The 57,671-nt window shown below is 52.4% G+C and carries 48 protein-coding genes and 1 other RNA gene (1 of these 49 cut by a window edge); 7 read left to right on the forward strand and 42 right to left on the reverse strand.

Going from position 1 to position 57,671, the window contains the following annotated elements; all coding sequences use genetic code 11:
- Window positions 1–572, forward strand: partial view of an acyltransferase family protein gene (locus BD749_RS16355; protein WP_101446322.1) — the 3' end only. It extends 604 nt beyond the left edge of the window; 572 of the gene's 1,176 nt are visible here — the last part of the coding sequence; the start codon falls outside the window, past its left edge; its stop codon occupies window positions 570–572.
- A gap of 260 nt (window positions 573–832) precedes the next feature.
- On the forward strand, window positions 833–1,576 hold the full coding sequence (locus BD749_RS16360) for a DeoR/GlpR family DNA-binding transcription regulator (protein WP_101446324.1): 744 nt from the start codon (window positions 833–835) through the stop codon (window positions 1,574–1,576).
- 66 nt (window positions 1,577–1,642) lie between these two features.
- Here the strand turns inward: BD749_RS16360 and BD749_RS16365 are convergent, their stop codons facing one another.
- The 15 genes from BD749_RS16365 to BD749_RS16430 all read right to left on the reverse strand — a co-directional run bounded on the left by BD749_RS16365 (window position 1,643) and on the right by BD749_RS16430 (window position 26,355).
- The gene (locus BD749_RS16365) at window positions 1,643–4,468 is read right to left on the reverse strand and encodes an FAD-binding and (Fe-S)-binding domain-containing protein (RefSeq protein ID WP_101446326.1); all 2,826 of its coding nucleotides are present in this window, start codon (window positions 4,466–4,468) and stop codon (window positions 1,643–1,645) included.
- Between the two features lie 13 nt (window positions 4,469–4,481).
- Window positions 4,482–6,008: a sodium:solute symporter gene (locus BD749_RS16370; RefSeq protein ID WP_101446327.1), complete on the reverse strand. Its 1,527-nt coding sequence runs from the start codon at window positions 6,006–6,008 to the stop codon at window positions 4,482–4,484.
- A 729-nt stretch (window positions 6,009–6,737) separates the two neighbouring features.
- A complete protein-coding gene (gene murQ, locus BD749_RS16375) occupies window positions 6,738–7,550 on the reverse strand; it encodes an N-acetylmuramic acid 6-phosphate etherase (RefSeq protein WP_101446328.1) in 813 nt (270 codons plus the stop codon).
- 53 nt (window positions 7,551–7,603) lie between these two features.
- On the reverse strand, window positions 7,604–9,466 hold the full coding sequence (locus BD749_RS16380) for an outer membrane protein assembly factor BamB family protein (RefSeq protein ID WP_101446329.1): 1,863 nt from the start codon (window positions 9,464–9,466) through the stop codon (window positions 7,604–7,606).
- 295 nt (window positions 9,467–9,761) lie between these two features.
- Window positions 9,762–10,379 carry a peptidoglycan recognition protein family protein gene (locus tag BD749_RS16385; protein WP_101446330.1) on the reverse strand — a complete coding sequence of 206 codons (618 nt, stop codon included), beginning with the start codon at window positions 10,377–10,379 and terminating at the stop codon, window positions 9,762–9,764.
- A gap of 45 nt (window positions 10,380–10,424) precedes the next feature.
- Entirely contained in the window at window positions 10,425–10,988 is a 564-nt protein-coding gene (locus BD749_RS19635) for a polysaccharide deacetylase family protein (RefSeq protein WP_245869342.1), read from the reverse strand.
- Window positions 10,989–11,128: 140 nt separating this feature from the next.
- The gene (locus BD749_RS16390) at window positions 11,129–12,985 is read right to left on the reverse strand and encodes a glycoside hydrolase family 9 protein (protein ID WP_180336432.1); all 1,857 of its coding nucleotides are present in this window, start codon (window positions 12,983–12,985) and stop codon (window positions 11,129–11,131) included.
- Window positions 12,986–13,023: 38 nt separating this feature from the next.
- The gene (locus tag BD749_RS16395) at window positions 13,024–14,565 is read right to left on the reverse strand and encodes a glycoside hydrolase family 10 protein (protein ID WP_101446331.1); all 1,542 of its coding nucleotides are present in this window, start codon (window positions 14,563–14,565) and stop codon (window positions 13,024–13,026) included.
- Between the two features lie 203 nt (window positions 14,566–14,768).
- Complete coding sequence (locus BD749_RS16400; RefSeq protein WP_101446332.1) at window positions 14,769–15,575, reverse strand: DUF4397 domain-containing protein; 807 nt, start codon at window positions 15,573–15,575, stop codon at window positions 14,769–14,771.
- Window positions 15,576–15,593: 18 nt separating this feature from the next.
- Entirely contained in the window at window positions 15,594–17,192 is a 1,599-nt protein-coding gene (locus BD749_RS16405) for a SusD/RagB family nutrient-binding outer membrane lipoprotein (protein WP_180336433.1), read from the reverse strand.
- 11 nt (window positions 17,193–17,203) lie between these two features.
- Window positions 17,204–20,311, reverse strand: coding sequence for a SusC/RagA family TonB-linked outer membrane protein (locus tag BD749_RS16410; RefSeq protein ID WP_101446334.1), 3,108 nt, complete (start codon window positions 20,309–20,311; stop codon window positions 17,204–17,206).
- Between the two features lie 594 nt (window positions 20,312–20,905).
- Complete coding sequence (locus tag BD749_RS16415) at window positions 20,906–22,171, reverse strand: exo-beta-N-acetylmuramidase NamZ family protein (protein ID WP_101446335.1); 1,266 nt, start codon at window positions 22,169–22,171, stop codon at window positions 20,906–20,908.
- A gap of 279 nt (window positions 22,172–22,450) precedes the next feature.
- The gene (locus BD749_RS16420) at window positions 22,451–24,028 is read right to left on the reverse strand and encodes a sodium/sugar symporter (RefSeq protein WP_101446336.1); all 1,578 of its coding nucleotides are present in this window, start codon (window positions 24,026–24,028) and stop codon (window positions 22,451–22,453) included.
- Between the two features lie 95 nt (window positions 24,029–24,123).
- Window positions 24,124–25,158 (reverse strand): UDP-glucose--hexose-1-phosphate uridylyltransferase, encoded by a 1,035-nt coding sequence (locus BD749_RS16425; protein WP_101446337.1) that lies wholly within the window; start codon window positions 25,156–25,158, stop codon window positions 24,124–24,126.
- 36 nt (window positions 25,159–25,194) lie between these two features.
- Entirely contained in the window at window positions 25,195–26,355 is a 1,161-nt protein-coding gene (locus tag BD749_RS16430) for a galactokinase (protein ID WP_101446339.1), read from the reverse strand.
- Window positions 26,356–27,039: 684 nt separating this feature from the next.
- Here BD749_RS16430 and BD749_RS16435 point away from each other — a divergent pair.
- The gene (locus BD749_RS16435; protein WP_101446341.1) at window positions 27,040–28,626 is read left to right on the forward strand and encodes a hypothetical protein; all 1,587 of its coding nucleotides are present in this window, start codon (window positions 27,040–27,042) and stop codon (window positions 28,624–28,626) included.
- 611 nt (window positions 28,627–29,237) lie between these two features.
- Here the strand turns inward: BD749_RS16435 and BD749_RS16440 are convergent.
- From BD749_RS16440 to BD749_RS16560, 24 genes are all read right to left on the reverse strand, one after another.
- Window positions 29,238–29,861: an alpha/beta hydrolase gene (locus BD749_RS16440; RefSeq protein ID WP_101446343.1), complete on the reverse strand. Its 624-nt coding sequence runs from the start codon at window positions 29,859–29,861 to the stop codon at window positions 29,238–29,240.
- A gap of 35 nt (window positions 29,862–29,896) precedes the next feature.
- Entirely contained in the window at window positions 29,897–30,832 is a 936-nt protein-coding gene (locus BD749_RS16445) for a ring-cleaving dioxygenase (protein ID WP_101446345.1), read from the reverse strand.
- 134 nt (window positions 30,833–30,966) lie between these two features.
- Window positions 30,967–31,503: a YceI family protein gene (locus BD749_RS16450; RefSeq protein WP_101446347.1), complete on the reverse strand. Its 537-nt coding sequence runs from the start codon at window positions 31,501–31,503 to the stop codon at window positions 30,967–30,969.
- Window positions 31,504–31,731: 228 nt separating this feature from the next.
- Entirely contained in the window at window positions 31,732–32,754 is a 1,023-nt protein-coding gene (locus BD749_RS16455) for a rod shape-determining protein (protein WP_101446349.1), read from the reverse strand.
- Between the two features lie 46 nt (window positions 32,755–32,800).
- Window positions 32,801–33,205 (reverse strand): nucleoside diphosphate kinase regulator, encoded by a 405-nt coding sequence (rnk, locus tag BD749_RS16460; protein ID WP_101446351.1) that lies wholly within the window; start codon window positions 33,203–33,205, stop codon window positions 32,801–32,803.
- Window positions 33,206–33,878: 673 nt separating this feature from the next.
- Entirely contained in the window at window positions 33,879–36,326 is a 2,448-nt protein-coding gene (locus BD749_RS16465; RefSeq protein WP_101446353.1) for a TonB-dependent receptor, read from the reverse strand.
- Between the two features lie 3 nt (window positions 36,327–36,329).
- A complete protein-coding gene (locus BD749_RS16470; protein WP_101446355.1) occupies window positions 36,330–36,881 on the reverse strand; it encodes a GNAT family N-acetyltransferase in 552 nt (183 codons plus the stop codon).
- A gap of 139 nt (window positions 36,882–37,020) precedes the next feature.
- Window positions 37,021–38,100, reverse strand: a complete 1,080-nt coding sequence (locus tag BD749_RS16475; RefSeq protein WP_180336434.1) for a porin — start codon at window positions 38,098–38,100, stop codon at window positions 37,021–37,023.
- Between the two features lie 274 nt (window positions 38,101–38,374).
- The gene (locus tag BD749_RS16480) at window positions 38,375–39,142 is read right to left on the reverse strand and encodes an ABC transporter ATP-binding protein (protein ID WP_101446359.1); all 768 of its coding nucleotides are present in this window, start codon (window positions 39,140–39,142) and stop codon (window positions 38,375–38,377) included.
- Complete coding sequence (locus BD749_RS16485; RefSeq protein ID WP_101446361.1) at window positions 39,139–40,146, reverse strand: FecCD family ABC transporter permease; 1,008 nt, start codon at window positions 40,144–40,146, stop codon at window positions 39,139–39,141. Before BD749_RS16485 ends, BD749_RS16480 begins: the two co-directional genes overlap by 4 nt.
- Complete coding sequence (locus tag BD749_RS16490) at window positions 40,143–41,180, reverse strand: ABC transporter substrate-binding protein (RefSeq protein ID WP_180336435.1); 1,038 nt, start codon at window positions 41,178–41,180, stop codon at window positions 40,143–40,145. Before BD749_RS16490 ends, BD749_RS16485 begins: the two co-directional genes overlap by 4 nt.
- Window positions 41,181–41,364: 184 nt before the next feature.
- Complete coding sequence (locus tag BD749_RS16495) at window positions 41,365–41,853, reverse strand: urease accessory protein UreE (RefSeq protein WP_101446365.1); 489 nt, start codon at window positions 41,851–41,853, stop codon at window positions 41,365–41,367.
- Window positions 41,854–41,859: 6 nt separating this feature from the next.
- Entirely contained in the window at window positions 41,860–42,579 is a 720-nt protein-coding gene (hypB, locus tag BD749_RS16500; RefSeq protein WP_180336436.1) for a hydrogenase nickel incorporation protein HypB, read from the reverse strand.
- Window positions 42,580–42,603: 24 nt separating this feature from the next.
- The gene (locus BD749_RS16505) at window positions 42,604–42,948 is read right to left on the reverse strand and encodes a hydrogenase maturation nickel metallochaperone HypA/HybF (RefSeq protein WP_101446367.1); all 345 of its coding nucleotides are present in this window, start codon (window positions 42,946–42,948) and stop codon (window positions 42,604–42,606) included.
- 9 nt (window positions 42,949–42,957) lie between these two features.
- Window positions 42,958–43,965 carry an urease accessory protein UreD gene (locus tag BD749_RS16510; protein WP_101446369.1) on the reverse strand — a complete coding sequence of 336 codons (1,008 nt, stop codon included), beginning with the start codon at window positions 43,963–43,965 and terminating at the stop codon, window positions 42,958–42,960.
- Window positions 43,958–44,584 (reverse strand): urease accessory protein UreG, encoded by a 627-nt coding sequence (gene ureG / locus BD749_RS16515; protein WP_007653122.1) that lies wholly within the window; start codon window positions 44,582–44,584, stop codon window positions 43,958–43,960. The genes BD749_RS16510 and ureG overlap by 8 nt, the downstream gene beginning before the upstream one ends.
- A 24-nt stretch (window positions 44,585–44,608) precedes the next feature.
- Window positions 44,609–45,295: an urease accessory protein UreF gene (locus BD749_RS16520; RefSeq protein WP_076422866.1), complete on the reverse strand. Its 687-nt coding sequence runs from the start codon at window positions 45,293–45,295 to the stop codon at window positions 44,609–44,611.
- 5 nt (window positions 45,296–45,300) lie between these two features.
- Window positions 45,301–45,780 (reverse strand): urease accessory protein UreE, encoded by a 480-nt coding sequence (locus tag BD749_RS16525; RefSeq protein ID WP_101446371.1) that lies wholly within the window; start codon window positions 45,778–45,780, stop codon window positions 45,301–45,303.
- Between the two features lie 61 nt (window positions 45,781–45,841).
- Window positions 45,842–47,677: an urease subunit alpha gene (ureC, locus tag BD749_RS16530; protein ID WP_101446373.1), complete on the reverse strand. Its 1,836-nt coding sequence runs from the start codon at window positions 47,675–47,677 to the stop codon at window positions 45,842–45,844.
- Window positions 47,678–47,697: 20 nt separating this feature from the next.
- The gene (gene ureB / locus BD749_RS19640) at window positions 47,698–48,105 is read right to left on the reverse strand and encodes an urease subunit beta (protein ID WP_101446376.1); all 408 of its coding nucleotides are present in this window, start codon (window positions 48,103–48,105) and stop codon (window positions 47,698–47,700) included.
- A gap of 30 nt (window positions 48,106–48,135) precedes the next feature.
- The gene (gene ureA, locus BD749_RS19645) at window positions 48,136–48,441 is read right to left on the reverse strand and encodes an urease subunit gamma (protein ID WP_101446378.1); all 306 of its coding nucleotides are present in this window, start codon (window positions 48,439–48,441) and stop codon (window positions 48,136–48,138) included.
- Between the two features lie 68 nt (window positions 48,442–48,509).
- Window positions 48,510–48,857 carry a hypothetical protein gene (locus BD749_RS16545; protein WP_143741277.1) on the reverse strand — a complete coding sequence of 116 codons (348 nt, stop codon included), beginning with the start codon at window positions 48,855–48,857 and terminating at the stop codon, window positions 48,510–48,512.
- Between the two features lie 361 nt (window positions 48,858–49,218).
- Window positions 49,219–50,601, reverse strand: coding sequence for a sensor histidine kinase (locus BD749_RS16555; protein WP_101446385.1), 1,383 nt, complete (start codon window positions 50,599–50,601; stop codon window positions 49,219–49,221).
- A gap of 2 nt (window positions 50,602–50,603) precedes the next feature.
- Window positions 50,604–51,281 (reverse strand): response regulator transcription factor, encoded by a 678-nt coding sequence (locus BD749_RS16560; protein WP_101446387.1) that lies wholly within the window; start codon window positions 51,279–51,281, stop codon window positions 50,604–50,606.
- A 494-nt stretch (window positions 51,282–51,775) separates the two neighbouring features.
- Here BD749_RS16560 and BD749_RS16565 point away from each other — a divergent pair, with 494 nt between their 5' ends.
- The 4 genes from BD749_RS16565 to BD749_RS16580 all read left to right on the forward strand — a co-directional run bounded on the left by BD749_RS16565 (window position 51,776) and on the right by BD749_RS16580 (window position 56,153).
- Window positions 51,776–52,426 (forward strand): trimeric intracellular cation channel family protein, encoded by a 651-nt coding sequence (locus tag BD749_RS16565; RefSeq protein WP_101446389.1) that lies wholly within the window; start codon window positions 51,776–51,778, stop codon window positions 52,424–52,426.
- Between the two features lie 466 nt (window positions 52,427–52,892).
- Window positions 52,893–53,735 carry a UDP-2,3-diacylglucosamine diphosphatase gene (locus BD749_RS16570; protein WP_101446391.1) on the forward strand — a complete coding sequence of 281 codons (843 nt, stop codon included), beginning with the start codon at window positions 52,893–52,895 and terminating at the stop codon, window positions 53,733–53,735.
- Window positions 53,732–54,718, forward strand: coding sequence for a glycosyltransferase family protein (locus tag BD749_RS16575; RefSeq protein ID WP_101446393.1), 987 nt, complete (start codon window positions 53,732–53,734; stop codon window positions 54,716–54,718). Before BD749_RS16570 ends, BD749_RS16575 begins: the two co-directional genes overlap by 4 nt.
- A gap of 58 nt (window positions 54,719–54,776) precedes the next feature.
- Window positions 54,777–56,153: a GH1 family beta-glucosidase gene (locus BD749_RS16580; RefSeq protein WP_101446395.1), complete on the forward strand. Its 1,377-nt coding sequence runs from the start codon at window positions 54,777–54,779 to the stop codon at window positions 56,151–56,153.
- A 274-nt stretch (window positions 56,154–56,427) separates the two neighbouring features.
- On the opposite strand, the gene BD749_RS16585 is transcribed toward BD749_RS16580, so the two are convergent.
- The 3 genes from BD749_RS16585 to ssrA form a co-directional block, all read right to left on the reverse strand.
- The gene (locus BD749_RS16585; protein ID WP_101446397.1) at window positions 56,428–56,607 is read right to left on the reverse strand and encodes a hypothetical protein; all 180 of its coding nucleotides are present in this window, start codon (window positions 56,605–56,607) and stop codon (window positions 56,428–56,430) included.
- 165 nt (window positions 56,608–56,772) lie between these two features.
- Window positions 56,773–56,937: an Arm DNA-binding domain-containing protein gene (locus BD749_RS16590; protein WP_101446399.1), complete on the reverse strand. Its 165-nt coding sequence runs from the start codon at window positions 56,935–56,937 to the stop codon at window positions 56,773–56,775.
- Window positions 56,938–57,184: 247 nt separating this feature from the next.
- Window positions 57,185–57,554: a transfer-messenger RNA gene (ssrA, locus tag BD749_RS16595) on the reverse strand.
- Window positions 57,555–57,671 lie beyond the last annotated feature (117 nt).

Here is a 57,671-nt window from a genome sequence, read left to right on the forward strand (position 1 = left end):
TCATACCTGAAACCAACCTCTACAAAGGCTTCGGTATACCTTTCGATCCGGAAGGTTTGCTGAGCACGCTGCCCGCCACCGTGAACGTGATCGCTGGTTACTTTGCGGGGCTGTTCATTCAGAAAAGCGGCAACAACCTGCCTACTGTCTTCAAGCTGATGCTGGCAGGTGCTGTGCTGGTGGCCGGGGCTCTGGTGTGGGATCTTTATTTCCCGATCAACAAGCCGATCTGGACAAGCTCTTACGTGCTGCACTCCGTTGGCCTGAGCGTGATGCTGATTGCCGGACTGATGCTGGTGATCGAAGTGCTGGGCTTTGTGAAGTGGTCATACTTCTTCGAGGCGTTCGGCAAAAACCCCTTGTTCATCTTTGCCTTCGCCACGCTGGTGATCAAACTGCTCAACTTTATCCGCATCGGCGAGATGAGTCTGCAGAAGTGGCTTTATACAAAGCTATTCCTGAGCTGGACTGAGGGAGAAACTGCTTCGCTCTTGTTTGCACTGGCTTATATGTTGACCATGTGGGTGATCGGTTTCTGGATGGACAAGAAAAAGATCTATGTGAAGGTATAAAGGTATAGCCAGCCCGAACCTGAGAGCCTGTCCCGAATGCGGGGCAGGCTTTTTTTGTTTGAATCTGATCATGGCGCTCATGCCCCAACAAACGAAAATTTGCAAAACGCTGCTACAACTCCAATTCAGGTATAGATAGACAGAAAAGCCTCTTTACTGTGTTTACACACTAATTTCTGAATTAAATTCCGGGTAGCTGCTCACAACATATTTCCAGAAAATAATATATATTTGGCTTTTAGCTACCAAAAACAAACAGAATGCTTAAGGAGGAACGGCAGGCTTTTATCATAAAGCAGATTAACCTGCACAACAAAGTGCTTTCATCGGATTTGAGTTTAAAACTCAATGTGTCGGAAGATACGGTGAGAAGAGACCTTAACGAACTGGCCGAGAGCGGTCAGATACTGAAAGTACACGGTGGCGCTTTGTCCAAATCGTTCCATTACCCGTTCAGCCAGTCGGAGGTATACGCCAAGGAGTCGAAAAAGGAAGTTGCCCGCAAGGTGATCGACCTGTTGAAAGATGGCATGAGCATACTGGTAGGCGGCGGCACGACCATGATCGAAGTGGCCCGCATGATACCCGACACCCTGCGCTGCACTTTCTTTACCGTAAGCCCGCTGGTAGCCCTGGAGCTGGCCGAGCGCCCGAACATCAGCGTGATACTGCTGGGTGGTCAGCTTTCTAAAAACTCCCACATTATGATCGGGGCACAGGTAGTGAACCAACTTTCCGAAATCAAAGTGGACCTTTGCATTCTTGGCACCAACTCTCTCTCCATAGAAGACGGCCTCACCGATTCTGACTGGGAGGTAGTGCAGGTAAAAAAAGCCATGATCCGCTCTGCCAAGAAAACAGCCATCATGAGTATTGCCGAAAAACTCGGCTCTGACCAAAACATGAAGGTGTGCGACCTTAACTCGATTCATTACCTGATAACAGACCTGAAGCCGGAAGACGCCAGCCTGAGAGAATATGCGGCCGTTGTGGAGGTTGTTTAAAACCAGGCACCAAAAAGAGAGGTCCATCCCTGGCAGGGATGGACCTCTCTTTTTAACAAGAATCTGTTACAAACACTCGTCCAACAGGTATACGATCGAATCATAATTGCGGCCAACCGCCTCTGTCATGGCCATTTCGCAGGTCTTTGCTGAAGAGTAATACCCATCATAGTCGCGTTGTCTCACCTCAGCCGCCTCTGGTGCTGTGGCAGATGCCGTTAGCTCCGGCACCAGAAAGCCCCGGTCGCCGGCCATACCGCAGCAACCCGCGTGCATTGGCACGGTTACCTCTTCGGCCAGCTGCCTGGCTATACCTACAAAGCGCGCTTCAAGTCCCATTTTCTGCAAAGAGCAAACCGGGTGCAGCACCACGTCCGCCTTTTTGCGCAGCACGGTAGCCTTTGGCAGCACAAATTCAGCGATGTAGTCGATGCTGTCGATGATCTTTATGTTGTCGAACTTCTGCTTGTTCTCAGCGGTGAGCACCGGCCGGCAACTCTGTAAGGTATGGGTGCAGGAGGTGATGTCAAGCACGAGCGGCAGGCGCCCTTTGTCGGTCCACTGCCATACCTTCTCTATCGTTTCGTTGGCGGTGTATGCAAAGGCTTTGCTATAACCTTTGGAAGAGAAAATCTGTCCGCAGCAGGCCCCCTGCACATTCTCCGGGATCGTGAACTTCAGCCCTGCCTTATCCGACACACTCTTAAACACGTCGATGATGTTTTTCCTGCCGGACTCCGCGGCCCCCATGGTGCGGGAAATACAGGTCGGGAAGTAGACCACAGCTGCTTCCGCAACAGGTGCGGTGGCATTGGCCATTGCCTTGGTTATACCTGGTGCCGGCGCCAGCTGCTTGGTCCAGAGCGGGAACGACGGGATCATGTCCTTCACTTCTTCCGTGAGCCTGGAGAGCGTATTGGCTCCCAACAGCTTATTCACGCCGGCCCCGGCATGCAAACCAAATTTCACGGTCGCTGCAACAGGTCTGAAATTCTTGGCCACCATCAGCGCCACCTGGTTTGCCAGCTCGCTGTGGTTTTCGCGGCGGAGGCGCTTCACCAGGTCGCCGGTGTTGATATCTACTGGGCAGGCAGTGGCGCAAAGTCCGTCCACGGCGCAGGTATCCAGGCCATCGTACTGGTATTGGTTGAGGAGCTCTTTGTGCTCTTCTCGCTTGCCTTTGCGCTGCAGGTTGAGCAGTTCCCGGCGCACCACAATGCGCTGGCGTGGCGTAAGCGTGAGGTTACGACTCGGGCACTTGTGCTCACAAAAGCCACATTCCATGCAGCGGTCTACTTCCTCCTCCACCTTTGGCAGTTCTTTCAGGTTCTGGATGTGCGCGTTCTGGTCATGGTTGATGATTACGCCGGGGTTGAGCAGGTTCTCAGGATCTACCACCTGTTTCAATGTTTTCATGATCCGGTATACTTCCGGCCCCCACTCCGTCTCCACAAACGGCGCCATGTTACGGCCCGTTCCGTGCTCGGCTTTCAGGGCGCCTTCGTATTTCTTCACCACCAGCTTCACGACTTCTTTCAGGAAACGGTCGTAGCGGGCCACTTCATCCGGTGTATCAAAAGCCTGCGTGACTACAAAGTGGATGTTGCCGTCTTTGGCGTGGCCGAAGATTATGGCATTGTGGTAGGCATGTTTGCGGAAAAGCTCCTGAAGGTCCAGTATGGCGTCGCCGAGCTGGGCCACCGGCACGGCAATGTCCTCGAGCAGCACCGTGCTGCCGCTGGCCCGCACCGCTCCCACGGCCGGGAACATCCCTTTGCGCACTTTCCACAGGAAAGCCTGCTCGATTGGGTCAGTTGTAAACACCGGTTGCTCCAGCAGTGCCAGATCCGGGGCCAGGGCCATGAAGCTGAGAATCTTCTGCTGCACTTCTTCCGGTGTGTTTGCTTGGAACTCTACCAGCAAAGCAGCGGCTGTTTCCGGCAAAGTCTTGATCACAGCCGGTACGCCTGCCATGTGCTCGATCGAGCGCAGCGAGGCCCGATCCATCAGTTCCACTGCCTCGGCACCCGCTTCGGTGAGCGGCACAATGGCCTGGCAGGCGGCGTATATATCGGGGAAGTAAAGTAGCGCTGTCGATTTGGACGGGTAGTCCGGCACGGTTTGTAGCACGGCCTCGGCAATGAAGCCGAGCGTACCTTCTGCCCCGATCAGCAGATGCGCCATGATGTCGAGCGGGTGCTCGTAGTCGATGAAGGCGTTGACGGAGTAACCAACCGTGTTTTTGGTCTTATACTTGTGCCGGATCAGGTAGTGCAGTTCCGGGTTATTGCGCACCTGTTGCTTTATCTTCTGCAGGGTCAGGTATAGCTCAGGGCATTCCTCACTGAAACGCAGGTAGTCGATCTGCTTCTCAGTGGTATAGCTCAGGCCGTTGGGCAGCACAAACCGGATGTATTTCGTGGTATGGTAAGAGTTCTTGCTCACGCCGCAGCACATGCCGCTAGCATTGTTGGAGAGAATGCCGCCCATCATGGCCGAATTGATGCTGGCCGGATCCGGACCGATCTTACGCATATACGGCCGCAGGTGCGCGTTTACAATGGCGCCAATCACGCCGGGCTGCACCCGTACCTGGGCTCCCTCCAGCTCCACCAGCACCTTGTTCCAATACTGGCTCAAATCTACCAATATACCGTCGGTAATGGACTGCCCTGAAAGGCTGGTGCCGGCCGTGCGGAAGGTAAGCGGAACCTTGTGCTGATGTGAGAACGCGAACAACTGTTTGATTTCCTCCTCCGACACTGGCTGCACCACGGCCTTAGGCCTGAGGTAGTAAAAACCGGCGTCAGAAGCGTAGGACACGACATCGATCAGGCGTGCCCGAATGCGCGCTTTTGGCAAAATGCTCTCCAAAAGCAAGGCTATATTCATAGAAGGTATAAGCTTAATAAGTTGTCTGTTTTACTTTGGAGCCTCTTTCGGCCTCTTCCAGTGCGTCCATCAACTCGCCACCACCTGGCTTGCTCGTCGCCAGCAACATGATAAAGGTGATGGCGGCGTTAACCACGATCAGCTCAAAACCCATCGCATAGCCTGTCCAGCTCAGTGAGTTCGTGTCGAGGATATATGTCAGGATCGGGGATATGATGCAGATGTAAGGCACCAGTTTATCGGCTACAGCGCGTTTGTTGGCCATCCCGAAAGCGAACAGGCCCAGCAGCGGTCCATAGGTATAGCCGGCCGCCTTGAAGATGGCATTCACCACCGAGTCGTCGTTGATAATCTTGAACACAAGAATCACCAGCAGCATCACTACCGAGAAGCCAATGTGCACCAGGTGACGGGTGCGGATCAGTTTTACATCGTCGTGGTTGGCCTTTTTGGTGAAGTTCAGAAAGTCCACGCAGAAAGAAGTGGTCAGGGCGGTCAGCGCAGAGTCGGTGGTGGCGAAGGTAGCCGCTGTGAGGCCCAGCATGAAGATGATGGCCGGCACCATGGCCATATGGTTCAGGGCGATCTCCGGAAACAGGTGATCCGGGGTTGCCAGTGCCGCCACATCGATGCCATTGGCCTCGGCATACATGTACAGCAGCGCGCCCACGCTCAGGAAGAAGATGTTGATAGACACAAACACGGCCGTAAAAGAAAGCATGTTCTTCTGGGCTTCGCCAATGTTCTTGCAGCTCAGGTTCTTCTGCATCAGGTCCTGGTCCAGACCGGTCATGGCGATGGTCACGAAAATACCGCCGATGAAGTGCTTCAGGAAGTGGCTCTTGGTACCCAGGAAATCTTCCCAGAAGAACATCTTGGAGTAAGAACTGTTCTTCACCGCCTCAAAGGTCTGCACCACGTTCAAATCGAGGCTGTTGGCGATGAAGATGATGGAAAAGATAACAGACCCAATGATGAATACGGTCTGCAGGGTATCAGTGATGACGATCGTCTTCAGGCCGCCCTTGTGGGTATAGAGCCAGATCAGGACAAGGCAGATCGCCACAGTGGCCACAAAAGGCACATTCCAGGCATCGAAGATGAAGCGCTGCAGCACGATCGCCACCAGGTACAGGCGGAAAGCCGAGCCGATGGTACGCGACACAAGGAAGATCATGGCGCCTGTTTTATAGCTCCAGTAGCCAAACCGCTTCTCCAGGTAGGTATAGATCGAGATCAGGTTCATGCGGTAGTAGAGCGGCAGAAGCACAAAAGCGATCAGGATGAAACCGACCGTGTTACCGAGCACAAACTGGAAATAGCCGAAACTACTGTTAACCACCGCTCCCGGCACCGATATAAACGTCACACCCGAAAGTGCGGTACCGATCATTCCGAAGGCCACAAAGTACCACTTTGAGTTGCGGTTGGCGATAAAGAAACTGGAGTTGTCTGACGCACCCCGCGACGTGATGTAGGATATACCGATCAAGACAGCGAAATAGCCGATCAGGAAGGATAATAGAACGATTGGAGACATAATGAATATTAATTGACCTTTGTCGGAAGAAAGTGCATAAGCCCTGCGCCTATACCTCCTGCTACCGCATAGGTATGTAAGTTACTAAGTTTTGCCGACATGGTAGCCATGTTGGCGCATTTCAAGAGTTACTTCTGGTTGTCTAGTACCCTGTGCACGCATTTTGGAGCGCCCCAGCTTTCAGGTGGAATCTGGTTCTACTAATTTCCAGGTAAAGGCGCTGTTGCTGTAGATTGTGTTTTCCTATCCCGGGTCCAACTACCCTAAACCCCTCTTTGTCTTTTGTAGAGGCCCCCCACCCCCAAGCGGGGAGACTGCTACTGCCTTTTCAATGTAAAGGCACTGTAGTTCCAGCCACAAACCCTGCAAACCACTGCCACGCGTTGAAAGACTAACTTGCCCCGGAAGCTATGGAACAGATCACATTGGCCAGGTCCACTTTACGACACTCCACTGTTGGGGGTGAAGGCCCACCCTGTCGAGAGCGTTCAGCGAGTGGGGGTAGGAGCCCTCGATTTGTGTCAAGACAAAAAGAAGGTGCCCGCCGCACAGGCGAAGCTATAAAACAAAACAGCTTAAGGTATAGATCAGCAGCAGCTATACTCAGCCAACAACAACCGCTACTCCAGCCCCCCAGCAGCCGGAGGCCGCCATATTCCTTACACTCGGACGCGAGCGAGGGCGAAAGCCAAGTTACACAGACAAGGGCGAAGGAACATCAAAAGTCCCCTACTTCGATACAAACACACTCGCAACCGCTTTCCGCACACTGCCATGCTTCTCCAGTAAGGCAGAAGCCGTGGCTTCATCAGCCCCTGTCTCAGCCATGACCATGCGCACACCGCGGTGGTATAACTTGTGGTTCGTCAGCTGCATGTCCACCATCTTGTTCCCTCGCACACGACCAAGCTGGATCATCACGGTTGTGCTGAGCATGTTGAGCACCAGTTTCTGGGCGGTACCGGCTTTCATACGCGTGCTGCCTGTCACAAACTCCGGGCCTACCACCACTTCTACCGGATACTGCGCCTCGGCTGCCACCGGGCTGCCGGTGTTGCATACAATACAGCCTGTTGCCAGGCCATACTCGTTTGCCATGCGCAGACCGCCAATAACATAAGGCGTTGTGCCAGAAGCTGCTATACCTACGATCACATCATGCTCGTCCAGGCCGTACTCTTTCAGGTCTTCCCAGGCCTGCTCCATGTCGTCTTCGGCAAATTCCACCGCTTTGCGGATGGCTGTGTCACCGCCCGCGATCAAACCCACTACCATGTCAAACGGCACACCAAAGGTCGGTGGGCACTCCGAGGCATCCACCACGCCCAGACGTCCGCTGGTACCGGCGCCGATGTAGAACAGGCGGCCACCTTTTTTCATGCGATCGGCCACCACCTCGGCCAGTTTTTCTATTTGTGGCAACGATTTTTCCACGGCCAGGGGTACTGTTTTGTCTTCACGGTTGATGTTCTCCAACACTTCCCTCACCGACATCTTCTCCAGATTGTTATAGTTCGAGTCTTTCTCGGTCGTAATTTCCATTTTGTGTAATTATAATTCCTTCTTAATCAATCGCTCTACCTGTGGGCTATACCTTATTTGGCAGGCTCATACTCCAGGCACGCGATTTTCCCATCCATTGTGCTCACCACCACCCTGTTTTTGCCCATCGGCATTACCGGGTTCATGAGGCTGTTTGAACTTTTGTATTTCCAAAGTACCTCGCCGCTCTGTCGGGCCAGCGCGCTGACCATACCCGAGTGCGAAGGCACAAACACGACATTGTTACTTTCGATAATAGCTGAGGGTGCCAGCTCGTAAGGCAGCTGCAGGGGCGATTTCCAGTCCACCTGCAAGTTGTTGGCCGATGTGGAGATGCCGTATACCTGACCGTCCATCGTTTTCACATACACCAGCTTACCATCGGCTGACATCCCCATCGACTCCCGCATGCGGCCATCTTTCATTTGCTCACGCCAGATCACTTCGCCAGTGTTAGCATCCAGGGAGGTCATAAAGCGGTCGGGTGCTACGATAAAGATGCGACCATTAACGGCTACCGGGTAGCAGGCGGCCGGGGAGAACATGCGGTTGCTGGAGCCGTTGCTCCACTTCCAGGCCAGCTGCCCTGTTTTGGCATCGAGGGCGTAAAATTCGTTGCCCCAGCTCCCGAAATACACTTTACCCTGGTAAAGCAAAGGCTTGGTCACTACAAAGTTATTCACCTGGTCGAAATCCCAGCGCAGTTTGCCGCTTTTCAGATCAAGCGCCCGGAAGTGTCCGTCCGAAGCGCCAATATAAACCACACCTTTTTCAATAAGCGGTGAGCCTAGAACAGGTCGGTTGGCGGTGTACTTCCATACCAGCTTGCCATTAGCTGCAGACAGTCCATAGATGTTGTTGTCGGAGGAGCCCACTACCACAATACCGTTAGCTACGGCCGGCGTGGAGTATATCTTGCCCTGGGTGCGGAAAGTCCATTTACGTTTACCAGTATTCTGGTCCAAGGCGTATACCTGGCCGGTAGTGTTGGTGGCAATCACCAGGTTTTTGTGAAGTGCGGTTCCTGCGCCTACATCGCTGTCGTCCTGGTATTCCCAGAGCAGCTTTACGTTCGGGTACAGTTTGTTCACCGCAAAAGACGGCCGGTGGTGCCTGGTCGGGTCATTGGCGAAATCATGTTTCACGAGCGGCACTTCCAGCCATTTCGGCAGTGTCTCTATACCTGGCCTACGTTGCTCAAAGCTGGCCATGCCCTCAGCAAATGTCACAATGTTATACCCGCCAACTGGTTCTTTGGCGCGCAGGTTAGAGCGGCCCATCACGGCAGGTATACCGTCGTAGCTAAATTTGCGGTTGCCGTGTCCATGGCCGTGCAGAATGAGTTGGGTATTGCGGGCGCGCAGCCGGTCAGTTACGTCGTACCAGTTGTTGAGCGAAGAATCCTGCGGGTAGTGGTTCAGGAATATCACCGGCATGTCTGGGTCGGGCAAGTGGTTTAGCACCGAGTCGAGCCACACAATGTTTTCGCGTGGAATCTGGCCGGGGCCCATGCGCATGTTCGGTCCTGAGCCAGTTCCGGCAAAGAGGTAGCCTTTGTGGGTAAAGGCGAACGTCTCCGCCCCGAAAACAACCCGAAAGCTGTTGCTGCCGCTCTCCGACCAATTGGAGTCGTGGTTGCCAGGCAGAATGTACCAAGGTTTTTTGATCGTATCGAAGATTTGCCTGGCCAGCTTGAGCTCCTCGTCAGAACCGAATTCCGTGATGTCGCCCGTGATGACCACAAACTCAAGGTTGGGATTGTCGTTGATATCGGCGATGGTACGCTCGAGGTCTTCCTGTGCAGTGGGATTTCCGATGTGGGTATCGGATACGAAGGCAAATTGGAATGATTGCGCCAGGCAAAAGCTGGAAACCAGCATTAGAGCGATAAACGCTACATACCTTTTTATTTTCATTGATTCAAGGTATTGATAAAACAAAAGGACCCAGCCATAAAAACCAAAAATGTACCCATCCTGCTCATGCAGCTTTTGTTTGGAGAACTAGCGCAGAAAACCGCACAAAAGCGCACGAGCAAAACGAATACTGTCCCTTTATTTAGGTTAAAAATAGAAAGCATATTTCATTAGTCCAAATTTTTAAGCATGTTTTTTTCTCAAATCAGCAAAAAAGCGCAATAATAGCCGTTTTGCGAATCCTAACCAACTCCTATACCTGCAGAAACATGCAGCAAATTTCTGGCGGGAATCTTTACTTTCTGCTAACGAGTTGCCTGAAGCGCGGCAGCTCTGCGTACAGGCTAGCCCCTGGGCAAGAGGTCTGCGCAAAATCTTTGTGTGCACCCAGGCTGTCGGCAGGTATAGCAAAGCGTCTCGCCAGGGCTGGCACCAGTATTTCAAGCGTCTTCATCTGGGCCTCGGTAATAGCCTCCTTCTCAAAATTACCTTCCACCACTACCAGCAAGTGCCCGGCCGGGTCGTAACTCGTATTGGAGTCGCCGGCGTAATTCAGGTCGCGCGCCTCGCCTACTGCTCCATGCACATCCACATACAGGTGATAAGGCACATCGGCCCAGGCGGGCTTCATGCGGCCATCTGCTAAAGGGCTTTCCTCTTGCGAGAACTTCTGCAGGCTGCGCAGCTTATCCGCCAGGCTGCGGTCAAACAGTTGCGGCACACCGGTGTGGTGTATTGTCAGACGGGTGAGTTGGTGCGGACGCATCGGCAGCACTGGTTCCCTGGCCCCCCACTCCTCCCGCGTCAGGTAGGTTATACCTTCCGGAATCAGCGGGGCATCGGAGGTGGCAGCTGGTTTTTGGCAGCTGATAAATCCAGCCAGGGCAAACACCATTATAAGTATCTTTTTCATGCAATAGCTATTGTTCGTCTAAGCGCAGGTATAGCGCTGTTATTTCTAGTGTCCCAGCAATTCATCCAGCCTTACAAACTCGTAGCCTTTCTCTTCCAACCTCGAGAGCAGCTCATCCAGCCGGTTATAAAACTTATCCTTTCGCCTCGAATCGGTGCCGATGTGCAACAGTAGCATAAACCCATTGAGCCCGTTCTGATCCTTCGCTTCGTAAGCCAAAATGGACTGCATCACTGTCTCGGAGTCCACGTAGCGGTTGCCCATTTCGGGGTAGGTATAGTCGGCGGCCGAGCGGGTACCGGGCGTAAAGTTCACCAGTTGCAAGCCCTCCGCCTTGGTCCAGTTGGCGATGCTGCGGTTGTACCATTCGTAAGGCGGCAGAAAGTAAGGCGCTTGCGACTTCTTCACACCAAAGCCTTCCATGCGCCGGTAATTCTTCCGAAGGTCCTTGCTGAACTGCTGCTGCGTTACCAGCAGGCTGTCGCGTTTTGTCCAGTCGCAGTACAGCAGGTGCTCGTCGGAATGCGCGCCCAGGTAGTGTCCGCCTTTGTTCAAACCCTGGATCAAGGACTTAAAAGCCGGATTCCTGTAGAAATTGCCGGTCAGCAAGAAGGAGGCTTTCGCCTGGTGCTTCTGCAGCGTCTGGCTGATCTCTTTTCCTCCGTCCGCAAATTCATCGCCGGTAAAGATCAGTGCGATCTGCCGTATGGTCGTGTCGCCCCGGATGATGGCGCCGTAGCGATCTACGATTACTTTTTTACCGGCCTCCCCTCCCGTGAGCTATATTCTTTGGAGGCTAGCAGGTAAATCAGCGAAGCAGTTCCGTCCATGGTTGGCTCGTTGGTGCTGTAGTCGCCGAAATCGTCGTGGTACACGGCCAGTTTAGACTGGAACTCGGCATAGGCGTCCTCGTTGTAGAGCTTCAGGTGCTGCAGGTTGCTGAAGATGCTGCCATATACCGGTCCGTCCACTAACCCGCCATCAATCGGGTACTTGTTCAGACGGGTGAAGGCTGAGTGCGGATCGATCGGGGTGTCGCCGTGAGCAGGTAAGCCGTACACCATGCTGGTACCCCAGGGGTTCACGCCAAATAGCCAGTCAAAGTTAGCCTGCTCCAGTTCCGCGTAAGTCTGGTCGACGGACAGCTGCCGGTATAGAAAGCTTTGGATGGCAAACGAGGTTGTCAGGTTGTTGGAGCACCAGATAAATGGCACGCCGCGGTAAAAGGCGTTCTTCTTTGCCTTGGCGTATACCTTTTCTATACCTTCTTTGTAGAAACCGATCAGCTCTGTCTTTGTCTTCTCATCCGACTTCTTGGCCAGCTCAAAGTGCCCGAAATTGTGAAACGGATACCACTGGTAGTGACGGGCCGTATCAGCCCCCATCCAAGGTGTTACCTTTTCCTGAAGTCCGTAAGCATAGGCCTGCTTAAAAAATTCCTGCTTGCCAGTGAGCTGATAAAGAGCCGCGGCGCCCAGCTGCATGTCGTCTACCCAGTTGTCTTCCTCATAGAAATAAGGCGCCCGGTTGGGTGCGGTCTGGGCTACACCCGGCTTAGCAAGTCCGAGTTTGTAGGCCGACTGTGCTTTCTGACCAAACAAATTAGACAAGTTCTGGTCTTTGGAGCTATAGATTTGAGCGGCCAAACCAAAGGCACTGGTAAACTTCCCGGCAATAGAGGCTACGCCGGTCGCCCGATTCTGGTACTTGCCCAGGCCCTGCGGCTCCCCGGAGGCAAAGTACACCGGGCGCGGACCACCGCCCCCCATACCATAGTCTACCGGGTCATTTGTGGGCAGGCGCATCCCCTGGTGATCACGGTCGTCGGCCAGTTGGTTAAACAGCCAGTCTTCGCGAGGGTGCATTTTCAGGAGCCAGTCCAGTCCCCATTTCGCCTCGTCGAGCACATCGGCCACCCCGTTGGTGCCTTCCAGACCATTGGCCTGGTGCTTGTCGGTGAACACCCCCGGGAAGTCGCGGTAGGCGGCCAGCAGGTGATAAGTAGCGTTGGCCGAGGTGGTGGCATACTGCAGGTAGTCGGAGGCGTCGTGCCAGCCACCCGACACATCAATGATCGTGCTGTCGGGCATGGGACCATACATGGTATAGCCGTCGTGGGTATGGCAGGAGTCTTTCAGGTAGGGATTGAAACCGCTGCGTTGCTGGCGCATGTAGCGCAGGGCAAAATCCGCAGTGCCTTGGTATACGTCTGCGTCGATCCGGAACTCCGGCGATTTGGCAGCTCCGGCCTGCAGGTAGTAGGTACCTGGTTTTCTGAAGGCCGTAAAATTGAGCCGGTACGACTCTTCAAAAGGACCATAGGCGCCAAAGGCATCACCCGCCTTGCCTTTGTACACCACTTTACCAGTAGCCGCATCAACAAGCTCAAAACGCTTCAGCTTCACTTTCGCCTTGCTCCCCCAAACGGCTACTTTTATACCTGTGGGGGTATAGCCTAGTTGGTTGATGCGAATCCAGGCTCCTCCTTTGGCCGCTATACCTGTTTCCTCAAAATCAGGCGTGGCCTTGTTTGAAAAAGCAATGGCATTGGCCGTCACAATCAGGGCAGCCAGCACCAGGGCGAGTAATGTCTTCTTACGGTTCATGTCTCAGCAGATTTTGTTTTCTTTCAGCGGCCCTCTACCTATCGCACCTTCTTCAGGTATACGTTAGACGGATTGCTTTCATTCTTGAGCCTGTCGATGGAGGTTACCACATATTTATAGGTCTTCCCTCTTTCGGCAGTCTCGTCGTAGAAGCCCAGCTCATAATCGTTGAACTGAATGTGACGAATGTTGCGTGCCTGCTCCAGGTTGATCGGCTCCTTCTCGTCGAAGCGGTATACCACAAATCCATACACATCTGCCTCCTGATCCGGGTAGTCCCATCTGATCACGGCTTTGCGCAGCCTCGGGAATAAGAGCAGGAATTTGTCTTCGCGCAGGTTAGCCGGCTTGGCGGGCTTAGCCATACCGAGCCAAGGCATTACCGGCGGCAGGGCCGGGTAGCGGTACAGGTCATGCTGGAGCGAGTCGCGGAAGCCGGCCAGGTTGTTGGTCAGGGAGCGGGAGCTGAAATACACGCTGCCCTGTACACGCGGGTTGTCGCGCAGGTAGCGCACCTGGTTGGGCAGTTGCTGCGGATCGCGCCAGCCATCGCGGTCTTCCATGGCCCGGTAAGCGCCCTGGCCGATGTACACATGCTTGCCATAGGCGTTGGCGGCCCACCAGTCCAGCAGCTTTTCATAAGGGGCCGGGGTATAGCCGAAAGCGAAGTAAAGCTGTGGGTTGATATAGTCGATCCAGCCTTCCTGCACCCACTTGCGGGCATCGGCATACAGGGCGCTATACCCTGACAGGCCATTGCTCTCCGACCCTGCCGGGTCCTGCGCTTTGTTGCGCCAGATACCGAAAGGGCTGATGCCGAACTTCACGTATTTTTTCTCTTTCTTGATCGCTTCCGACAGGTCTTTGATCAGCTGGTCCACGTTGTTGCGGCGCCAGTCCTCTATGTTTGTTATGCCCTGCTCATGCAGCATATAGGTGATCGAGTCAGGCAGGGCGGTCTTGCCCGGGTAGGGGTAAAAGTAGTCGTCGAAGTGAATGCCGTCGATGTCGTAGTTGCGCACCACGTCCATGATCACGTCCACCAGGTAATGGCGCACCTCAGGCAGGCCGGGGTTAAAGTATTTTTTATCGCCGTAGGTAAAGAACCAGTCCGGCTGGATGCGGGAGATATGCTCGGAGCTCACCAGCGAATCGACGAGGCTGGTGGAGGCCCGGTAAGGATTTATCCAGGCGTGGAGTTCCATACCGCGCTTGTGCGCTTCCTCAATGGCAAACTCCAGCGGATCGTAAAAGGGCTCGGGCAGGGTGCCTTGCTTGCCGGTCAGGAACATGCTCCACTGCTCGCGGCCTTTGGCATAAAAGGCATCGGCTGATGGGCGCACCTGCAGCATCACGGCATTGATACCTGTTTTCTGGTGTGCGTCGAAAATGTCGATGAGCTCCTGCATCTGCTGCTGGGAGTCAACGCCCTGTTTTGGCTTGGAGGGCCAGTCAATATTCTGCACGGTGGCAATCCACACACCTCTGAATTCTCGCTTGGGAGGATGTTTGGATACCTGGGCAAATAAGCTGATCGAACTGAGCAGCAGGGTGGCTAAGAGTGTAAAGTTTCTAATCATTGTTCCGGTTGGGCATAGGGGTGGCTAAAAAAAAGCCCTCCGATAGGTTTAGTAAAGGAGGGGCTCTTTCATGGTCGTAAAACTATTCGTAGGCTAATCTATCACTGTGTAATTTACTATGCAAGTTTGCTTTGAAGAAACAGGCATTACTTTAAAAGCAAGGGAAAAATCCCGGGGCCAGCGCAGCCCCGGGTATTACCACCTTATCTTTCTCTCCAATAATCGATGTTACTGGCGGCAGGCTTCTCCACGTAAGTACCTCTGATCTGAGTTGAATACACGCGATTCAAGCTAGTTAGAGTTACTGAGTTTTGAATGAATGGTGCCGTTGTAGCAGGGTCGTATGTAGTGCCCGATGGATATACCTTGAAGGTATAAACACCTCTCTTCAACTCTACGTACGGGCTGTGCCCTTTGAAATTAATGTTCTTACCAAGCTCAACGATCTCCATAGGCTCCGCTGGTTTATCGCCGGTCGCTGGAATGGCCGCACGCACTGCATACGCATCCACCGCAAACGGAATGTTCACCATGGTGTTCACAAATCTCCACCAGATCTTGGTTACATCAGATGGTGGCAGCACGTCCTCAATTATAAAGGTCTCGTAACTTGGCTTTACACCTACCAAATAAGCAGAGTAGAACTTATTGTTGGCTAGGTTCACCGAAGAGGTAGCCAACACATCTGCTGTTCCTTTACCAGTTGTAACCGTATCAATTACGCTCATGGAAAAAGAACCTGCAGGCAGCAAGGCGTATGCGTTACTTGGGTATACCGAAGCGTACGCATTCCCCAGAACCTGACCCGCTGTAGTAGGCGCCACGCCTGTCACCTTATTGTTGTCCAGGTAAAAGTTAGATCGGGGAGCATCCTGCGCGTGGAAGAAGAACTTAACGTAAGCCCCTTCTCCTACTGGTTTTGCTACTTCCGGTATTTCGTTTTTCTCACAGGCAACCAGCATCAGGCCGGCTCCTATAAACAACATTGCTCTATTTAATATCTTTCTCATAACGTTTCAATCAAATTATTAACGTTTGCTGAACCAAGTTTCAAAGGTATGGTAGTCTTCCTCAAAGCCACCCATTGCACGAATCGCCTCTTGGTTCCACATATAATCTGAGTTGTATCTCGGACGAGCTCTGTAAGCTGGCTTGCCCATGTTTGCTACGTTCAGCGCGCTTGGCAACACAAAGCCAGTATAAACTTCTCCATCCTGGTTGTAATGATATCTTCTCATGTCAGACCATGTCTCCAGGAAGCCCCAACCCCATGTGGCAATGTATTTCTGCAACATGATCTTAGAGAGTGTCAGGCCTTCAGTATTTGTTGGCATCATCACTTCGCTTGCCAGGTAAGCTGCTTTGCGGGTATCATACACAGCAGGATCTGGCGCGTAAGCACGGGCAAAGTCGATGTGCGCCGTTACGCCGTTTCTGTAGGCCTGCAGCGCAATGTCCTTCTTACCAGCAATCCAGGCGGCCTCAGCCTTAATGAACTGCAGCTGAGAATAGGTCATAAGCGGGAATTTAGCCGCGTTTGCAAAGAAATAGATCTGCGGACCGGTTGGCACAGTAGATACTCCGGTAGCATTCCACAGGTTTTTAGGGATGCGCGGGTCAGTTGAGCTCGGGAACTCCGTCAGGCCAAGTGTAGGCGTAATACCTCTGTACTCGCCGTCAGGAGACGGCGCCAACATGGCTGTAATACGCGGGTCCTTCAGGTGCTGGTTTGCAAACACAGGGTCTGTTCCCTGCAAGTTAGCGTCAGTTAATGCAGCGTTGGTACCGTCCAACAGACCAACGATGTACTTTGTCTGGCGGTTAGAGGCGATGTTGTTGCGAAGCGGACCAAAGAAGTTGGTGTTCGCACTAACAGTACCCTCAAAGCGGATCATAGCGTTGTCAGCGTTGCTGGCCAGTGACTTGTCCACATACTCGATCACTTTATTAGGGTCGTAAGACGCCTTGTTTGTCAGGCGATGCGCGTTAATAGCAAGCATACCATAGGCAAAACGCTTCCACTGCTCTCTGTTTCCGGCGTAGATCAAATCGCTCTTTGCCAGACCAGAGCTACCTGCGTCAAGACCGTCTGTACGCTCCAGGCTCTTGATGCCTTCTTCTAGCAGACGCTTGATCTCTGGATATACAACATCCTGCTCGTCGTAGTTGAAGACACGCTTCTCAGGGTCAAACGCCTCCGTCATGATCACCGGACCGTGATAGTCGGTGAGGGTCTGCCAGCCGTACGCACGCATGATATGGCCCACACCTACGAAGTCATACTTCTTGCTGCGCTCGCCGCTTTCGATCATGTCCGACAGGTTGTAGCCCATGCTCCAATACACGGCTCTCCAAAGCTGCGCATACGTGTCTGACAGGGGGTTACCGTGCTGGTCGATTGCGTTGTTGGCTGTCGTGTTAGCCCAGTTCTGCACATACTGTCCGGCAAAGCGACCGTCCCACTGCACGGCTACAGCCATTTCAGACTGTATCTGAGGGAGGAACAGTTCCGGCTGCAACAAGGCATCCGGTCCGTTCGGGTTTGTGTTTACGTCAAGGTAATCTTTACAACCAGATGCCGAAAACACGCTGGCCGCTATAAGAGAAGCTACTAATATCTTTCTCATTTTCATTTTAATTAAAATCCTGCTCTAATACCAAAGTTAATTCCTCTTGGCAACGGGAAGTTACCGTAATCGAGGCCGGAGCCACCGGCACCACCTACTGCAGCAGAGTTACCATTCGCTACCGGGTCAAGTCCTGAGTAGTTCGTGATCAGGAACAGGTCTGTTCCTGTTACAAACACGTTCAGGTCCTCGACGAACTTAATGCGCTGCATGATGCTGGTCGGCATGCGGTAGTTCAGTGTCACGTCGCGCATACGTACCCAGTTCACGTCTTTCTCCACAAAGTTCTGGTGCGGGTAAATAGAAGACCAGTAATCAGAGTTTCTGTAAAGGTCGATCGGAATGTTGTTCTGCGTTGGGTTGGCTGTGTTTTCCAAACCGTCTCTTAGTACACCTGTCACAACACGTGGCGTCTCACGATCAAGTGTGCGCTTGCTCAGACCTGTTACTGTCAGGTAGTGCTCTGTTGCATTGTACACGTCGCCACCTTTGCGGATGTCGAGCAGGAAGTTCAGCGACAGGTTTTTGTAAGTGAAGGTGTTTGTCAGACCGATGTTGAAGTCTGGGTTACGGTCACCTACCACTACCCACTCGCTTGTGTTCAGCAGCGGAAGACCAGTTGAAGGGTTGATCAGCACGTCGCCGTTGTCGTTACGCTGGTAGTCGTAACCTGTGAAGGTGGTCAGAGGACCGCCCAGACGCGAACCCACGCGCACGTTGCCGTACAACCAGGTGTCAGAGTTGTAGAACTCCTGCACGTCGCCTGGTAGCTTGGTCAGCTTGCTTTCGTTCTTAGTAAAGTTCATGAGAACATCCCACGAGAAGTTGCTCTTCTGGATCGGCGTACCGTTCAACTGAAGCTCTATACCTGAGTTCTCCATCTCACCGGCGTTGAAGGTCATCAATACGAAACCAGTTGCATAGCTCAGACGCAGGTTCTGCACGATCTGGTCAACAGACTTCTTCTTGAAGTAAGTCGCGTCGATGCCGAAGCGGTCGTTGAAGAACTTCAACTCTGTACCGAACTCGTAAGAAGTCGTCATTTCCGGACGCAGGTTCAGGCTTGGGCCAGTGAAGCCGTAACGGAAACCACCACCTGTCGTTTGAGCTGACTCGTAGAACGGACGGATGCTGTACGGACGGGCATCTTTACCTACCTGGGCAATAGAGGCTCTTAACTTACCATAAGACAGTACATTCTTAAAGCCCTGGAATGGCTCCAGCTCAGTGAACACAAAGCTCAGACCCGCAGATGGGTAGAAGAAAGAGTTGTTCTGCACTGGCAGCGTAGAACTCCAGTCGTTACGGCCTGTCAACGTCAGGAAGAGGATGTCGTTGTAGCTTGCGTTGAAGCTACCCCAGGCACCTACCAGGCGACGCTGCGTCAGGTTGTTGTAAGCGCGCTGTGTTGTAAGGGCTGTGTTGTTGATCGAGTACAGGTTTGGCGCCATGAACTGCTCGCCTGTAGCAGCGGCACTGAACGTGTTCCAGTCGTAAACAGTGCTACCTAATTTAATGTCGGTGCGCAGTTTGTCGTTAAACAGCGTAGGGGCTGTGAACTGAGCATAGTACTGGAACGTCAGGTTGCGGTTTGTCACCACGGCCTGGTCAAAGATACCTCCGAAAGAGCGACCAGCGTTAGACTCTGGGTGACGCACGATCGTGTTTTTCTCTGTATAGTAGTCTACACCTGCCTGGCCAACGAGTTTCATCCAGTCTGTTACATCAGCGGTCAGGGTAGCGTTCAGTCTGTAACGGTCTGTCAGGGAGTTGAAGATGTTTTTGTTCACGTTGAAGAACGGGTTCTCAACTGCTGTTGCAAATGGCGCAAAGTCTCTTCTGTTTCCGCTTGGAGTCAGGTAGTTGCTTGCATCATCTGTGGATGGCCAGCGCAACAACTGCAGCAGCGGACCACCGGCACCTCTGAAAGCCTGGTCGTTGTCAGAACGAGTGTAGTCGAAGGTTACGTCTGTAGAAAGACGCTTGCTCAACTTAGCCGTGATAGCCGAAGAAAGGGTGATACGCTCCAGACCAGTGTTCGGAATGAAACCCTGTGCATCGGTGAAAGAGCCGGAGATGCGGTACTGAGCTGCTTCGTTGCCGCCTGTGAAAGCAATGTTGTGCTTCTGTGTAAAGGCGTCGTCGAAGAAGTTTTTCACGTTGTCGTAGAACTGCACTTCAGATGGATAAGGCGCACCGAAGAACCCGATATTCTCATCGCCATCAACGGTGAAGCCGTTGATACCTCTGTCGTATTTCTGCTGAATCTCTGGGTAGCGCACGATGCGGTCAATACGGAAGCTGTTGCTGTAGTTGATACGGGCTTTACCGGCCTGACCACGCTTAGTTGTAATAACGATGGCGCCAGAAGCCGCCTCTATACCGTAAAGAGCAGCCGCTTCAGGACCTTTCAGTACGGTAATGCTTTCGATATCCTCCGGGTTGATGTCGGCGGCACGGTTAGTAAAGTCTACACCTCTGTTTTCGAACGAACGGGCTGTACCGCCGATAGAAGAAGCAAAAACACCAGTAGAAGTAGTATTGTTGCTGATCGGAAGGCCGTCTACTACGAACAGTGGCTGGTTGCTGCCGCTCAGGGAGCTGATACCACGGATCACGATAGAAGAAGAAGAACCTGGCAGACCGGAAGAAGCGTTCACTTCCACACCTGCCACGCGACCAGCCAGGCCATTCACGAAGTTCTCGCGCTGCGTCTGGGCGATAGTAGCACCTTTAACCTCTGTTACGGCATATCCCAGGGCTTTCTTTTCCTGTTTGATACCGAGGGCGGTTACCACAACTTCGTTCAGGCTCTGCTCATTTGCCTGTAGGGCCACGTTGATAACAGTATTCGTGCCCACAGGTCTCTCAGCAGACTTCATACCGATAAAACTGAACACCAGTACATCCGTTGGTGCTACCGAAATAGAGAATTTGCCATCCGTGTCGGTGTTGGTACCACGCGGCTGACCTTTAACAGCTACTGTTACACCAGGTAGCGGGGTATTGTCGGAGGCGGCAGTTACCGTGCCGGTTACAGTCGTGCTTTGGGCATTGGCTGTAAAGTGAAACAGGAGGAAACATATCCCCCATAGGTAACATTGTAATTTTTTCATCATAACTACGTGGCTATTGGTTAAGATTATTGTGGGTAGATTGGTTATAGGTTATTTGGTAAAACATAGAATTAATTCGCTTCAGGGCACCCGCCGGTTACAGCAACAAGCATCTTTGCATAGTACAATCCAGCAGGCAGTATGCGCTTCCTTAAATATCGGTATATATTAAACTTACATTAAAACTAATAAAAAAGGCCATTAGCACACAGGTTACTGCAATGATTTTAGCTAAAAAAGAAAAAAGCAGCAATACAAGATTACATGTAAAAACGCAAATTCATGCATATAAAATTACACTTATTTAATATATTTTAAAACTTTTATTTTAATTTATATATCTACATGCCGATTTTATGCTTCTATTGCTTTTAAAGATGCATTTACTTATAAGCTCATGATAGCGTCATCTTTCAAAAAACGCACAATTCAGCAATTGCTGGAGCATCAAAAAAGCAAGTGCAGGCAGGCATCATTTAAGTGCGCCAGGTATAATAAGGCAACTCGCTTAGCCATAACACCTTCCGCCCAGGTTCACTTCGGCGCTTGCATCGCAAGATCACGTCCCAAAATTTTTCAATCGACCGTTATCCACTATCAGGGATAGAGCAGGTAATTCAGGCGCATTTGCTTGTACTGGCTCAACCCTGGCTCCCAGCTCTTCCGGATCCCCTCCTCCGACGCGCCTGCCACGATTTGCTCCTTGAACTTTTTGGTACCGGCCAGCTTGTCGATGCTGCCGATCTGGTTGCTTTGCGACTGGTCGAAGAAACGTGCTTTATCGGGATAAGCCTGGTACAGTTCGATCATCCAGCTCAGGTTAATTCTGCCTGTCTTCCGGAAAGTGCTGACATCGTAATTGCGCAGATCCAGGCCGTAGCATACTCTGTCCTGGTGCAGTGGCGTTTCGGCCATTCCTTTTATACCTGTAGGGGTGTAGCTGAAGGTGTACTTGTCTTTCATGTCCGGGTGCCCCATGACAGTGAATGGAAACATGGTGCCGCGGCCGTGGTTAAAAATAGTGCCTTCGAAAAGGCAGGTAGATGGGTATAGCAGAATAGCCTGCTGCGTGTTCAGGTTAGGAGAAGGCCACACGGGCAGGTCATAGGGCATGTCGTGGTTGTAGTTCTTCACCTTCACAATCCTGAGTTTGCACTGCACACCGTTGGCCAGCCACTTCTCCCCGTTAATCATCTGGGCAAACTCACCCACCGTAAGGCCATGCGCAATAGGGATAGGGTGAATACCGATACCCGACTTGTTTTCCGGCTCCAGTATAGGTCCGTCAATCAGGAAACCGTTGGGGTTTGGCCTGTCCAGCACCATAAGCTCTACCCCGTTTTCGGCACAGGCCTCCATCACGCGGTGCAGCGTAATCGTGTAGGTATAGAAGCGGGTGCCCACGTCCTGTATATCAAAGATCATCAGGTCCACGTCGGCCAGGTCTTCTTTAGAAGGTTTGTTGCGCTTGCCGTAAAGCGACACCACCGGTATACCTGTCTTAGGGTCCACACTGTCATCCACTTTTATACCTGCACTGGCATCGCCCCGAAAGCCGTGCTCCGGCCCGAATACCTTTACAATGTTCACCCCGAGCGCGTGCAAACTGTCTACGCTCAGCTTGTCGCCGATAATGGAGGTTGGGTTTACCACCATCGCAACACGCTTGCCCTTCAGGTATGGTAGGTAGGCTTCTGTTTGGTCAGCTCCTGTTATGATGGGAGCTGCAGCTGTTTCTGGTTTTGCAGACACGCTTTGCGCTTCAGGCGCTGTTTCCTGTTGCGGCGTTTTGCATGAGGCTGCCGTCAGAAGCAATGCCAGAGCGCTGTTTACCAGCACTTTCACAGTAAAGGAAGTATACATAGTAGCTTAATATCTCTAATGATCTACCCCTCGGTGAAGAGAGGACAAGAAGCGGATCACGCAGCTTTTTGCAAATTACTACGCTATTCCTGCTATTTCCTTCACTAATTAACTCATTTATATTTCAATATACCAAATTTTCAACCGATTAATTTATTAAATCCGCAAAAACATGCAACAAATCCGGCTTCCTGTTGCCATTTTGATAACCCATAAAACTAAAAGGCAGGTACAGCCTTCGCCATACCTGCCCTTCAAAAGCGGTCATTCCGGGTCAGTTTACCAGAAGATAATGTAGATAGCAGCCAGAACCAGCACAATGGCAAAAGAAGCCAGATTAAAGATCATATCGGTACGGAACAGCGACCTGTCGTACTGAATTGGATTAGACGGATAAATTCCCTGTACCTTGTTTTCATAGAGTGAGTACACAATCATCAGCGTGGACAACAGTAAAAACACCAGCCCCATCTGGTCGAGGAACGGCATGGCCGGAAATACCTGGTCGATGATGATACTGAAGGGCACGGAGGCAATGGCAGTGGCCAGAGCGGCATTGGAAGTGGCCCGTTTCCAAAACAACCCGAACACAAACAGCACTACTATACCTGGGCTCACGTATCCTGTATACTTCTGAATGAACTGGAAGATCTGCTCTTCTCCACCCAGCAGGGGTTCTGCCACCAGCACCGCGATGACAATGGCTGTCAGACTCACCAGCCGGCCAATGACTACCAGCTGTTTCTCGTTCGCATCTGGCTTCAGGTGCGCCTTGTAAATATCCATGGTGAAAATGGTAGCCGTGGAGTTCATCATGGAGCTAAGCGAGGACAGGGCCGCCGCCATTAGCGCAGCGAAGGCTAAGCCTTTCAGGCCGGTTGGCACCAGCGTGTTCAACAGCCAGGGATAGGCTTCGTCGTAGCGGCTGATTTCAGCATTGAGGGCGAAGGCCGCTATACCTGGTATCACCACCACCAATGGAATCAGCAACTTCAGGAAGGCAGCAAACACCAGCCCCCACTGTACTTCTTTTAAATTTTTGGCGGCCAGAGCACGCTGCACAATGTACTGGTTAAAGCCCCAGTAGCTAATGTTGGCAATCCACATACCACCAAAAAGCACCGTCATGCCCGGCAGATTTTTGTAGAAAGGATTTTCTTCCGATAGAATCATGTCAAATTTCTCGGGTGCTTTTTCCAGCAGCACCCCCATTCCCTTCCAGGCACCTTCGCCACCGCTCACGGCATCGAGTGCCAGAAAGGTCGTTACCAAACCACCCATTATCAGAAAGACAACTTGAATCACATCGGTCCAGGCCACCGCTTTGAGGCCGCCGTAAATGGAGTAGGACACGGCTACTACCGCCAGCCCCACAATGGCCCACATGGTGCTCACGCCAAACACCACACTCAGGGCGAGGGCCGACAGGTATAGCACCGTGGTCAGGTTCACGAAAATGTAGAGCATGATCCAGAAAATGGCCAGACTGGTGCGGATGCGGTCGTCGTAGCGCAGCTTCAGGAACTGCGGCATCGTGAAAATGCCTTCTTTTATATAAATAGGCAGGAAGAATTTGGCTACGATAATGAGCGTAGCCGCCGCCATAAACTCGTAGCTTGCTATACCCAGGCCAATGGCAAAACCCGAACCCGACATGCCGATAAACTGCTCGGCCGAGATGTTGGAGGCGATGAGTGAGGCACCTATAGCCCACCAGGGCAGCGACTTACTGGCCAGAAAGTAATCGGTTGAGTTTTTGATGTGACCTTTCTTTTCGCGCGACACCCAAATGCCGACTGCTATAATGAGCACACAGTAGCCAATAAAAATGGCAAAATCCAAGGCGGAAAAATTCATTGCAAGTTTAGTTAGAATAGCTAATATCAAATATTTGATGCAATAAAGAGCATTTGAAGGAACAGTTATTTTCTTACAACTTCCATCGGCGCTTTTCAGGTGGCCTCTACAAGGCCCCGCAACACCCTGGCGGCTGCCTCAGGCGTAATGTCGCGCTGCGGATTGCCCATCATTTCATAGCCTACCATAAACTTCTTGACCGTGGCCGAGCGTAGCAGCGGCGGATAAAAATGCATGTGAAAATGCCAGCCGGGATGCTCCTGCCCATCGGTAGGACTTTGGTGTATACCGCAGGAGTACGGGAACGACACACCGAACACCCGGTCGTAAGTGACAGTGAGCGCCTGTAGTACCTTGCTGAAACCATCCTTCTCAGCATCCGTCATTTGCCCGATGTGTTGGAAATGCCGCTTGCTGATGACAATGGTTTCGAAAGGCCACACCGCCCAAAAAGGTACCAGTACCACGAAGTGCTCATTTTCCACTACCACCCGCTCTTGCAGCTTCAATTCCAGTTGCAGGTAATCGGCCAGCAGGCTGCGGCTGTGGTGGGCAAAGTACTGCGCCTGTTGGGTGGTTTCTTTGGCTGGCTCTACGGGTACGGTGCTCTGAGCCCACACTTGTCCGTGCGGGTGCGGATTGCTGCAGCCCATGATACTGCCCTTGTTTTCAAAAATCTGCACATAGTTGATATAATCCAGACTACTGAGCTCCGCATACTCTTTTTGCCAGAGGTCCACCACTTTGCGGATATCAGCTGTACTCATCTCGGCCAGGGTAAGGTCGTGGCGCGGCGAGAAACAGATGACCCTGCATATACCACGTTCGCTCTCCGCCCGGATCAGGTCGCCTGCCACGTAGGCTCCTTCTGGTATGCCGTCCTGCAAGGCACCAAAATCGTTGTTGAACACGAAGGTTGTCGCGTAAGCCGGATTTTGCTCACCGCTGGCGCGGGTGTTGCCGGGGCACAGGTAGCAGGTCGGGTCGTAGGCGGGGCGGGAGTCATGGGGCTGTTCCTCCTGCTGCCCCTGCCACGGGCGCTTGGACCGGTGCGGCGATACCAGCACCCACTCCCCCGTGAGCGGGTTAAACCTGCGGTGAGGGTGTTCTGCCAAATCAAAAGTAGCCATATCGTTTTGGTTTGAAGTTAGAAAAGGCACAGCCTGTTATAGGTTATGGGATTCTTCCAGGCTGCTGCCATCCGCGATCTCGGCCACATAGGTTTTGAGCTGAATGCCGAACTGCAGTCTGTAGGCTTCTTCCATTTTCTCGGTAAAGCCACCAAGCGCTTCCAGCTTCACCAGGTTAATGGTGCAGCCACCGAAGCCGCCACCCATCATGCGGGCACCCAGCACCTCTTCCAGGTCGTGTGTTTGCTCTACCAGAAAGTCCAGTTCGGGGCAGCTCACTTCGTAGTCGTGCTGCAGGCCGCGGTGCGAGGCATACATTTTCTCGCCGAAGGTATGCATATCGCCCTGCTCCAACGCCAGACAGGCCTCCTCTACCCGATTGTTTTCGTGCACCACAAAGGTGCAGCGCCTGTACACGGTGGGGTTAAACTCTTCCTGGTGCTGTTCCAGCATGCCCATCGTAACGTCGCGCAGACTCCTGACCTGCGGGTAGTGACGCTGCAGCAGTGCTACACCGGCTTCGCACTCCTGTCGGCGGGTGTTGTACTCCGACGAAGCCAGGCTGTGCTTCACCTGTGTGTCACAGAGTACAATGCGGTAATCGGCCATGTCGAGAGGGTAATAGTCGAACTCCAGGGAGCGGCAATCAAGCCTGACTGCGTGCCCCTGCCGACCGTACATGCTGGCGAACTGATCCATGATGCCACAGCGCACACCTGCGTAGGAATGCTCGGCCATTTGCGCCATCTTTACCATGTCAAACTTGGGTATGCCTAGCTCGAAGAGATGGTTCAGAGCGAAGGCCAATCCGCACTCCACGGCCGCTGAGGAGGAAATTCCAGCCCCAATCGGGATGTTGCCGCCGTACACCAGGTCAAAGCCTCTCACATCATAACCCGCCTGTTGGAACTGCGCAATGACACCGAGCAGGTAATTGGCCCAACTCAACTCAGTCCGCTGCACCTGCCTCAGATCGAATTCCGCCTCCTGTTGCAGGTCGAAGGCGTATACCCGGAAGAAATGGCCCTGGTTAGGCGCCACAGCGAAGTAAATCTCCTTGTCAATGGCGGCCGGCAGCACAAAGCCCTCGTTGTAGTCGGTATGCTCACCGATCAGGTTTACCCGACCGGGGGAGCGGACAATGATTGGTTCCCCGTTGTATCGGGCTTGAAAAGCTTGTTTGATCTTGTTTAGCATCGTTTGTTCTGTATGCAGGCATTCTATGACTACACCAACTCTAAAGCGGTTATGCCGCAATCAACCTATACCTTAGTATTTAGTCATTTTTTCGGCTCGATTGGTTCTGGTGTTCGCTTGCTAAGCTCTGTTTCTGCTATATCTTCGGAATCACTTGCAAGTGCCAATCGGCCAAAGCCACTGCTGAATATCTGCCTCCAATATAGCCAATTGAAATTAGTTTACCAGCTTCGTGTCTAGTTCATAACAGTTGAAGTTGGCAGGTGTGTGACGTAAGCTTCGGGATTTAGCAGGCACTCGCATACTGGAAGATTACAGCAAGCAGTTTGGAGCCAGCTATGCCCCTGCTCCACAGCCACTCTTTAACATCAGGCACAGTACACGTCGGCATTGTATTTAACCGGGGCACAATAGATCAAAAGACTGTTTAAAATTTTAGCCGAAGACCTGCTTTGTTAAACGCAGAAGTCTTTGCTAACTTAGAGGCTTCTAAAAGAGCATGTTCAAACTTCGTCGTTCATATAGCCTTTGTTTCGCAGCGGAAGCCACCATCCGTTATCTCAGGACGCACGCTGCAGCCAGGCGGCTTTAGCACGTGCCTACAGCATCGCTCCTGCCTGTCCTGCTGGACACTACCTAAACGTTTAAGCATTCTCTAGCACTTTATTGCACCATACAGTTCATATGAAAAAGAGTCTACTTCTTTTTTCTCTTCTGCTCCTTACCATCGCCCAAGCAATTGCCCAGGACACCCCCACCTCTGGCAAATCTTCCAAGGCATCTGCCATTAAGCTTCAGTTTCCGACCGAACCCGGCTGGAATGTACTGAAAGAAGGGCAGCAGCTTGAGTTTAAGGTGCAGGCCAGTGGCGGCACCGGCACCGCATTCAGGTATAGCATCAAGCAGGGCAAAGTCGACGGCATGGTCTTCGACTCGCTCGGCTATTTCTCATGGACGCCCAGTTACGATTTTGTAGACCGGTTGAGCGGTGGACGCATTTTGCAGGTGATTTTTGAGGCTCGCAACGAGAAAGACGAAAGCACCAGCCAGGTAGTAGACTTTAAGGTGGAGCACGTGAACCGCCCTCCCGTAGTGGGCGAGCTCAAGCCGCTCTACGTGCGCTACAACACCCAAAACACCTATACCATTGAGTCGGCGGCGGTGCAGGACGAAGACGAGGACCCGATCGTGTTTGTGGCCATTGCCGACGGCATGCCAGAGGGTGCTAAACTTTCGGCCCAGGGTGAATTCACCTGGAAGCCTTCGCTCACGCAGTTCAATCGGCTACGCAACAAGCCCCTTATGGTGGAGTTTTATGTAGAAGACCAACCCGCCAAAGCGCGCACAAAGGGCGCTTTTAAGGTAGAGGTGACGCAACAGGACCTGCCCCCTACCCTGCAGATGATCCCATCGCAGAAGCGCTTTGTGTATAAGGAGGATGCCACCCTGAACATCAAGTTCCAGATCTACGACCCGAACGGCGAGCCCGACATCGCCTCCTTTAGCTTTATCTCCACCAACACCCTGGTGCCGGCTTCGGCTCTGGTCAAAAACACGCCGTCGCAGTACGAGTTCATCTGGCGCCCAGGCTACGATTTCGTGCGCGACCCACTTGACTCGGTGGCTTTTGAAATGACATTTTTTGTGCTTGACAAATCGAACAAGCGCGACGAGCGAACTGTGTCGATTACCGTACTCAATGCTGTGAACGAGGGCGAAAAGGACCAGAAGCTTTACAACGAGTACCGTGCATCGCTGGTGCGCGCCTGGGACCTGATGGAACAGCTCAAGGAAACGGAGAAAGACCTGAAAAAGAAGTACAACCGTGCCCGCAAAGGCAAGAAGGGCCGCTCCCTGGCCAACGCCTCAATGGGTGCCGTAACAGGTATAGCACCGGTGGTGATCGACGAGCCGGCCACCAGCAAAAAAATCACGACCATTGGAGGCACCACCGTCATGACCATTGGCACACTGGAAGCCACCGAAGTAATCGGCCGCTCCACAAAGGACCTGGTGGAGCGTCTGAATTATATCATCGAGAAGCGAAACGAGCTGCAGACCAAAGGCGACGTTTTCGCCCGGAAGTATGCGCTCAAGTCGTCGCGCCGCAGACCGGAGTTCCTGAAAGATGTGGATGACTTTGTGGCGGTGATGAACCTTAAAGGACTTGTTGCGCTGGAGCTGGATGCCAATTGGACTAATAAGCATAAAGCCACGGATGAGAACATCGCCAAGACGTTTAAGGATTTCGGTTACGAGAGCCAGAATTAAGGGCTAACATTTCATGGCGCGAGCGTCCTCGCTTGTGACGGGTATCGTGGGGCCTCTGGCCGAGTGTCAGGTATAGCGACCAGTTTGGCTATACCTATACCTAGCGTAGCTGCTGCTTAGCTATACCTTAAGCTGTTTTGTTTTATAGCTTCGCCTGTGCGGCGGGCACCTTCTTTTTGTCTTGACACAAATCGAGGGCCCCTACCCCCACTCGCTGACCGCTCTCGACAGGGGGACCCCTTCACCCCCAACAGTGGAGTGTCGTAAAGTGCACCTGGCCAAAGCGATCTGTTTCATAGCCCAAGGGACAAATTAGTCTTTCAATGCGTGGCAGTGGTTTGTGAAAGTAACTACAGCGCCTATACCTGTTGATTGGCATTTAAAGAAAAGGCCCCCTTGGGGGCAGAGGCCATCGACAAAGAAGGGTACAGGGGGATGTCAATCAGGCATAGGTAAAATTTAAATAAAACTCCTGTACCTAACAATTGGCAGCTTTAGATTCATCACCTTAAACAATCGAGAGTTTGAGCATGCTTTTCCCTCAAACAAAAAAGCTGAAAGCAACCGACTGCGGTGCTTTCAGCTTTTTCAACTTTCAGCCAAACTTAAACTTAAGAAGCCAGTATCTTTTTACCCAGCTCTATTTCTTCTTCTATTATCGTGTGCGGACGGCCTGGATATACTTTGCGGGTCACTTTCGCCCCCATGCTTTCCAGTTGCTTCACAGTCTCGTCTACCCTGCTGACAGGTACGTGCGAATCCGGATCGCCGGTTGTGATCAGCACGGGCGTGCCCTCAAAGTTGCCCTTGTAGTGGCTCGTGTCTAACTCCTGCCCAATTAGCCCTCCGGTAAAGATCAGCAGGCCACCAAAGCGCTGTGCGTGCCGGCTCGCGTACTCCGCCGTCAGGCAGGCGCCCTGCGAGAAGCCGAGTAGGTAGATGTCTTTGCTGGCTATACCTTGCGCCTGTATATCTTTCACGGTCTCATCAATCAGTTCAAGGGCAGAATCCAGCGCCGGTTGGTTCTGGTCGGCAGGGGCCATAAAGCTGTAAGGATACCAGGTGTTGTTCGTGGCCTGCGGTGCGTAGCGCGTGAAATCATCGGCACCCAACTCGTGCGCCAAAGGCAGGATGCTGGTCGGCGTGGCTCCTCTTCCATGAATCAGGATGAGCGCCTTGCCTGTTTCTGACAGGGGCTTGCCCTGTGTGAGCACTTTCTTTTCGTGTGTGTACATGGCGATACCTTTCGTTCGGTTTCAATAACAATCTTCTAGACCAGGCTTGGCAAAACGGCCTCAATTTTAGCACGGTGCGGCTCGTACTGCGGTGGCAGCAACAGTTTCTGTCCCAATTCCTCCACCGGCTCATCTACCGCAAAACCCGGGTTATCAGTCGCAATCTCGAAGAGTACGCCGCCCGGCTCCCGGAAGTAGAGCGAGTAGAAGTAATTTCGGTCAATCTTCTCGGTGATGTTAAAGCCCTTGCCAGCGATAACCTCCCGGAAACGCATCAGCACCTCTTCGTCTTTCACCCGGAAAGCGATGTGGTGGTTAGTGCCGGCCCCGCCTTCACCACGCCCGATATTCGGATTTTCCACGATATCGATGATGTTGGCGCCTTCCACCGCATCGGTGCTATACCTGTAACTGCCGCCGGTCTGGTCCTGCAAGGTATAGCCAAAGATATCGGTTAAGATATCGGCCGTCTTGTCGGCTTTCTGCAAAGTCAGGGTCACGCTATGGAAGCCCTTTGTGGCCACCTCCGCTTTCACTTCTTCTATTTCCCAAGCCTTGCGGTTATCCGTATTTTTCGGAATGACCAGCTCCAGCAGCAAGCCGTCCGGGTCTTGGAAAGGCAGGTACTGCTCCCCGAATTTCTCCGAAGGGCGACCGTAGCTCACCTTGTGCTCCTCAAAGCGCTTCATCCAGAAATCGAAACTGCCCTCCGGAACAGCATAGCCGATGTGCGTGGCCATACCTGCTCCGGCCTTACCGCGGCGTGCTCCCTGGTAAGGGAAGAAAGTCAGGATGGTACCCGGACTTCCTGCTTCATCACCATAATAAAGGTGGTAGGTGCCGGGGTCATCGAAATTGACCGTCTTTTTGAGCAGCCTTAGCCCGAGCACTTTAGTGTAAAAGTCCAGGTTAGCTTTCGCCGCATTAGCTATAGCCGTGATGTGGTGAATTCCTAAGATTCTGTCTTCCATGGGATTGCTTATTGCCGTTAAAAAGATATACGCGAATAGAACGTGATGATGTCATCTCGAACGCCGATGTGAAAGCCGAACTGTGAAAGCAACTCCAACTCGCCCTGGCATTCGAAATGACAATTGGTGCCGAATTAGGCTTGCTTCACCAGCTGAATTTCAGCCTGCAGCCTGATCTCGTCGCTCACCACCACGCTGCCTGCTTCGGTCACAGCGTTCCAGGTCAGGCCAAACTCTTTGCGGCTGATCTTGCCGGTTACCGTGAAACCCGCTTTGTGCTGGCCATAAGGGTCCACCACAGTGCCACCGAACTCAACATCAACCGTTACAGGCTTGGTTGTGCTGCGGATGGTCAGGTCGCCGTGCAGTTTGTAATCGTTGCCGCCTACATGCTCGTAGCGCGTACCTACAAAGCGCACTTCGTTGTGGTTGTCGGCGTCAAAAAAGTCAGCTGACTTCAGGTGGGTATCGCGCTGCTCGTTATTCGTGCTGATTGAGTTCACATCGGCTGTGAAAACGATGTTACTAGCTCCGTTAAAGTTTTCGTCTTCGCTCTCGGCCTCTACGGTAAACTTCTCGAAATAACCCGTTACTGTGGTGATCATCAAGTGCTTTACCTTAAACTGTACTTCGCTGTGCATGGGATCTACTGACCATCTTACGTTTGCCATAATCTTTTATTTTATGTTTTAGTTTAAATGATTCTATGCTGCAAATCTACAACAAATGTATAGACTTTAAATGTACATACATTGATTTTATTAAAAAAGTTTCACCTGTTCTGTATTTCTCGTCTGAAAAGGGGCTTTGCCTCATAAAAAACACCCCACCGGTTTTCTCCAGTGGGGTGTTGATTAGGCTACTTGATACCCTACTACACCAAAGCAGTTGGTTTTAAATTAACGCATCAGGAATTGAAAGCGGTCGATGTTGCGTGTGGCAATGCCGGTGCCCCGCACCACGGCGCGGAGCGGGTCTTCTACCACATGGGTCGGCAACTTCGTTCTGGCAGAAATCCTTTTATCCAGACCGCGCAGCAAGGCGCCGCCACCTGTCAGGTAGATGCCCGTCTGGTGGATGTCGGCCGATAGCTCGGGCGGGGTCATTTCCAGGGTTTTCATCACGGCCTCTTCTATTTTGGCCAACGAACGGTCCAGGAAAAAAGCAACATCCGAATACGAAACAAAAACCTGCTTTGGTAGACCGGTCAGCAGGTCGCGGCCCTTGATGGCCACATCCTCCGGCGGGTTTTGCAACTCAGGCAAGGCTGCCCCTACCTCCAGCTTTATCCGGTCGGCGGTGGACTGCCCGATGAGCAGGTTGTGGTGCTTGCGCATGTAGTGCACAATGTCGGCGGTAAAGCTCTCGCCGGCCACTTTCAGGGACTGGTCGCATACGATGCCGCTCAGGGCAATGACGGCAATCTCAGTCGTGCCGCCGCCAATGTCGACGATCATGTGCCCGTTCGGTTCCTCTACATCCAGCCCGATGCCAATGGCGGCAGCGATCGGTTCGTGCACCAGGTATAGCTCCCTTGCCCCGGCTATGACGGCCGAGTCGCGAATAGCACGCTTCTCCACTTCGGTTATACCGGAAGGCACGCAAATCACCATCCGGAACGAGGAGCCAAACTTTCTCCTGCCGCCGTTGATCAGCTCCAGCATCCCCTTCATCATGTGTTCTGCCGCATGGAAATCAGCGATCACGCCGTCCTTCATGGGCCGCACGATGCGAATGTCCTCGTGCGCCTTTCCTTCCATCTGCATGGCCTTGCGGCCAATCGCCAACACTCTGCCCGATGATCTGCTGTAGGCCACGATGGACGGCTCGTCCACCACTACTTTGTCGCCTTGCATGACCAAAAAATTGGCCGTACCCAAATCAATGGCAATATCCTCTCTGAAAAAATCTAAAAAACCCATTCTCTATGGCGTAAAAAAATTCTCCTCCAACAAACCCAACCGCCTACTAAAGGTTAAGATCTCCTGCAGCTTCGGGTTGGTACAGCACCTCCATCACCTCATACACCACCGTGCCCTTTGGCCCCGGCCGCTCTACCTGGTCGCCCACTTTGCAGCCCAGTATGGAGGTACCCACAGGGGCCAGCACTGAAATTTTAAACTTGGAAAGATCCGCATCTTTTGGGTATACCACGGTCAGCTCCATTTGGGCGCCGCTCTTCAGCTCTCTCAGTTTCACGAGCGAGTTCATGGTCACCACATCCTCCGGAATTTCTTCGGAGGCCACCACTTTGGCGCGTTTCAACTCCTGGCTGAGCGCTGCCACGGTGTGGGCGCCGCTTACCTGACGCTGCGCCTGTACCAAGGCGTGCAGTCGCTGGAAATCTTTTTCGGTTAGATAGATCGGGTTCATATAAGTTAAAATCTTAAAGCTTTGTATGTTAATGCAGCAAGACAAAATATATTGTACTCAGCTGATCAACAGAAAATTAAAATATTGGTTGAAAATCAAATAGCGAGCTAGGTTCCAGGTATAGCGTTCTGCCCGGCCCCGGTGGCGGACGCTGGGCCTCCGGCGCACGGCGTGGAGGCGATTTAAAAAGGCAAACACACAAAAACTCCCTTACCTGCGGACTTTCGCGCTGTGTAAAGGTGTCTTGTGTAGTGACAAATTCTGGAATGTTAAGCAGGGTTGACCTGCCGCAAAGGATGGTGGCGTTCGCCCGGGGCCGGAGGGTTCCGGCTTACTTAATGAAGGCCTTAGGCGTTGTATAGAAGAAAAGGCAATAACCATTCAGCACATCACTTTGGGAAACGTGATGCGATGCCGCGACAAAGCCTGTCAGCGACTCCGAAAAGTTATGAATTGTTCTAATATAGGGATGCACGGTTCTGATAGTATTCCTTCAAAGTAACGGAAGAAAGCCCATAAATGCAAGAAAACAACCGCTTTACCACCTGTTTCAGGTAAAGCGCAGGGCCTTATACCTGAAACCAGAATGAACGCGGTTATCGCTGAGACGGGTTATGCCTTTCTAACTCAGCTCAAAGCCCTTGGCCCGACCGCGCGGGGGTACTGACCGCCGTCAGAAGGTATAGCCGACGGAGAGGATGTAGTGTCGGGGCGCGCCGGGGAAGGCGCGCTGGTAGTCGTAGCCGCCCACAAAGTAAAATTCATCCAGCAGGTTGTTGACGTTCAGGCTCAGCCGGAACTTGTTGGCCCGGTAGAAGGCTGCCGCGTTCAGTACCGCATACTCCGGCCAGTAGCCCCAGATCCAGTTTCCTGTCTGCGTGTCCTGCACCTGCAGCTCCATCCGGCGCTCCCCTACGTAGTTTCCGCCCAAGGCCAGCCCGAAGCCCTCCAGACCAGCGCCTTTGAAGGTATACTTCGCCCAGAGGCCGGCCGAGTGCCTGGGTGCATTCGGTGTCATGGTGCCCCGCTCGGCTTCCAGGGCGGTAGTGACTACCTCCGTGTGGTTGAAGGCATAGTTCACGCTCAGGTTGAAGGCGGGGCTGATGCTGCCGTTCGCCTCCAGCTCCACGCCCTGCGACTTGATGCGCCCGTTCTGCCGGTAGATGGGGTTGCCTGTGTCCGTCACCTGCCCCGTGTTCACCAGCGTGTTGCGCTTCTCGATGTGGAAGACCGACATCGAGGCAAACAGGCGCTTGTTCAGGAACTCCCCCTTCAGTCCGGACTCTGCCTGAAAGCTGGTTTCGCTGTCGAAAGGGGAATCGCTGCCGTAGTTCTCCGGGTTGCGGACAAAGGCGGGATCCACGGGTTTGAAGCCCTGGCTGTAGCTGGCGAAGTAGTTCAGGTTATCCAGCAACTTATAGGTGAGCCCCGCCCTCGGGAGGAGCACGTTCTGGTGCACTTTTTCTTCTCCGTTATCATACACCCGCTGGTCCCGGAAAAACTCCTGCCGCAGCCCTAGCAAGAGCCGCAGGCGGTCAGTTACGGTAATCTGGTCCTGCAGGTATAGCCCCGTGGTGCTGTAGCTGGTGTTGAGGTAGTCGACAAAGAACGGCGACAGGGGCAGGCGAACGTACTTGCTTGGGTCGCGGAGCTCGTAGGTCGGGTTGTTGAGGTCGAAGGTAAGAGGCACGTGCTGTCCGTTCAACTCCATCTGGCGTGCCTCCCACTGGTGCCCCCGCTTGTCCGCTTCATATTTCACGTAGTCCATACCTGCCACCACATCGTGCCGCAGCCAGCCGGTGTTGCCGCTGAGGGCGAAGTAAGCCGAGAGGTTGTCAGTATAGTCGTTGATCTTCTTCTCCAGGTAGCGCATGTTCATGATGGTATTGGCAGGCGCATCGGCAAAGGTGTTGAGGGTGCGGTGCTCGCTCAGCTCTTCGTGGTAGACAAACTTCATGTAGGCGGCGTTGAAAGACAGCCAATCCGTAAGCCGGTGGTTGAGCGAGCCGTTGAAGGAAATATCCCGCACGCGGTAGTAGTCGCTGGGCTGGCTCAGCGTAAAGGACCGTGGCAGTGCGTACAGGTCGCCGCCCCGGATGCCCATGCCCCGGTCGAGGTAGCCGTCAAACTGGCTGTAGACCAGCTCGGCATTGACAGTGGTATTCTTCGTGGGCCGGAAGGTGACGGTAGGCGCAATCATCAGGGAGCTGCGGTCGTTCACATCCCGGAAGGTCTTGGTGTCTTCGTAGCCGATGTTGAGCCGGTAGAGCAAAGACTTGTCCTCGTTGAGCGGGCCCGTCAGGTCAAGGCTGGTGCGCATGGTCTGGAAGCTGCCGACCGAAAAGCTCACCGCTTTCCGGTTTTCGTCCAGCGGCTTTTTGGTCACCAGGTTCACCGTGCCGCCCGGGTTGATGTCGCCGAAGAGGGCAGCGCCGGGGCCTTTGAGCACTTCCACGCTCTCCAGATTGACCGTGAGCGGTACCCGGAAAAAGCTCGTGCCATAGCCGTAGCCGGAGCGCAGGCCGTTCACCAGCCGATACCCGGTATCAAAGCCGTTGCGGAAGCCCCGGATGGTGAGGTCGTCGTAAGCGGAGTACTGGTTCACCCCCGCCAGGTTCTGTACCACGTCCGTCACCAGAAAAGCCTGCTGGTCCTCGATCAACTCCTTGGTGACTGAGGAGATGGTCTGCGGCACATCCACGACCCGGCTCTGCAGTTTGGTGCCCACAAAGCTGTAGTCGTTCACATAATTGGTTTCCTTGCGGCCCGTTACCAGTACTTCCTGCATCACGTGGGTCTGCCGGTCCAGCACCACATCCAGCCACACATGGGGCGACTGCTCGGTCAGGGCAAGAGGAACGGTTTTGTCCACCATGCCAAGACCTTTCACCAACAAGGTATAGCGCCCGTAAGGCAGGCCATCTAGCTTGAAGGTGCCGTCCAGGGCCGTGACATCCCCTATCGAGGCATCTTTTATACCGACTGAAACCCCGACCAATGCCTCTCCCTTTTCGTCCTTCACCTTGCCGCTCACACTGCCAGTCAGCTGCGCAAAAACAGGTATACAGATCAGGTATAGCAACAGGGTATTCCGTATACCTTTCATCAACTTTGCAGTCATGGGCTATGTCAGTTTGAGCGCTGCTCCGGATTGGAGGTATGGCTGTGCCTCTACGGCTGCTTTCAGCTGCAGGTCCATGTGGATGGTTTGGTAAACGGGTGTCTCGTCCTGACAAACCAGTTGAAAGCCCTGTTTTGACCAGAATTCCCTGGCGCCGGAGAGGAAAGGGTGCGTGTGCAGGTATAGCGTTTCGATGCCTTTGCGCTCAGCTTCCTCTTTCAGGCCATTGAACAGGAGTGTGCCGAGCCCGAGCTCGCGCAATGAGGGTTCCACGTATAGTTTCTGCACCTCTGCGGTCAGTTGCCCTTTGTAATTTAGGTGCTTAAAACGGTGGTCGTAAGGGCGCATGCCGATGGTGCCGACAATGGCACCAGACAGGTCGGTGGCAATCAGAAAAGCGGCATACCTGTCCTCGATGTAAGCTGCCTCAAAACGCGCCAGGTCGGGCGGCAATTGACTGTGGTCTATCATCGGGAACAGCTCCTTGCGGAAATCCATTACGTAGCGCACCAACTCCGGAATCCGCTCTTTTTCGACTGCCTTTATCTGTATCATCCTGTCTGTTTATTTTTCTGGCACCACTTTTTAGTATATCCTTTACTCGTTCTGCTCCCCGACACTTGGCTCTACCCTGCCCTTTCACCACGCTGTTGCCCGCTGATTTGGTGGCGGCTACAGGAAGGTATAGCCAGGCTTAAAGTGCATTGACGAAGTAGAGTACACCCACTGCAAAGAGATGCATTTTCTGATTCGCGTTTGCCTGGGCCACTGCATTGTTATAGCGGGTCGTGTTGTAATAGTAATAGGTAAACAACTTCATATCCTGGCTTGCAATCGGCTTGTACTCCAGACCTGCCCAATAGCCCATGTTCTTTCTGAAATTATCGCCAATACCGCCATCTTCGCGGTGACTGGCCGTCTCGTAATAGCCCTTGGTTGTGAGGAACCACTTGGGTATAAACTCATAATCGAGGCGCAGCACGGCTGTCTTGTAGTTGACATCCTGCAAAAAGGTGGGCACGAAGGCCGGTGAAGATGCCCCTAATGCGTTGGCAGCAGGTGACCCGATGTTCGGATAGTCGACGGCCAGGTTGGCACTCTGCAGATCGAGGTAGCCACTCAATCTATCCAGCGTTATCTGGTTGCCGATGGACACCCCATGATTTGTTTTATCCCGGGCAAACTGCGAAACGTTGTAGCTGTAAAAGGTCTGCCATTTTCTGTCAAACATGTTTCCCAGCCACGCAACGTATAAGCCAAGCGGCGTTTTCGATGGCCTCAATCCGTCTTTAGCATAGCCTGTTCCGTTAAATGTCGCGTTGAAATCGTTGTTGAAGGTGTTGTGCAACTGCACCTGAAAGGTATGGTTCTCGGTGATATCGTAGCCTAGCTTCATGGCCAGCAAAAACAGGTTCAGCTGCCTGTTCACATACTCGGTATACTGGTACTCGAACGTTGGATTTTTATCGAACTCCCAACTCCCGACACTTGCCGACTGCTTGCCGGCAGTCAGGTGCCATTTCTTCTCATTGCCAAACCGGTACGTTACATTGGCATGGTCGATGGCTCCCGGCGCATTATCCAGGCTATTGGGAGCAAAGCCTCTGTTTAGCCTATATCTCACCCGAAAGCTCAGCTCCGGTGTCAGATCTCCCCTTAACTCCAGCCGCGATTCATTCAGCCTGATAGCGCCTTGGTTTTCAGATCCGCTCGGAAACTCCAGGGAGCTCCGGAACAGAAAATTGATGTCTATTTTTTCGCTTAAACTCGACAAGGTGCTTTTCCCGAGCTCTTGGTTAGCAGGTGTTTTATTCGTACTCGTACTGTCCGTATAGATTTGCCCGACAGCGGTATTTGGGGCAAATGCTGACTGAACCACAAGCAGTACAAAAGCAAAAGAGAGGTAATATTTATTCATAAGTATTTTGTATTTAGATACTTCTACAAAAATTTAAAGCCTGTTCAATTTAGAAAGTGCTCTAACAGACTGAAGCCATTGTAGAATCAGGCACATTATTATCTTTTCCCAAGCACCTAGGTACCAGCAATTATCTTCCGGGCACTACCATCAGTTTATCGTTCACCATCACGGTCGTAAAGCGCACGTCATACACATACTCCAGAAAAGTGCTGGCATGGTAGTCGAATTGTTCGGTCGGTGTCACCACAGTGCGGTCCTTCATGAAGTAGCAATGGTCAGCGTATAAGAAGGCCATGTTCGGGTCGTGCATGATGGCAATGACGGTCAGGTTGTTTTCGGTTAGTTTCTTGAGCCTATCCAGCACATAGGTCTGGTAGTACACGTCGAGGTGGTTGGTGGGCTCGTCCAGCAGGATGATCTTCGGGTTTTGCACCAGCACCCGCGCAATCATCACCAGTTGTTGCTCCCCGCCAGACAGCTCGGTATAGGGCCTGTCGGCCAGGTGACTGATGCCCAGCTCCTCAATGGCCTGCCCCACTTTCGTCATGTCGCTCTTCCTGGGTGTGAAGGCAGAGAAAGCCGCTCTGCCAGTCAGCACCACATCTTTCACCTTAAAGGGAAACACTGACTTATGGAACTGCGGTAGGAAACCCAGCACGCGGGCGCAATCCGAGAAAGACATCTTGCTCCGCTCTTTGCCCATCAGCCTCACAGAGCCCTGCTTATACTTCTGCAGCCCCGCCATGATGTTGAAGAGCGTGGATTTGCCGCTGCCGTTTCGTCCGAGCAATACCGAGAAACGGTTGGACGGAAAAGCCACGTTCACGCTTTCCAGGATAGGCGTCTGGCCATACCCAAAGCTGAGGTTTTCTACTTCTATCGCCGCATCTGTCATACCCAGTTAATTTTGTTTTTCTTCATCAGAAAGAGGAAAAAAGGAGCTCCCAGCAGCATCGTAAAAATGCCGATCGGAATTTCGAAGTCCATCAGGGAGCGGGAGAAATTGTCAATGATCACCAGAAAGGACCCGCCGAAAAAAATGTTGGCTGGCATAGCCTTGCGGTTATCCGGCCCCACCATCATGCGGGTGAGGTGAGGTATAAAAAGGCCATACATGCTGATGACACCGGCAGCCGCCACCGAGGTGGACGTGGTGAGCGTCGCCAGCGCGACCAGCGTGGCTTTGTCGGCTGTCGGGTTTACGCCCACGGCCTTGGCCTCATGCTCGCCCAGCGCCAGCAGGTTGAGGCGCCAGCGCATCAGGTACATGCCCACAATGCCTATACCTACGGGAAGAGCCGCTGTCTGTATTTTATCCCAGGAAGCGTGGTGCAGGTTGCCCATCGTCCACTGCACAATGGCCTGCAGCTTGTAGGGGTCGCTCATGTACTGCACCACCGTAAGCGATGCCGTGAAAATGCCCGACACGATCATACCTGAAAGAATGACCGCCACAATAGACGACTTGTTGTTGCTGAAGGCAAAGGAATAGGTCATCACCACTGAGGCCACGCCCAGTACAAAGGCCATCACATTGATGTGCAGCAGCGGAAACGCAATGGCCAGCGCCGCCCCGAAAGCCGAGCCCGAGGAGATGCCCAGCACATAAGGGTCCACAAGCGGATTACGGAAGATGCCCTGCAACGCTCCCCCGGAAGCGGCCAGACCAGCCCCGATGATGAAGGTGAGCAACACGCGCGGCAGACGCACATTCTCGATGATGTTGTTAAGCATGTAGATTTTGGTCGAGCTCTCGTGAATGTCGCCCTGCAGCGCCGCCTTCCCCCAGTCCCAGTAATCAGCAAATACCAGCCCCTGCGACGGACCCACCGTCAGGGAATACAGCAGCAGGGGTATAGGCAGGCCGTAGATCAGGAAGCCGGTCAGTACTTTTCTCATTCAAACAGGGCAGTGGCTTTGGCACCGTACAGATTCGTCATAATCTCCCTTCGGTCCTTTTCGAGGTCGAAGTTTTTGTTCGCACCATAGGCCACGTTATGCAGCTCGATGGCGGCATACATGATTTTCAGGGTATGCGGGTCGTAGAAAAACGGCGGCTCCAGCACATGCACGTTTTTGTTTTTGACCGCCGTCAGCACTGCCAGTTCCTTCTTGTCATACAGTACCTGCGGGTCGGTGCTCCAGAGCAGAATCAGGTCAGGGTCCCACGAAATCAGTGTTTCCGGGTTGATGTTGGGCTGGTCCACCTCGAAGGTACAGGCATTGCGCACGCCGGCCAGTTCAAAACACTCGTGCATGCGGCTATTCTGGCCCGAAGTGGAATAGATCCTGCCTCCTGACCAGGCGTAGTACACCGATTTCTTTTGCTCTATGTGGTCCGTCGCTTCCGCTATTTCGTCCAGCTTGCCACGGGTATAGCTTAGCAGTTCTACTGCCCGGTCGTGGGTGCCTGTCAGCCTGCCGATGTTCTCGATCTCTTCGAACAGTTGATCGTTGTTCTGTGGCGACACCGCATACACGTTGATGCCCAGGCTCTCGAGCAGCCGAATGGCATCGGTCTGACCGGAGGCAATGATCACCAGGTCGGGTTTGAGCGCCAGCACGCTTTCGATGTTGGTGGAGGTTTCCCAGTTTCCGGGCGACGGCAATTCCTTCCGGGCGATGCGCGGGTCCAGTTTGCTGAAATACTTGAACGTCTCGGGATTGGTGTAAATGTTGTTCTGAATACCTACCACGGTGTGCTCCGCATTCAGCATGTACATGCCATCCAGCGCACCTTGATACAGCACGATCACCCGCTTGGCCGGTTCGTTTAATCTGACCTCTTTACCGCGTATATCCTTCACTGCAATGGCGCCATCAGCAACCACAGTGGCTTCTCCGTTTTCGCTATTGCAGGCGCTCAAAAAAAGCAGGCAGGCACTCAGGGCCATCACCAAACGGGTGGCCATCTTTTCTCTCCAACTTCTCATATGTCCTTCACAAAATCGCTGTGTACCTCCTTTAAAGTTCATGGTGCGGAACCGTTTTGTCTATCTAACATATCGAATACCAAAAGGCAGACCGCTCCTGCCGAAGCGGGAAGAACAGTCTGCTTTTATAAAATAGGATGTACCAATCAGAGTCTATAAAACCGGCCAGGGTATAGCGTCTTCCTCATTTTTTTCTGGCCAGATTGCCGTAGGCTTTCACCATCTGGGCAGGATGCAGCACCCGCTCCTCTATCTCCATCACAAAGCCCCCGCTCAGCAGCAGTTGGTACAGCGGCGCATCGTAGGCCACACATACCTCCTGGTCATCGTTCATAAAAATCGGGACATGCTTGTTGCCGATCTCAAAGCAGATGGTGCCCACTTCCTGCAAGCTACGCGGGTATAGCACCACACATTCGCAGGGCTTTATCTTCAGCAGGATGGCCAGGTCCTCGGACAGGTATAGCAGGTCCCCGTCTTCCAGGGGTTCTCTATGCGCCTTGTCAACCAGCACCTCCACCCCGCCCTGCGTCTTCTTCCGCATTTTCGATCGGGAGGCTTCGTACCACTCTATCTCGAAGTAGTCGACCGTGCGGCCGCCTATACCCTGCTCTCCGGCGAGTGCTTGCATTACAACAATGGGTTCCGTCTGCACGGACAACTCTCTTGCCATGCGGAATCAGGCTGTCGCCAGTTTGGCTTTCTTCTTTTCATCCACTTTGGCCAGCAGCCAGTTGCACCAATCGTCCATGCCATCGCCTTTCAGGCTGCTGATGCTTATCACTTCTATGGTCGGGTTCACTTCGCGGGCATCCTGCGTGGCGGCCTCTACCGAGAAAGGCACATAAGGCAGCAGGTCGGCTTTGGAAACCACCATCAGCTCGCTGGTCAGGAACATGCGCGGGTATTTCTTTGGCTTGTCGTCGCCCTCGGTCGCAGCCAGCACGGTTACCCGAATGTCTTCGCCCAAATCAAAGGCGGCAGGGCAAACCAGATTGCCCACGTTCTCAATGAAGAGAAGATCAACGCCCGTCAGGTCGATGTGGTCGAGTGCCTGCAGAATCATCTGGGCCTCGATGTGGCACATGCCGCCTGTCACAATCTGCAGGGCGTTAATGCCCACTTCTTTCATGCGGATGGCATCGCGGTCGGTTTCAGGGTCACCTACCAACACAGCCATGTTCAGTTTGTCGCTCAGGCGCTTGCCGGTTTCCTGCATCAGGGTGGTTTTGCCGCTGCCCGGAGAGGAACACACGTTGATCACCACCACATCAGGCAATCTGTCGCGGATGGCTTTGGCCACGAAGTCGTTGGCCTTTAACAGGTTGAGGGTGGTATTATCGCACTGTACAGAGCCTACCGGCATTCTGTTGCTTTTAGGCATGGATGGTGTACTCATATCTATATCTTTTAAGTCTTAGGGTTAGTTCTCTAAAAATTCAATGCGGCTGATCTGCAGCTCCTCTCCCTGCACAATGTTTTTGGAGGGAGTGCCGCAGTCGCACACAAACTTGTGCCGATTCACTTCGAAGTCTTTGTCGCAGGCAGCACAGTGGGCGATAATGGGCAGCAAAAGCACCTCCAGCTCAATGTCGGCCAGCTGCGGCTCTTCCATGATCAGGGCCTCAAAGGCGTTCTGGATCAGGATGGGCTGTATATTGCTCAGCAAACCCGCCTCTATCTGCACTTTCGTTATCCGCTCAAACTTGTCGGGATAGGTTTCCTGCAGTGTTTCAAAGACGTTCCGTACAATCGAAATCTCGTGCATGGTTTCTCTCTATTTCTCTGCTACCGCCTCGGCCAGCACTTCTTCCAAATCCTCTTCGGCTGGTGCCTCAGGTATAGCTTTTGCTTTTTTAGCTGAGCCTTTTGCGGTTGCGTCTTTTTTTGTTCGTTTGGCGCTGCTTCGCTTTGTTTGTGTTTCAGCTACTGGCGCCGCTTCTTCAACTTCTGGTTCAGGTGCTTTTTCCGTTTCCAACTTAGCTTGCTCCTCTTCCTGCTTGTGCACCGTAAACTCCCAGCACAGCTGCCCCATGGCGCTCAGCCAGTCATAGAGCATCACGCCTTCGTTGCCCAGTGCCCGGATCATCACGGCATTCGGTGCGCACTGCGTAAAGCCAAAAGTAAACTCCTCGTACTGAGCCGTCAGGATCTCGTCCAGCTCTGCTTTCAGCTCCGCCGCATAAAGCGATACATAGATCAGCGTAGCCTGGTGGGTATAGCGCTCATAAAACAGGATCGAGTCAAATGGCTGGTTGCCGGGCTCGAGCAACTGGTTGTCGAACAGCACCAGCTTTTTGCCACTGTATACCTTGGTGATGCTGTGCAGGCGCGTAAATTGAAACGATTCTCCCGAGTGCACTCGCCCCGAAGCGATGATGTCGCCCCAGATCAGGTTGGCGTTCTCATCCACATGGATCTCATTCACTGTCCTGAAAATAGAATTAGCAAATGGCGTGATCGGGTGTGGGATGAATTTGTAGATGCCGCCTTTCTTCACCAGCACATTTGTCCGTTGCACGGCCCCTTTCTCCATGGGGTGCAGCCTATTGAAGGACTGCGTAAACAGCTTCAAGCGGGCATCCTCATGCACGTTCACCTCAATGTCAATTTCATCCCCATCCATGATACCCGGAGAAGAGCTCATCATGATCAGCTCCAGATGTTCATGCAGATGTCGGGAGCCGTAGTGGATCACTTTGTAGGGCGCATTGTGGCAACTCTCTTTCAGGAGTGTCAGCGCCCCTTCCCTCTCCGCGTTAACCTTGATGGTACTTTTAAGCATGCGCCTCTGTTTTTTCTAGTAAAGCATACGTCTTGATCCAGTTGATCACATCATCCAAACCTTCCAGTTTCATCAGGTTGGTGAAGATGTACGGTCGCTCGCCGCGCATTCTCTTTGTGTCGCGGTCCATCATGTCCAGGTCGGCATTTACATAAGGGGCCAGGTCCGTTTTGTTTATGATCAGCAAATCAGACTTGGTGATGCCCGGGCCTCCCTTGCGGGGCATTTTGTCGCCCTCGGCCACGTCAATCACGAAAATGGTCACATCAGCCAAATCGGGGCTGAAGGTGGCAGACAGGTTATCGCCGCCGCTCTCTACGAACACGATCTCCGTATCGGGGTGGCGCTCTACCAGTTCTTCCACGGCCTCAATGTTCATCGAGGCATCCTCGCGTATGGCAGTATGCGGGCAGCCGCCCGTCTCCACACCCATGATGCGGTCGGCAGGCAGGCAGGAATTCTTTGTCAAAAAATCAGCATCCTCGCGGGTATACACGTCGTTGGTCACGACACAGATGCTGTACGCTTCACTCATCTTGCGGGTCAGGCGTTCAATCAAAGCCGTTTTTCCTGATCCTACAGGACCAGCAACCCCTATTCTCACATGTTTTTTTGACATAAAGTATCTGTTTAGGTGGTTTCTTTAGGATATATATAGTCTTGAGTATTGCTTTTCGTGCTGCATGCAACGTATCTCCTGCCCGATGCAGCAGAGCCCGACCATCTCCTCTTCCATGTTTTCCTGCTCATCCACCAGTTGCTTAATGGTGGCCTGCAGGTCGAAAAGGATCTTCTGGGCATCACCCTGCCCAATGGGCACCAGCTTGGCACAGTTGGTGACAATGCCATTGAGGGTGTTGTAGTAAAAGGCCAGCAAGGCGTCTTTCAGGGTGATGCCACTGGCATGCGCATACATGGCAAAGGCGACGGCATAGTGCCCGTGCAGCTTGCCCTCCTGAATTTTAGACAGGTAGTTACTGCAGCGCTTAACAGGGTGCAGCTCCTGCGTCAGCTTCAGGAAACGGACAGCCAGTTTTTTGCTCGCGTCCCGAATCTCGGCAGGTGCCTTCAGGGCTGTAATCATTTCGTCCAGCTTCTGAAATTCCCGCACCGATTTCTTCGCCTCCAGCAAGGCCCAGGCTTTTTGCAAAAAGGCCGCATCGTTGTAGTAAATGCTATGGCGCAGCATGTTGTTAGCATATACCTTGGCCGTTGGCGTGTTGTGCACAATGCCCTGACTCACGTAAGACTCCAGCCCATAAGAATGCGTAAAGCTTCCGATCGGAAACATGGAGTCGTTGATCTGCAGGAGGGTTAAGAGTGGCTGCATAGCTGTTATTTAATGGTTATTTTTCTGGTGTAATTGTTTCCATGCCGGCGCACACGCAAGGCATGTGTTTTCAGGAGCTTGCGCACCTCACGTCGTGGTTCGTAGCCTGAGCGCTCCAGCAAGCGGTAAAGCGGGTTCTCAAACTCGACCAGCACCTCTGCCTCCTCGTTGATGAAAATGGGAATGTGCTTGTTCCCGATCTCGAAGCAAATGGTGCCCATGTCTTTGAAGTTGTCGGGCTTGAACACGATGCACTCGCAGGGCAGTATGTTGATGGCAATGGCCCGCTCTCCGTCCAGGTATAGCAAGTCACCGTCTTCCAGCGGTGTCGAGTCTTTGCGTATACCGATCTCCTGTCCCGCCCTAGTCCGCTTTCGTAGGGTAGTTTTGCCCGTATCAAACCAATCGAGGTCCAAAAAATCAATCGAAAGGTTACCTGTATTGGTGTTGGATAGGTTGCCGATGACCTTTTCTACTAGTAGCATAGGGTGATAAAGGTGCTGTCGGCACAGGTATAGACTGGCCGACAGCACGCTGTTAACAGGTTTAGAACAGGAAATAGCGCTGCGCCATCGGCACCACTTTCAGCGGCTCGCAGGTGAGCAACTCGCCATTGGCCGTTACGGCGTAGGTTTCTGGGTTCACCTCCAGTTTCGGCATGGCGTTGTTGTGCACCATGTCTTTCTTGGTGACCTTCCGACAACCTTTAACCGGCAGGAAGCCTTTGCTCAGACCCAGCTTGTTTATGCTGCCGTTCTCCAGCGACACCTGCGACACAAAGTTGAAACCGGTCTTGCTGATTGACCTGCCATAGCTGCCCCACATTGGGCGGTAGATAACAGGCTGCGGCAGAGAGATAGAACCATTCGGATCACCCATTCGAGAGCCCACTGCTATCCCGTTCTTGAAGATGATTTCCGGCTTCACACCGAACAGGCCAGGATCCCACAGCACTAGGTCGGCGTACTTACCCACCTCTACAGAGCCAACATAATCGGCCACACCGTGCGTTTTGGCCGGGTTGATCGTGTATTTAGAGATGTAGCGCTTCACACGCAGGTTATCAGCTCCAGAGGCTTTGTCTTCTGATAATGGCCCGCGCTGCACTTTCATCTTGTGGGCCGTCTGCCAGGTACGTAAAATGGTCTCCCCGATACGCCCCATGGCCTGGCTGTCGGACGACATCATGCTAAACACGCCCATGTCCTGCAGAATATCCTCTGCGGCAATGGTATTCGGGCGGATGCGGGAATCAGCAAAGGCCACATCTTCCGGAATGCTCTTGTCCAGGTGGTGCACCGACATCAGCATGTCCAGATGTTCTTCCACGGTGTTGATGGTATATGGCTTGGTCGGGTTGGTGGAAGAGGGCAGCACGTTCGGGTACATGGCAATTTTGATAATGTCCGGTGCGTGACCGCCCCCAGCGCCCTCAGTGTGGTAGGTATGGATCACACGGCCATTGATCGCCTTCACCGTGTCTTCCAGAAAGCCTGCTTCGTTGAGCGTGTCGGAGTGAATGGCGATTTGCACATCGTACTTATCAGCCACCTGCAGGGCGATGTCGATGGTGGACGGTGTAGAACCCCAGTCCTCGTGTAGTTTCAGGCCTAGCGCACCTGCCTCAATGGGCTGCGCTGCAGTCTTGAAGGTGGAGGTATTTCCTTTGCCCAGGAACCCGAAGTTCATCGGGGTGAACTCCGACGCCTCGAACATGCGCTCCATCCACCACTTGCCTGGCGTTACCGTAGTGGCAAGCGTTCCGTCCGAAGGACCTGTACCACCCCCAATCATGGTCGTAACACCACTGAAAAGAGCTACCTCTATCTGTTGCGGGGCAATGAAGTGGATGTGTGTATCTACAGCACCCGCTGTCACGATCTTGCCTGCGCAAGCCTGCACTTCTGTGGCGGCACCGATGATCATGCCTTTCGTCACGCCCTCCTGGGTATCGGGGTTACCGGCTTTGCCTATACCTACAATCTTGCCGTCTTTTATACCGATGTCGGCTTTCACGATGCCCCAGTGGTCGATGATGATGGCATTCAACAACACTAGGTCAAGCACTTCGTCCTGCCCGGCGGAGGTAGACTGCCCCATACCATCACGTACGGTCTTACCGCCCCCGAACTTGTTTTCATCGCCGTAAACGTTAAAGTCTTTTTCGATCTGAATGAAGAGCTCCGTATCGGCCAAGCGCACTTTGTCGCCGGTGGTCGGACCGAAAAGAGCGGCGTATCTGTCGCGTGGGATGTACAAGTCACCGTCCACATATTTCACTGAGGAAGAATCACTTCCGAGGGCATTAAAGCCAAGCATAGAAAGTCCGGCAGTGGAGAGCCCCACTACCTTTATCCATTCGCGTCTATTCCAATTTGACATGGTTCCCTAATTAATTGGTGCTATTTTCTGTTTCGTTTCTTAGGAGTTGCAGCAGCGCCTCCGGCCCCTTTATACCCTTCCTTCTGCGCCTTCTGAATAGCGGCGTCGCGCACATTCTTTTTTGTCACGTCTCCTTCGGTCAGGTTGTTGAAACCACTGATGATCTTGTTGCCTCCGAACTCTACCAGGATAACCGCTTTTTTCTCGCCCGGCTCAAAGCGCACGGCCGTGCTGGCCGGTATGTTGAGGCGCATACCGAAAGCTGCAGCCCGGTCGAAGTCGAGTGCCTTGTTCGTTTCAAAGAAATGGTAATGCGATCCTACCTGAATCGGACGGTCTCCGGTGTTGGCCACGGTTACGCGGACTGTTTTGCGCTTGTCGTTCGCCTTTATATCACCCTTTTGAAGTATGTATTCGCCTGGTATCATAGTATAAGTGTTTAATTGTTCTTTGTCGGTTTAGCGGATCGGGTGGTCTACCGTTATGAGTTTCACGCCGTCCGGGAAGGTTGCTTCGATCTGCACATAGTGGAGCATGTCAGGCACACCTTCCATCACCTGGTTTTTTGTAAGGAGCTTGGCTCCCTCTTCCATCAGCTGCGCCACCGTTTTTTTTCCATCGCGGGCCTCTTCCATCAAAATGCCGCAGATGTAAGCCACCGACTCCGGGTAGTTCAGCTTCACGCCTCGCTTCAGTCTTTTGGCGGCGAGTTCACCGGCTAGGTGAAGCAAAAGTTTTTCGTGTTCAACTGGATTTAAGTGCATATAACTTTCTGTTAATGTAGGTTTATAAGAATGTCTGAAACTGAACGGTAAACTCACCCAAGTGCCCGTCAACCCTGTCGGTAGTCATATAGTTGGGTCGGCGGGTACTGGAAACTTAGTTGGGTGTTATGCTGCTGGATCAGGAGATTGGCGCCGTAGCCGCCGCCGATGGCCAGCGCGTCCAGGTTTTTTCGGGTATAGGCCAGCAATGGCTGCAGTCGCACTCTGTCGCGCTCACCGAAGCGTGGCAGCAGTAGCCCGGTCTGGGCGTAATTTATGGTGTCGAAATGGACCAAGTAACTTGGTGCGAAGTTGTATTGATACCTGGTGTTGGAGGCATTATGGGCACGGAGTGGCTTAACCAACGACAGATAGGTCACAATAAAAAACAAAACGGATACTATTCTATATTGCATCAATATAACTATACCTGCAGAAAAATGACTTATATTTAGTATTACTCTCTCTATCCCAAAAGGTTGGACAATAGTGGCATACATGTTTAGTCGCTAAGATAGGGGCAGCTTATTAAGCTGATTTAAGAGAAAGATTAGAATAAGATTAGAAACCCTGAAAATGCAAAATATTAGCCCTCCAGGATAGCGGCACGCTGTCTTGGAGGGCACCTTTGTAATCAATGAGTTTGGAGACAGGTATAGCGGTGGGCCTTTTACATACAAAAAGCTGCTGAAACGTTAGTGCGTCAAGGTATAGCGAGGGAATGTAGTTCGTGCCTAAGCACGCTAGCATCAGGTTTAGCAAAATAGGTATAGGATACTATGTGCCTTGCACTGCATGTACAGCGGGCAGCACCACATCGATGGTCGTGCCCTTGCCTACCCTAGAACTTACCTGGATAGTGCCTTTGTGCCGCTCCAGTATTTTCATGGCCAGTGGCAGCCCGATGCCAAAGCCTTCATAGTTGGCGGTGTTCGAGGCCCGGAAATAGGGATCGAATATTTTATCCAGCTCAGCGGCAGGTATACCAATGCCTGAGTCCATGATCTGCAGTTTAACCTTGCCGCCATCCGCCATTATTTTGAGCATTACTTGCTGGTTGTCGGAGTACTTAAATCCGTTGAGGATTATGTTGCTGATGGCCAGCGTGAGGAGAGCTTCATTGCAGTACACATACAGCATCGCCTCGTTCTCAGGAAACTTATTATAATCCATTCTGAGTTTGTAGCTCTTATCCATCTTGCCCACCATCTCCTGCACAACCTCCACTATTTCGTCGAGCCGGTGCACGCCCCAGCCCTGCCCCTGCTCCTGTCGCTCCGACTTTGCCAATTCTAGCAGGGTGTTGATGATGTGCTTGAGCTTTTCGGTCTCCTGCATCACCATGCGCAACGAATAGGCGGCCGGGTGCCCCTGCTCCAAATGTGAGAGTGCAATCTCGGCCTCGCCCACGATGACAGTGAGCGGCGTGCGGAGAGAATGGGAGATATTGCTTACATAGGCTTGCTGCGACTTAAAAGCTGTCTCTATCCGCTGCAGCATTTCGTTGAGCGTGTCCTGCAGATCGCTGATCTCGTCCAGGCTGTGCTCCTTCTCAAGCCTGTCGTTCAGATTAAAGGCATTGATGCTGTTCACTTTCTTGATGATCTTAACCATGGACCCAAATAGTCTTTTCGAGAAGAAGACCGTAGTCAGGGTCATCAGCAGCACACCGGAAAGAAAGGCTATGACCAGCGTGGTCTTGAGCCTTTTCCGGTAGGCGTCTCCTTCCACATCCCTAGCCGATGAAATCACCAGGATATCATCTGTTCCATCTATATCTTCTCTGAACAACCCGACATAGTGCACACCGTTTTCGTAGCGTCTGGCCCTTCCGTTGCTGATCGCCTCCCAGTAAAAGGACTCTTCCAACGGAAGTGAGGGAGGAAAAGTGATCTGGCTGCGTTCTTTGTTAATGCGGATGATGTACTCCTCTTCATCGGCCAGGTGCTGCAGAATGCTGTTTTTGACGGCGTAGTAATCTTCTGCTTTCTCTTGCTGCAGCACAGCGCTGGCCACAACGGAAGAGCTGTTTTCCAGGCTCAGGAAAAAGTTGTGCTGTCTGTAGCCGGATGACATAGAGTACATCACCAGGTTTATACCCAGCAGTATCAGGGCCATCAGGCCAGTGAACAGTACAATCAGCCAGTGTTGCAGTCTCATCCTTATTGGTCTCTCATCACATAGCCTACCCCGACCACCGTATGGATCAGGCGGGGGCTAAAATCTTTGTCTATTTTTTTACGGAGGTAGTTGATGTACACATCAACCACATTGGTACCCATGTCGAAATCGGCGCCCCACACGTTTTCCAGAATATCGAGCCGTGGCAACACTTTGCGTTTGTTTCTGATCAGGTACTCCAGCAGCTTGAATTCACGCACCGTAAGGGCAATGACCTTGTTGCTGCGCGTCACTTCCATGGTGTCGAAGTTAACGCTCAGGTCTGCCATGGTCGCTCTATTCTGCTGGGCAGCGCCTCTGCCAGACCGCCTCACCAGGCTTTGCATGCGGGCCCGGAGCTCAGCTAGGTTAAAGGGTTTCACCATGTAGTCGTCGGCCAGATTGTCGAATCCGGCCACAATATCCTGGGTTGAGCTTAAAGCAGACAGAATGAGGATTGGCGTGTCAGGGTCTGCCTCGCGGATGCTTTTGCATACCTCCAATCCGCTTAGGCCGGGCACCATCACATCGAGTATGATCAGGTCGTAGTAATTCAGTCCGGCCATTTTCACAGCCGTGTAACCGTCCATTGCAACCGCAAACTCAAAGCCCTCTCCTTCCAGCCCCCGCATGATGAGCGAGATCACCTTTGGCTCGTCTTCTAAGAGTAGTATTTTCATAATTTTAGTAGGCTGTCGAAAATCTTACTGACTAAAGCACATACGTGTTTTAGTCAACGCTATACCTAGCTTTAGATAAAAGGTATAGAACCTGCGGCTGTTTGTTTTTAGTAACGTAGGCTTCTTCCACTTTTTGAACGGTTGCCCTAAAATAACAGGTTCCGGTGGACATCTGGGTTAGAAACAGGCAAATGTTTCTAAGAGGCATGACTGCCACTAACCTGGCCATACCTATTAAGCCAATATTTTAATTTAAACCAACCAGCAGCACATCCCTACCCAAAGCATTTTTTAGCATTAACTTTTGTAGCATTTATTAAGTGGGGGTTAGCTCCTGCTACCAGCAAAGAAGACAAAAAAGGCATTAGACAAACAAATCAGAAATCACGTTAAGCGATGTAGCCTAATCCGGCTTATCTTCGTGCGTTTGGGCAGGTATACCATACCCAATTTTCGACACCCAATCCGGCAGTATTTTTAGCGCAGGCAACATTATGATAGAGCTCTCGGCATCAAGCTTTACTACCTTTCTGGACCTTCTGGGGACTTTTGCGTTTGCAGTGAGCGGCATTCGCTGGGCTGCTAACAAGCAATTCGACTGGTTTGGGGCTTATGTCATTGGGTTGGTAACAGCCATCGGCGGGGGCACCACCCGGGATTTGCTGCTCAATGTGCCCCCTTTCTGGATGCAGAACGCCAGCTACCTGATCGTGACAGGTATAGCGCTGCTTGCCACGGTCGTGTTCCGGAAACAACTTTTCCGCTGGGGCAGAGCCCTGTTCATGTTCGACTCCATTGGGCTGGGTTTGTTTACGGTGGTGGGGGTAAGCAAAAGCCTGGAGGCCGGGCTTCCTTTTTGGGTATGCATCATGATGGGGGCCATTACCGGTTCGGTGGGAGGCGTCATTCGGGATGTGTTGCTAAACGAAGTGCCGCTCCTGTTCCGGAAAGACATTTATGCCCTGGCCTGCATTGTAGGGGGCATCGTGTACATGATCAGCTACCAGTATAGCCTTTCTATCTCGATCACCGAACTACTTGCCGCCCTGACGGTCATCATGATCCGGGTGATTGCTGTGAGGTACCACATCCAACTGCCATTTCTGAACCCCATTGACCATGAGCGCAACAGTGGGGAGAAATAAACATGAAGTCTAGGGTATAGCTTATTTAAACGCTGCAAGGTCAGGTTTAAACAGAAAAGCTCCGCGGGTTATAAACCAGCGGAGCTTTTCTGTTTAGGACGGTGAAGATTGTGCCTCCGGAACAGCTCCGACCGCACGGGCTAAAGTCAAATTTATTCGGAGGCAAAATAAAGATTAAAACATCAACGCTTAGCAAAAAGCAGAACCATAACTCAAACATAACAACATCATAACTAACTCATAACCTGCACTTAACATTTACACTTTATTTTTGAAACGTGAAAAAGAGCTTTAGCCAGAGGTACTATTATCAACCAATAAAAAGGGAAACAATGGCACGTTTGACGAACAACCCCATTCATATGATGATATCCGGTATTCTGAGCATTCTGCTTTCCCGGCTGTGCTCCTATTATTCACCTTTTAAGTTTATTAAAGTCAACTAAATCTCACCCACGCCTCCTTTATGGCAAGAAAAAGAAAAGTTGAGGTAGCCGTTATTTCAGACGTGCACTTGGGCACCTACGGGTGCCATTCCAGCGAGCTTTTGGCTTACCTCAAAAGCATTCATCCCGATACCCTGATCCTCAACGGCGACATCATCGATATCTGGCAGTTCAGCAAGAACTACTGGCCTGCCAACCATATGAAGGTGGTCAAGCACCTGATGGGCCTGATCGCCAAAGGCACAAAAGTATATTACATCACCGGCAATCACGACGAGATGCTGCGCAAGTTCGTTGGCTTACGGATGAGCTCTTTCCAGATTGTGAACAAGCTGGTGTTGGAACTGGACGGCAAAAAGGCCTGGTTTTTCCACGGCGATGTATTTGACGTGACCATGCAGCACTCCAAATGGCTGGCCCGACTGGGAGCAAAGGGCTACGACACACTCATCCTGCTCAACCGTATCGTAAACTACTTTTGCCTCAAACTCAACCGGGATAAGGTATACCTCTCCCGCAACATCAAAAACCGTGTGAAGAGCGCTGTCAAGTTCATCAACAACTTTGAGCAGACAGCCGCCGAAATAGCCATCACAAACGGCTATGACTATGTGGTGTGCGGCCACATCCACCAACCCGAAATGCGTGACATTACCAACATGGAGGGCAAGGTAACCTACCTCAACTCTGGCGACTGGATCGAGAACCTGACGGCGCTCGAGTACGACAACGGCGGCTGGAGCCTGTACAAGTTTAGGGAAGATCTGGAGGCTGTAGTAATGGAAGAAGAGGACGAACGCGTACCCACCAATATTCAGCTGTTCCAGAGCATGATGGTAGAGTTTAACCTGAAGTCAGCTTGAAAATACTGTATGCGATTCAGGGTACCGGCAATGGCCACCTGACAAGGGCCCTGGATGTTATACCTGCCCTACAACAACGCGGGGAGGTAGACCTGCTGGTGAGCGGCTGCCAGGTTGACCTAAGCCTGCCGTACCCCGTAAAATACCGACTCAACGGCATGAGTTTTATTTTTGGCAAGAACGGCGGCGTGGACTTTTACAGGACCATTGCCCAGGCCAGTTCCCACAGCTTTTACAAAGAGATCCGGCAGCTACCGGTGAAACGCTATGACCTGGTGATCTCTGACTTTGAACCGGTGTCGGCCTGGGCCTGCCTGATGGCCAAGAAACCTTGTGTGGGGCTAAGCAACCAGGTGGCGGTGCTCCACCCAAACGCTCCTAAACCGGACAAAGCGGACCACATGGGCAAATTCATACTGAAGAACTACGCCCCCACTACGGCCAACTACGGGTTCCACTTCGCCCGCTTCGACAGCTCCATCTTTACCCCCATCATCCGCAAACAGGTGCGCGAACTGGAGGTGAGCAACCTGGGCCACTACACCGTATACCTGCCCGCCTACGAGGACCACAAGATCGTGAACCGGCTCACACAGTTCCGGCAAGTCGAGTGGCAGGTTTTCTCCAAGCACAACAAACAGCCCTTCCTGCACGAGAACGTGTCGGTGCGGCCCATTCAGAACGAGGCCTTTTTGCAGAGTATGGCTACTGCGGCGGGCGTGCTGTGTGCCGCTGGCTTTGGCACGCCATCGGAAGTGCTATACCTGCAGAAGAAACTCCTGGTAGTGCCTATGAAAAACCAGTTTGAACAGGTATGCAACGCTGCTGCCCTTCAGCACCTGGGAGTCGGGGCCATCAAAAATCTGAAGAAGAAGCACCTGCCCAAGATACACGAGTGGCTGGAACATGGCCAAACAATACAGGTAGACTATCCAGACGAAACCGAAGCCATTGTGCAGCGCATTGTGCAGGAGAACACGTAACAGATTATAAACAGCTTCCGACGTAGCAGCTCTCCGGAAAAAGGAAGCTGCTTTTTGTATGTTAGATCTCAACAACGAACCAATACAGCCTGAGCTAAGCAAACTGGCCTTTGGCAAAGATTTTCAGTGGGGCGTCTCCACAGCGGCTTACCAGATAGAGGGTGCTCACGAAGCCGAAGGCAAAGGCCTTTCCATATGGGATGTTTTTTCGGGCAGAAAGGGCAAGATCAAGCAGCGCCACCATGGTAACCACGCCTGCGACTTCTTCAATCGCTACCCCGATGACCTGGAGCTGATGCAGTCGCTGGCAATACCCAACTTCCGCTTCTCCCTCTCCTGGCCCCGGCTTCTGCCAGAAGGGACCGGCCGTATTAACCATTACGGCGTGGGTTATTACGACCGCCTCATCGACCACTGTCTGGAGTTGGGCATCACGCCCTGGCTCACGCTCTATCACTGGGACCTACCCCATGCGCTGGAGAGGAAAGGGGGTTGGGCGAACCGTGAAATCGTGGGCTGGTTTGAGGAATACACTGCCCTGGCTGTAAAACTCTACGGGGACCGCGTGAAGCACTGGATGGTGCTCAACGAGCCGATGGTGTTTACGGGAGCCGGCTATTTTCTGGGAGTGCATGCGCCGGGGCGCCGCGGCTTCGGCTCCTTTATACCTGCCGTGCACCATGCCACTCTCTGCCAGGCAGCTGGCGGCAGGGTCATTAAAGACCTTCGGCCTGAGGCAGAGGTAGGCACTACTTTCTCGTGCTCATACGTGGAGCCCCTGCGACAAACAGAAAAAGACCTGCAGGCGGCCCGCCGGGTAGACGCCCTGCTCAACCGCCTTTTCCTGGAGCCTGCTTTGGGACTGGGCTACCCGCTGGACGACCTTAGGTTCATGCGCCGCATTGAAAAGTACATGCTGCCAGGCGACGAGCAAAAGCTGGCCTTCGACTTTGATTTTATCGGGGTGCAGAACTATACCCGGGAAATTGTGAAATACGCTTTCTGGACACCCTTTATGCAGGCGATTCTGGTACCCGCCCGCAAACGCGGCGTGCCCTATACCCTAATGAACTGGGAGGTATACCCGGAGAGCATGTACCACATCCTGCACCAGTTCAACCGCTACAAAGGTATACGCAAGCTTATCGTGACTGAAAACGGCGCTGCTTTTCCGGACGAGCTCAAAGATGGGCAAGTGCACGACCCGGAGCGGCTGTGCTACCTGAAGCGTTATATGCAGCAGATGCTGCGAGCCAAACTGGAAGGCGTGAACGTACAGGGTTACTTCATCTGGTCCTTTGTCGACAATTTCGAGTGGGCCGAAGGCTATAATCCGCGCTTTGGGCTGGTGCATGTCGATTTTGAAACACAGCAACGAACCATCAAGAGTTCCGGCTACTGGTACCGCGATTTTCTTCGGGGCAGCGCTACGTAGCAACATTATGACCGTATTACCCCTGCATTAAGATACTGTTAAACCTTCCCAGCATCTTTTTTAGCCCCAAAAGGTGCTATACCTTTGACTGCGGTTAGTTAATAAGAGTTAAGTTTAGTTTGGTTAAGCAAAAAGGCCTGCTTCACAGCAGGCCTTTTTTGTTGAAAGGATTTTATCTGTGCGTTTTGTCTTCATGAAAAGAGCAGCGCCATGCACCTAGACCAGGGCCAGCACGATGGTTTCGACACAGTATCTGCCATACCTGCTACGAGGCTCAATTCATCGCCTTCAACACCTCTTCCGAATACCAGATCTGCTTGCCGTTGTAATGCTCTATCCGCACGTTCTGATTCCGAAAATTCCCTTTCTTGTAATGCAGGAAGCGACCCTTTCCCTGCGGAGTTGTTAACTCTGTTCCTGATGTCAGTGCTGTGAAGTTGATCGTTTTTGCCATGGATTAAATTGTTCTCGGGATTAAAAAGAATATTTCTGTTATACTTCATAGTATCCCTAAAATACGGCAGGCATATAAATCTAGTAAAAAGGGAATGTAATCGTTCTGTTAAATCTGGTTAAGTGAGGCCTTCACGTATCATTTGGCCTCTGCCGAAGCTACCCTTCATTTTGCAGCCTCGGCTGACCACAGATCAGGCGACACATAGCGGTGGGCACTCAGTTCCAGCCGCCGACCCTGGATGGTAACGCGCAGATAGATCGGCAAGGGATTGTCTCTGGTGGTCTTGGCTTTTCTGCCATAGAACAGGATACTGATTTTAGTGTCCATTTCACGCCTCCTTTTATGCTTAAATTCAACAATCAATCAAAGGCTCCACAAAATGCACAGCACCCACACATCTTCATGACATTTAACTGTTTACAATAAATTCGGGTACCTAAACTCGGGTAAAGTTTGGGTACCCGATTCAGGCACCTCAGAAAGGAGAGAAAATAAAAAATTCAGGTGGGACTAAAAACAAAAAAGCCCTTAAATCGCTGATTTAAGGGCTTTTTATGCTGATTGATAAGGTACTAAGTGGAGATGCAGGGATTCGAACCCTGGTCCAGACAAGGAAATCAACGGGCCTTCTACATGCTTAGACTTATTCAGATTGTCGGGAGCTTGCAAGTATAAGTCAAACTTATGCGCACTCCTTAGATGCTTTGTTTCGCCTGTGCACCACACCCTTACACAGACTAGTAAATCGGATCGAAGCCTCGTATGTGCAGGCAGATTCACGAAACCTGCACGAGACTATGGCTAGTGCTTAATACCTAGATTAAGCAGCCATGGCGTAGTTAGATTCGCCAGTTATTGTTCGAACGGATTTTTAACAGGTGGTACGTTCATCACCCGACATGCTTACACGCAATCTGCACAAGCTGTCAATTCCAGTCATCCCCGTAAGTTAAAGAACGAATTCTTGTATACTATACTTCAAGAAGTATGCCACAAAGTTACACTTTTTCGGGCATATTCCCACTCGTTAGCTGCCTTTAAAACACGCAAACCGTTCCGAT

This window comes from Pontibacter ramchanderi (assembly GCF_002846395.1).
Lineage (GTDB): Bacteria > Bacteroidota > Bacteroidia > Cytophagales > Hymenobacteraceae > Pontibacter > Pontibacter ramchanderi.

What these genes read in the sequence shown, in the direction of transcription:
- BD749_RS16370 (WP_101446327.1), bottom strand. Translation starts at nt 6,008, where the DNA reads ATGTCTCCAATCGTTCTATTATCCTTCCTGATCGGCTATTTCGCTGTC.
- ureG (WP_007653122.1), bottom strand. Translation starts at nt 44,584, where the DNA reads ATGTCAAAAAAACATGTGAGAATAGGGGTTGCTGGTCCTGTAGGATCA.
- BD749_RS16470 (WP_101446355.1), bottom strand. Translation starts at nt 36,881, where the DNA reads ATGATACAGATAAAGGCAGTCGAAAAAGAGCGGATTCCGGAGTTGGTG.
- BD749_RS16495 (WP_101446365.1), bottom strand. Translation starts at nt 41,853, where the DNA reads ATGGCAAGAGAGTTGTCCGTGCAGACGGAACCCATTGTTGTAATGCAA.
- BD749_RS16520 (WP_076422866.1), bottom strand. Translation starts at nt 45,295, where the DNA reads ATGCAGCCACTCTTAACCCTCCTGCAGATCAACGACTCCATGTTTCCG.
- BD749_RS16365 (WP_101446326.1), bottom strand. Translation starts at nt 4,468, where the DNA reads ATGAATATAGCCTTGCTTTTGGAGAGCATTTTGCCAAAAGCGCGCATT.
- BD749_RS16480 (WP_101446359.1), bottom strand. Translation starts at nt 39,142, where the DNA reads ATGACAGATGCGGCGATAGAAGTAGAAAACCTCAGCTTTGGGTATGGC.
- BD749_RS16395 (WP_101446331.1), bottom strand. Translation starts at nt 14,565, where the DNA reads ATGATTAGAAACTTTACACTCTTAGCCACCCTGCTGCTCAGTTCGATC.
- BD749_RS16525 (WP_101446371.1), bottom strand. Translation starts at nt 45,780, where the DNA reads ATGCTACTAGTAGAAAAGGTCATCGGCAACCTATCCAACACCAATACA.
- BD749_RS16380 (WP_101446329.1), bottom strand. Translation starts at nt 9,466, where the DNA reads ATGAAAATAAAAAGGTATGTAGCGTTTATCGCTCTAATGCTGGTTTCC.
- BD749_RS16465 (WP_101446353.1), bottom strand. Translation starts at nt 36,326, where the DNA reads ATGACTGCAAAGTTGATGAAAGGTATACGGAATACCCTGTTGCTATAC.
- ureA (WP_101446378.1), bottom strand. Translation starts at nt 48,441, where the DNA reads ATGCACTTAAATCCAGTTGAACACGAAAAACTTTTGCTTCACCTAGCC.
- BD749_RS16360 (WP_101446324.1), top strand. Translation starts at nt 833, where the DNA reads ATGCTTAAGGAGGAACGGCAGGCTTTTATCATAAAGCAGATTAACCTG.
- ureB (WP_101446376.1), bottom strand. Translation starts at nt 48,105, where the DNA reads ATGATACCAGGCGAATACATACTTCAAAAGGGTGATATAAAGGCGAAC.
- BD749_RS16545 (WP_143741277.1), bottom strand. Translation starts at nt 48,857, where the DNA reads ATGCAATATAGAATAGTATCCGTTTTGTTTTTTATTGTGACCTATCTG.
- BD749_RS16440 (WP_101446343.1), bottom strand. Translation starts at nt 29,861, where the DNA reads ATGTACACACACGAAAAGAAAGTGCTCACACAGGGCAAGCCCCTGTCA.
- BD749_RS16415 (WP_101446335.1), bottom strand. Translation starts at nt 22,171, where the DNA reads ATGTATACTTCCTTTACTGTGAAAGTGCTGGTAAACAGCGCTCTGGCA.
- BD749_RS16425 (WP_101446337.1), bottom strand. Translation starts at nt 25,158, where the DNA reads ATGGCTACTTTTGATTTGGCAGAACACCCTCACCGCAGGTTTAACCCG.
- BD749_RS16565 (WP_101446389.1), top strand. Translation starts at nt 51,776, where the DNA reads ATGATAGAGCTCTCGGCATCAAGCTTTACTACCTTTCTGGACCTTCTG.
- BD749_RS16490 (WP_180336435.1), bottom strand. Translation starts at nt 41,180, where the DNA reads ATGAGAAGTTGGAGAGAAAAGATGGCCACCCGTTTGGTGATGGCCCTG.
- BD749_RS16420 (WP_101446336.1), bottom strand. Translation starts at nt 24,028, where the DNA reads ATGAATTTTTCCGCCTTGGATTTTGCCATTTTTATTGGCTACTGTGTG.
- BD749_RS16485 (WP_101446361.1), bottom strand. Translation starts at nt 40,146, where the DNA reads ATGAGAAAAGTACTGACCGGCTTCCTGATCTACGGCCTGCCTATACCC.
- BD749_RS16390 (WP_180336432.1), bottom strand. Translation starts at nt 12,985, where the DNA reads ATGAACCGTAAGAAGACATTACTCGCCCTGGTGCTGGCTGCCCTGATT.
- murQ (WP_101446328.1), bottom strand. Translation starts at nt 7,550, where the DNA reads ATGGAAATTACGACCGAGAAAGACTCGAACTATAACAATCTGGAGAAG.
- BD749_RS16505 (WP_101446367.1), bottom strand. Translation starts at nt 42,948, where the DNA reads ATGCACGAGATTTCGATTGTACGGAACGTCTTTGAAACACTGCAGGAA.
- BD749_RS16385 (WP_101446330.1), bottom strand. Translation starts at nt 10,379, where the DNA reads ATGAAAAAGATACTTATAATGGTGTTTGCCCTGGCTGGATTTATCAGC.
- BD749_RS16455 (WP_101446349.1), bottom strand. Translation starts at nt 32,754, where the DNA reads ATGGGTTTTTTAGATTTTTTCAGAGAGGATATTGCCATTGATTTGGGT.
- BD749_RS16580 (WP_101446395.1), top strand. Translation starts at nt 54,777, where the DNA reads ATGTTAGATCTCAACAACGAACCAATACAGCCTGAGCTAAGCAAACTG.
- BD749_RS16585 (WP_101446397.1), bottom strand. Translation starts at nt 56,607, where the DNA reads ATGGCAAAAACGATCAACTTCACAGCACTGACATCAGGAACAGAGTTA.
- BD749_RS16435 (WP_101446341.1), top strand. Translation starts at nt 27,040, where the DNA reads ATGAAAAAGAGTCTACTTCTTTTTTCTCTTCTGCTCCTTACCATCGCC.
- BD749_RS16560 (WP_101446387.1), bottom strand. Translation starts at nt 51,281, where the DNA reads ATGAAAATACTACTCTTAGAAGACGAGCCAAAGGTGATCTCGCTCATC.
- ureC (WP_101446373.1), bottom strand. Translation starts at nt 47,677, where the DNA reads ATGTCAAATTGGAATAGACGCGAATGGATAAAGGTAGTGGGGCTCTCC.
- BD749_RS16410 (WP_101446334.1), bottom strand. Translation starts at nt 20,311, where the DNA reads ATGATGAAAAAATTACAATGTTACCTATGGGGGATATGTTTCCTCCTG.
- BD749_RS16430 (WP_101446339.1), bottom strand. Translation starts at nt 26,355, where the DNA reads ATGCTAAACAAGATCAAACAAGCTTTTCAAGCCCGATACAACGGGGAA.
- BD749_RS16555 (WP_101446385.1), bottom strand. Translation starts at nt 50,601, where the DNA reads ATGAGACTGCAACACTGGCTGATTGTACTGTTCACTGGCCTGATGGCC.
- BD749_RS16450 (WP_101446347.1), bottom strand. Translation starts at nt 31,503, where the DNA reads ATGGCAAACGTAAGATGGTCAGTAGATCCCATGCACAGCGAAGTACAG.
- BD749_RS16510 (WP_101446369.1), bottom strand. Translation starts at nt 43,965, where the DNA reads ATGCTTAAAAGTACCATCAAGGTTAACGCGGAGAGGGAAGGGGCGCTG.
- BD749_RS16570 (WP_101446391.1), top strand. Translation starts at nt 52,893, where the DNA reads ATGGCAAGAAAAAGAAAAGTTGAGGTAGCCGTTATTTCAGACGTGCAC.
- BD749_RS16400 (WP_101446332.1), bottom strand. Translation starts at nt 15,575, where the DNA reads ATGAGAAAGATATTAAATAGAGCAATGTTGTTTATAGGAGCCGGCCTG.
- rnk (WP_101446351.1), bottom strand. Translation starts at nt 33,205, where the DNA reads ATGAACCCGATCTATCTAACCGAAAAAGATTTCCAGCGACTGCACGCC.
- BD749_RS16445 (WP_101446345.1), bottom strand. Translation starts at nt 30,832, where the DNA reads ATGGAAGACAGAATCTTAGGAATTCACCACATCACGGCTATAGCTAAT.
- BD749_RS16590 (WP_101446399.1), bottom strand. Translation starts at nt 56,937, where the DNA reads ATGGACACTAAAATCAGTATCCTGTTCTATGGCAGAAAAGCCAAGACC.
- hypB (WP_180336436.1), bottom strand. Translation starts at nt 42,579, where the DNA reads ATGAGTACACCATCCATGCCTAAAAGCAACAGAATGCCGGTAGGCTCT.
- BD749_RS16405 (WP_180336433.1), bottom strand. Translation starts at nt 17,192, where the DNA reads ATGAGAAAGATATTAGTAGCTTCTCTTATAGCGGCCAGCGTGTTTTCG.